This is a genomic window from Vibrio mytili, from assembly GCF_000830505.1.
In the GTDB taxonomy this organism is placed as follows: Bacteria; Pseudomonadota; Gammaproteobacteria; order Enterobacterales; family Vibrionaceae; genus Vibrio; species Vibrio mytili.
The window spans coordinates 1-49672 of record NZ_JXOK01000033.1; the positions used below are offsets into that span (position 1 = coordinate 1).

At 44.7% G+C, this 49672-nt stretch carries 41 protein-coding genes, 1 tRNA gene, 10 pseudogenes and 1 riboswitch; of the genes and pseudogenes, 35 read left to right on the forward strand and 17 right to left on the reverse strand.

The annotated features are described in order from the left end of the window. The first annotated feature begins 92 nt into the window (after nucleotides 1-92). Both SU60_RS09130 and SU60_RS09135 read left to right on the forward strand, forming a co-directional pair. Nucleotides 93-183, forward strand: a tRNA-Ser gene (locus tag SU60_RS09130). 87 nt (nucleotides 184-270) lie between these two features. Further along, nucleotides 271-835 (forward strand): annotated as a pseudogene (locus tag SU60_RS09135) (DDE-type integrase/transposase/recombinase); the annotation flags it as partial. 73 nt (nucleotides 836-908) lie between these two features. On the opposite strand, the gene SU60_RS09140 reads toward SU60_RS09135, so the two are convergent. Genes SU60_RS09140 through hemC form a run of 4 tightly spaced genes read right to left on the reverse strand, consistent with a single transcriptional unit; the run spans nucleotide 909 to nucleotide 5066 of the window. Continuing rightward, nucleotides 909-2093: a heme biosynthesis protein HemY gene (locus SU60_RS09140; RefSeq protein WP_041155260.1), complete on the reverse strand. Its 1185-nt coding sequence runs from the start codon at nucleotides 2091-2093 to the stop codon at nucleotides 909-911. Then, nucleotides 2093-3376, reverse strand: coding sequence for a uroporphyrinogen-III C-methyltransferase (locus SU60_RS09145; protein WP_041155261.1), 1284 nt, complete (start codon nucleotides 3374-3376; stop codon nucleotides 2093-2095). Before SU60_RS09145 ends, SU60_RS09140 begins: the two co-directional genes overlap by 1 nt. 17 nt (nucleotides 3377-3393) lie before the next feature. Then, entirely contained in the window at nucleotides 3394-4122 is a 729-nt protein-coding gene (locus tag SU60_RS09150; RefSeq protein ID WP_041155262.1) for a uroporphyrinogen-III synthase, read from the reverse strand. A gap of 2 nt (nucleotides 4123-4124) precedes the next feature. Next, a complete protein-coding gene (gene hemC, locus SU60_RS09155; RefSeq protein ID WP_041155263.1) occupies nucleotides 4125-5066 on the reverse strand; it encodes a hydroxymethylbilane synthase in 942 nt (313 codons plus the stop codon). A gap of 345 nt (nucleotides 5067-5411) precedes the next feature. Between hemC and SU60_RS09160 the strand changes: the two genes are divergently transcribed. Next, nucleotides 5412-7937 (forward strand): class I adenylate cyclase, encoded by a 2526-nt coding sequence (locus tag SU60_RS09160; protein WP_041155264.1) that lies wholly within the window; start codon nucleotides 5412-5414, stop codon nucleotides 7935-7937. Nucleotides 7938-8011: 74 nt separating this feature from the next. Here SU60_RS09160 and cyaY read toward each other — a convergent pair whose 3' ends face one another. After that, a complete protein-coding gene (cyaY, locus tag SU60_RS09165) occupies nucleotides 8012-8326 on the reverse strand; it encodes an iron donor protein CyaY (RefSeq protein ID WP_041155265.1) in 315 nt (104 codons plus the stop codon). 74 nt (nucleotides 8327-8400) lie between these two features. Here cyaY and lptM point away from each other — a divergent pair, with 74 nt between their 5' ends. From lptM to yigB, 6 genes and pseudogenes are all read left to right on the forward strand, one after another. Further along, nucleotides 8401-8517, forward strand: coding sequence for an LPS translocon maturation chaperone LptM (lptM, locus tag SU60_RS22905; protein ID WP_128814650.1), 117 nt, complete (start codon nucleotides 8401-8403; stop codon nucleotides 8515-8517). A gap of 61 nt (nucleotides 8518-8578) precedes the next feature. Next, a complete protein-coding gene (lysA, locus tag SU60_RS09170) occupies nucleotides 8579-9832 on the forward strand; it encodes a diaminopimelate decarboxylase (RefSeq protein WP_041155266.1) in 1254 nt (417 codons plus the stop codon). A gap of 10 nt (nucleotides 9833-9842) precedes the next feature. After that, nucleotides 9843-10673 (forward strand): diaminopimelate epimerase, encoded by an 831-nt coding sequence (gene dapF, locus SU60_RS09175; RefSeq protein WP_041155267.1) that lies wholly within the window; start codon nucleotides 9843-9845, stop codon nucleotides 10671-10673. 21 nt (nucleotides 10674-10694) lie between these two features. Further along, complete coding sequence (locus tag SU60_RS09180; protein WP_128814651.1) at nucleotides 10695-11429, forward strand: DUF484 family protein; 735 nt, start codon at nucleotides 10695-10697, stop codon at nucleotides 11427-11429. After that, nucleotides 11389-12326: pseudogene (xerC, locus tag SU60_RS09185) on the forward strand (tyrosine recombinase XerC). The gene SU60_RS09180 and the pseudogene xerC overlap by 41 nt, the downstream one beginning before the upstream one ends. Nucleotides 12327-12334: 8 nt before the next feature. Continuing rightward, the gene (gene yigB / locus SU60_RS09190; RefSeq protein ID WP_041155268.1) at nucleotides 12335-13051 is read left to right on the forward strand and encodes a 5-amino-6-(5-phospho-D-ribitylamino)uracil phosphatase YigB; all 717 of its coding nucleotides are present in this window, start codon (nucleotides 12335-12337) and stop codon (nucleotides 13049-13051) included. Nucleotides 13052-13147: 96 nt separating this feature from the next. Here the strand turns inward: yigB and SU60_RS09195 are convergent, their stop codons facing one another. Together SU60_RS09195 and SU60_RS09200 are read right to left on the reverse strand one after the other, a co-directional pair. Then, nucleotides 13148-13747, reverse strand: a complete 600-nt coding sequence (locus SU60_RS09195) for a tRNA-uridine aminocarboxypropyltransferase (RefSeq protein ID WP_041155269.1) — start codon at nucleotides 13745-13747, stop codon at nucleotides 13148-13150. Continuing rightward, a complete protein-coding gene (locus SU60_RS09200; RefSeq protein ID WP_041155270.1) occupies nucleotides 13747-15297 on the reverse strand; it encodes a COG3650 family protein in 1551 nt (516 codons plus the stop codon). The genes SU60_RS09195 and SU60_RS09200 overlap by 1 nt, the downstream gene beginning before the upstream one ends. A 44-nt stretch (nucleotides 15298-15341) precedes the next feature. On the opposite strand from SU60_RS09200, the pseudogene SU60_RS09205 reads away from it, so the two are divergent. After that, nucleotides 15342-15820: pseudogene (locus SU60_RS09205) on the forward strand (EVE domain-containing protein). Nucleotides 15821-15889: 69 nt separating this feature from the next. Here the strand turns inward: SU60_RS09205 and SU60_RS09210 are convergent. Then, a complete protein-coding gene (locus SU60_RS09210) occupies nucleotides 15890-16726 on the reverse strand; it encodes a Cof-type HAD-IIB family hydrolase (RefSeq protein WP_041155271.1) in 837 nt (278 codons plus the stop codon). Nucleotides 16727-16904: 178 nt separating this feature from the next. Then, a complete protein-coding gene (locus tag SU60_RS09215; protein ID WP_041155272.1) occupies nucleotides 16905-17909 on the reverse strand; it encodes an alpha/beta fold hydrolase in 1005 nt (334 codons plus the stop codon). Nucleotides 17910-17974: 65 nt separating this feature from the next. On the opposite strand from SU60_RS09215, the pseudogene rhtB reads away from it, so the two are divergent. From rhtB to SU60_RS09245, 6 genes and pseudogenes are all read left to right on the forward strand, one after another. Then, nucleotides 17975-18591 (forward strand): annotated as a pseudogene (rhtB, locus tag SU60_RS09220) (homoserine/homoserine lactone efflux protein). A gap of 180 nt (nucleotides 18592-18771) precedes the next feature. Further along, entirely contained in the window at nucleotides 18772-19107 is a 336-nt protein-coding gene (locus tag SU60_RS09225; RefSeq protein ID WP_041155273.1) for a metalloregulator ArsR/SmtB family transcription factor, read from the forward strand. A 45-nt stretch (nucleotides 19108-19152) separates the two neighbouring features. Then, the gene (locus SU60_RS09230) at nucleotides 19153-20154 is read left to right on the forward strand and encodes an ArsJ-associated glyceraldehyde-3-phosphate dehydrogenase (RefSeq protein ID WP_041155274.1); all 1002 of its coding nucleotides are present in this window, start codon (nucleotides 19153-19155) and stop codon (nucleotides 20152-20154) included. A 12-nt stretch (nucleotides 20155-20166) separates the two neighbouring features. After that, a complete protein-coding gene (locus SU60_RS09235) occupies nucleotides 20167-20661 on the forward strand; it encodes a cyclin-dependent kinase inhibitor 3 family protein (protein ID WP_041155275.1) in 495 nt (164 codons plus the stop codon). A gap of 269 nt (nucleotides 20662-20930) precedes the next feature. After that, complete coding sequence (gene arsJ / locus SU60_RS09240) at nucleotides 20931-22148, forward strand: organoarsenical effux MFS transporter ArsJ (protein WP_041155276.1); 1218 nt, start codon at nucleotides 20931-20933, stop codon at nucleotides 22146-22148. Nucleotides 22149-22402: 254 nt separating this feature from the next. Further along, on the forward strand, nucleotides 22403-23425 hold the full coding sequence (locus SU60_RS09245; protein ID WP_041155277.1) for an acyltransferase: 1023 nt from the start codon (nucleotides 22403-22405) through the stop codon (nucleotides 23423-23425). On the opposite strand, the pseudogene SU60_RS21330 reads toward SU60_RS09245, so the two are convergent. Beyond that, nucleotides 23422-23749 (reverse strand): annotated as a pseudogene (locus SU60_RS21330) (DUF2500 domain-containing protein). The gene SU60_RS09245 and the pseudogene SU60_RS21330 sit on opposite strands and share 4 nt — an antisense overlap. A gap of 242 nt (nucleotides 23750-23991) precedes the next feature. Between SU60_RS21330 and SU60_RS09250 the strand changes: the two are divergent. From SU60_RS09250 to SU60_RS09260, 3 genes and pseudogenes are all read left to right on the forward strand, one after another. Next, nucleotides 23992-24360, forward strand: a complete 369-nt coding sequence (locus tag SU60_RS09250) for a DUF4145 domain-containing protein (protein WP_041155278.1) — start codon at nucleotides 23992-23994, stop codon at nucleotides 24358-24360. Between the two features lie 1145 nt (nucleotides 24361-25505). Next, a pseudogene (locus SU60_RS09255) lies at nucleotides 25506-26127 on the forward strand (lysoplasmalogenase). A gap of 69 nt (nucleotides 26128-26196) precedes the next feature. Further along, entirely contained in the window at nucleotides 26197-26418 is a 222-nt protein-coding gene (locus tag SU60_RS09260) for a YecH family metal-binding protein (protein WP_041155279.1), read from the forward strand. Between the two features lie 73 nt (nucleotides 26419-26491). Here the strand turns inward: SU60_RS09260 and SU60_RS09265 are convergent, their stop codons facing one another. Both SU60_RS09265 and rsmD read right to left on the reverse strand, forming a co-directional pair. Then, the gene (locus SU60_RS09265) at nucleotides 26492-26758 is read right to left on the reverse strand and encodes a DUF1145 domain-containing protein (RefSeq protein WP_041155280.1); all 267 of its coding nucleotides are present in this window, start codon (nucleotides 26756-26758) and stop codon (nucleotides 26492-26494) included. A gap of 19 nt (nucleotides 26759-26777) precedes the next feature. Next, on the reverse strand, nucleotides 26778-27377 hold the full coding sequence (gene rsmD, locus SU60_RS09270) for a 16S rRNA (guanine(966)-N(2))-methyltransferase RsmD (protein ID WP_041155281.1): 600 nt from the start codon (nucleotides 27375-27377) through the stop codon (nucleotides 26778-26780). A gap of 240 nt (nucleotides 27378-27617) precedes the next feature. On the opposite strand from rsmD, the gene ftsY reads away from it, so the two are divergent. The 6 genes and pseudogenes from ftsY to glpG all read left to right on the forward strand — a co-directional run bounded on the left by ftsY (nucleotide 27618) and on the right by glpG (nucleotide 33258). After that, nucleotides 27618-28904, forward strand: a complete 1287-nt coding sequence (gene ftsY / locus SU60_RS09275; protein WP_041155282.1) for a signal recognition particle-docking protein FtsY — start codon at nucleotides 27618-27620, stop codon at nucleotides 28902-28904. A 22-nt stretch (nucleotides 28905-28926) separates the two neighbouring features. Beyond that, entirely contained in the window at nucleotides 28927-29604 is a 678-nt protein-coding gene (ftsE, locus tag SU60_RS09280) for a cell division ATP-binding protein FtsE (protein ID WP_041155283.1), read from the forward strand. Continuing rightward, a complete protein-coding gene (gene ftsX, locus SU60_RS09285) occupies nucleotides 29591-30559 on the forward strand; it encodes a permease-like cell division protein FtsX (RefSeq protein WP_041155284.1) in 969 nt (322 codons plus the stop codon). Before ftsE ends, ftsX begins: the two co-directional genes overlap by 14 nt. A 196-nt stretch (nucleotides 30560-30755) precedes the next feature. Next, nucleotides 30756-31613: an RNA polymerase sigma factor RpoH gene (gene rpoH, locus SU60_RS09290; protein ID WP_041155285.1), complete on the forward strand. Its 858-nt coding sequence runs from the start codon at nucleotides 30756-30758 to the stop codon at nucleotides 31611-31613. 483 nt (nucleotides 31614-32096) lie between these two features. Continuing rightward, nucleotides 32097-32417, forward strand: coding sequence for a thiosulfate sulfurtransferase GlpE (gene glpE / locus SU60_RS09295; RefSeq protein ID WP_041155286.1), 321 nt, complete (start codon nucleotides 32097-32099; stop codon nucleotides 32415-32417). Beyond that, nucleotides 32417-33258, forward strand: a pseudogene (glpG, locus tag SU60_RS09300) (rhomboid family intramembrane serine protease GlpG). Before glpE ends, glpG begins: the two are co-directional and overlap by 1 nt. 87 nt (nucleotides 33259-33345) lie before the next feature. On the opposite strand, the gene SU60_RS09305 reads toward glpG, so the two are convergent. Then, nucleotides 33346-33759: a flagellar basal body-associated protein FliL gene (locus tag SU60_RS09305; protein WP_041155287.1), complete on the reverse strand. Its 414-nt coding sequence runs from the start codon at nucleotides 33757-33759 to the stop codon at nucleotides 33346-33348. Between the two features lie 153 nt (nucleotides 33760-33912). On the opposite strand from SU60_RS09305, the gene SU60_RS09310 reads away from it, so the two are divergent. Both SU60_RS09310 and ubiA read left to right on the forward strand, forming a co-directional pair. Next, nucleotides 33913-34452: a chorismate lyase gene (locus SU60_RS09310; protein WP_084735735.1), complete on the forward strand. Its 540-nt coding sequence runs from the start codon at nucleotides 33913-33915 to the stop codon at nucleotides 34450-34452. Then, a pseudogene (gene ubiA, locus SU60_RS09315) lies at nucleotides 34453-35306 on the forward strand (4-hydroxybenzoate octaprenyltransferase). Between the two features lie 67 nt (nucleotides 35307-35373). Here ubiA and plsB read toward each other — a convergent pair. Continuing rightward, nucleotides 35374-37806: a glycerol-3-phosphate 1-O-acyltransferase PlsB gene (plsB, locus tag SU60_RS09320; RefSeq protein WP_041155299.1), complete on the reverse strand. Its 2433-nt coding sequence runs from the start codon at nucleotides 37804-37806 to the stop codon at nucleotides 35374-35376. 387 nt (nucleotides 37807-38193) lie between these two features. Here plsB and lexA point away from each other — a divergent pair, with 387 nt between their 5' ends. The 3 genes and pseudogenes from lexA (at nucleotide 38194) to dinF (ending at nucleotide 41198) form a co-directional block, all read left to right on the forward strand. Continuing rightward, a complete protein-coding gene (gene lexA, locus SU60_RS09325; RefSeq protein WP_041155289.1) occupies nucleotides 38194-38814 on the forward strand; it encodes a transcriptional repressor LexA in 621 nt (206 codons plus the stop codon). Nucleotides 38815-39007: 193 nt separating this feature from the next. Further along, nucleotides 39008-39801 (forward strand): annotated as a pseudogene (locus tag SU60_RS09330) (class I SAM-dependent methyltransferase). A gap of 54 nt (nucleotides 39802-39855) precedes the next feature. Then, nucleotides 39856-41198, forward strand: a pseudogene (gene dinF, locus SU60_RS09335) (MATE family efflux transporter DinF). Between the two features lie 65 nt (nucleotides 41199-41263). Here the strand turns inward: dinF and sthA are convergent. Further along, entirely contained in the window at nucleotides 41264-42694 is a 1431-nt protein-coding gene (gene sthA / locus SU60_RS09340; RefSeq protein WP_084735744.1) for a Si-specific NAD(P)(+) transhydrogenase, read from the reverse strand. Between the two features lie 262 nt (nucleotides 42695-42956). Between sthA and fabR the strand changes: the two genes are divergently transcribed. Together fabR and SU60_RS09350 are read left to right on the forward strand one after the other, a co-directional pair. Next, nucleotides 42957-43598: an HTH-type transcriptional repressor FabR gene (fabR, locus tag SU60_RS09345; protein ID WP_041155291.1), complete on the forward strand. Its 642-nt coding sequence runs from the start codon at nucleotides 42957-42959 to the stop codon at nucleotides 43596-43598. Next, the gene (locus SU60_RS09350; protein WP_041155292.1) at nucleotides 43598-43969 is read left to right on the forward strand and encodes a YijD family membrane protein; all 372 of its coding nucleotides are present in this window, start codon (nucleotides 43598-43600) and stop codon (nucleotides 43967-43969) included. Before fabR ends, SU60_RS09350 begins: the two co-directional genes overlap by 1 nt. 64 nt (nucleotides 43970-44033) lie before the next feature. Here the strand turns inward: SU60_RS09350 and trmA are convergent, their stop codons facing one another. Continuing rightward, nucleotides 44034-45143, reverse strand: a complete 1110-nt coding sequence (gene trmA, locus SU60_RS09355; protein ID WP_041155293.1) for a tRNA (uridine(54)-C5)-methyltransferase TrmA — start codon at nucleotides 45141-45143, stop codon at nucleotides 44034-44036. A gap of 185 nt (nucleotides 45144-45328) precedes the next feature. Further along, a riboswitch (cobalamin riboswitch) is annotated at nucleotides 45329-45532 on the forward strand. A 64-nt stretch (nucleotides 45533-45596) separates the two neighbouring features. Here trmA and btuB point away from each other — a divergent pair. From btuB to murI, 3 genes are all read left to right on the forward strand, one after another. Beyond that, entirely contained in the window at nucleotides 45597-47432 is a 1836-nt protein-coding gene (gene btuB, locus SU60_RS09360; protein WP_041155294.1) for a TonB-dependent vitamin B12 receptor, read from the forward strand. A gap of 64 nt (nucleotides 47433-47496) precedes the next feature. After that, nucleotides 47497-48180 carry a Dph6-related ATP pyrophosphatase gene (locus SU60_RS09365; protein WP_041155295.1) on the forward strand — a complete coding sequence of 228 codons (684 nt, stop codon included), beginning with the start codon at nucleotides 47497-47499 and terminating at the stop codon, nucleotides 48178-48180. Nucleotides 48181-48220: 40 nt separating this feature from the next. Continuing rightward, nucleotides 48221-49027 (forward strand): glutamate racemase, encoded by an 807-nt coding sequence (gene murI / locus SU60_RS09370; protein WP_041155296.1) that lies wholly within the window; start codon nucleotides 48221-48223, stop codon nucleotides 49025-49027. Here the strand turns inward: murI and SU60_RS09375 are convergent. Continuing rightward, entirely contained in the window at nucleotides 48990-49445 is a 456-nt protein-coding gene (locus SU60_RS09375) for an RNA recognition motif domain-containing protein (protein ID WP_041155297.1), read from the reverse strand. The genes murI and SU60_RS09375 overlap by 38 nt on opposite strands. Nucleotides 49446-49672 lie beyond the last annotated feature (227 nt).

A 49672-nucleotide genomic window follows, 5' to 3' on the forward strand; every position in this document is an offset into this window, starting at 1 on the left:
GGCTTTAAATTAGGTCTTCACCTTTAAAAAGGTGAAAGCCAAAACTAAAAATTAGCATCTATATGTAAGACTAAATTTTAGTAACAATTTGTGGAGAGATGGCTGAGTGGTTGAAAGCACCGGTCTTGAAAACCGGCATACGTTAATAGCGTATCTAGGGTTCAAATCCCTATCTCTCCGCCACCATTAAGAAAGCCCGTTGATTTATCAACGGGCTTTTGTCATTTCTGTGTCTCGTCCTGAAATGTGTTTACACATTGAGGACGAATTATGACTACTTCACATAATCTCTACGTTAAACGCACTCAGCGTGATTACACACTAGGCTTTAAATTACAGGTTGTCGATGCTGTTGAAAAAGGCGACATGACGTATAAACAAGCCTAAGCTACCTATGGCATTCAAGGTCGTTCAACGGTTTTAACCTGGCTAAGAAAGTACGGAAAAATGGATTGGACGCAAAATCCAAGGAAGAACGCCATGCATAAAACAACGAAACCAAATGAATCTCTAGCTCAAAAAATTAAGCGACTTGAAAAAGAGTTGGAAGATGAACGATTGAAAAATCTCATGTTTAAATGAAGTCGTTGATATTCTTGATGCTGAGCACGGGACTAGCCTCAGAAAAAAGTATTGTCATCCTGAATATGTGTTGGTGAGCGACATAACCTATGTCCAATCTGATGAAGGAGTGCATTCTCTCTCGTTAGTTACTGACGCCTTTAGTCGGAAGATTATGGGCTATGAGCTTAGCAATGAAATGAAAGCGACGGATGTTGTAAAGGCTTTAGATATGGCGATAAGAACACGTCGGTATGGTTGCTCGTGTATCCATCAAAAGGTAGAAATAAAATAAAAGCCGACAGCATGTGCGGTCGGCTTTTGAATTACTGAATGGTGGTTAAGGTTTAATCGTCATCTTGAACCAGCGTTAACGCTTTACGAGAGACTTCATGCGCTGCTTTGGTTAAGTTCTGCTTCTCGAGTGTGTCTGCTAAGAATGCGTAGTCAGAAACGTCTTTACGAAGCTTTAAAGCCACTTCAAAGTGCTGTTGGGCTTCAGACCATTTTTCTTGGCGGAAGTAATAGTTTGCCAGAGCACTGTGAGCCGCGGCATTTTCTGGCTCTTTCTTAACAACACCTTCCAAGAAGACCACTGCTGGATGTATATCTGGCAGGTTAAGATCAGGTAGCAATTGATAAAGTTCTGGTGTTGGGGTCTTTTTCAATGATTCCTTCAGAATGGTAAACGCTTCCGAGTCTGCTTTTCGTGCAATCAACTCACGAGCAAAACAAGCAATCAAATGGGGTTCCTGTTTCACTTTGCGCGACAATCCATTCCAATGAGCGATCAAACCCTCACTGCCTTGCTTTTGTGCGACATCATGTAACAAACCACATTGGGCTGTTTGTACTAGCTCTGCTTGCTCGTCTTCTGATATCAACTTTGCTTTGTTCAATTGGGGCACTAGATCAAGCAACGGTTGCCACAGCTTAAGTTGAAGATAAGTTGTTTTTAACAGATTGAGTACAATAGAGTTATTGGCGTACTGTCCTTTTAACGACTGCAAGGTGTTAAGGGCGGCTTCGAAGTCGTTATCTCTAACTAACTGTTTTGCGCGCGTAAGCTCGACGGCAAGGTGGGCGTTTTCTTGTTGGCCTGCTAGAGCTAGGTACTGATCCCGCTTCTGTTTGTCACCTTGCCCTTGCGCGGCTTCTGATGCAACCAAATAACACAGGAGAGGCATATCGTGGTGGTTGGCCCAACGTGTTACTTTTTTCTCTGCGCCTTTCCAGTCACCTTCCAGTAGCTTAATGATGCCTTCATTGGTATATCGGCGAGAGCGGCGCATTTTGCGCACACTGAAGTAATTCCAAGTAGCAGAGCTTGTATAAATAACTTTCTTAATTACAAACTCTAATAGGAACAAGGCTGCGAGTGCCGCGATAACGAAGATGACCAGAGTCGTCACACTCATTTCGATGGTTTTATTTGCTATCGAGATGAGTACATAGCCTTGCTGACCTGAAAATTGCGTGCCTACAAATAAGCCCAAACCTAAAACGGCAAATAGGAAAATAAGACGAAACATTACTTATCCTCCGTACCTGTCATTGTCGTTACTTCACGACGTATGCGTACACGAATGACATCAGAGAGCTTTGACTGGCTCTCCAGCTTCGTAGGGTAATCTACCTGGATGTTTTGTTGACTCAGTTGGTTGATGGTTTTATTGAACTCTTTAACCGAATTGTTATCTTGATTAAAGAATGCAAGTGCCCACTTGTCAGCCGTTGTGAGTGCTGTGGTATAAATCTCACCTTGTTCGTCATAAACCGCTTTGATCGCTGTTTCTAGTTTGGCTTTGATGTTCTCTTTGAGATAAAAATGTTGCTGCGGTGAAAGTAGTGGGATGACATTACCATCACGAGTACGGAAGGTGATGAAGTTTTCAGAGAAGTCCTTGAGCGACGTCATCAGATTATCTTGCCAGTTGGCGATGTCTTCAGAAACTTCTTGCTCTGTAACCGCTTGAGCTTCTGGAAGTATGGCATTGGCTAATGGCAGTGTGTCGACCTGCTGCTGTAGAGCGGTTAGACGCAATACCAAACCATCACGATCCACTAAAGGAACGGTTCGCAGTTTTGTGATGTCATTTGCCATTGATTTGCGTAGATTGACCAAACTAGGGTCATTGAGTGCCGCTATGCGTTGGTCTGCTGTTTCCATCAATTGCGTGGCGCTTTCGACATCGTGCTCCAGGAATAACTTACGACCAGCAAGTTTTACTAAATAATCCGCTTCTGCAAGTAGCCAGTCATTCGGGCGGCGACCTTTTATGTCAGCAACGGCAAGTTGGAGACTTTCGATGCTTTTCTGTTGCTGACCTAAAACGACCTCAGCTTTATGGGTGACCGTCGTCGCTTTTGCGATGGTTTCTTCTTTTACTTGATTGAGTTGCTGCTTCATTGAAGTTTGAGCTTGTTCTAGCTGACTTTGAAGCTGGGTAATTTGGGCTTGATATTGGCTTTGCTGCTCATGGAGTTTATAGGCTAAACCGCCGCCAAAAATGACAGAGAGAATAATAGCGGCTGTGCCGAGCTTAACGCCTCGTTTACCTTGTTTCTCTTCAAACGGTTGCTGAACAGGTTCCGCGGGTTTGGTTTTTTCTGACGGCTTTTCGCTGCTTGCTAAAGGAGCGTCATCGTTAGGCTTGTTCGGTTCAGAAGAGGTTGTCTCTGCCGTCGCTTTAGATTCTGCTTTAGACTCAGGTTGCTTCTTAGGCGTCTCTTTATCATCAGCTTGCGATACCGATGAAGTGTCCTCGGTAAGGTTTTTATCGTTATTCTTTTGGTCGTTATTTTTATTTGTCATGCCTATGTCCTGTGTAACTAGGGCTGGAGAGCAGCCAGTAATTCCTGGTTGGATGCGCTTCCTGTGCATCTCACCCGAGTGAACCCCCGTTGAATTGCGAGATCAGCAATGCGCTGACTGGGAACAAACAATTCTTGCTTATTAAGCCAACTCAACTGCTCGGATGTCAATTGGTTGCACAAATAATTCAGTTGCTCACCACTGGTGACGATGACCTGATCAATTTTTTGCGTCTTCCATAGTGAAACACAGCGTAATGGATCGAATGGGATGAATTCTCGCTTATATGTCTCACTATAGTGGACTTTTGCGCCACGTTTAACTAGTGCTTCTTTAATCAACTCTCTTCCTCCATTGCCGCGCAAGATGAGAATATGTTGATGTTCAACATTGCTTAGCTGTGGAAGTCGCAATAAATGTTCACTATCACTGATTCGCGGATAGTGTACTTTCTGTTGAGAGTGTTTGCTTAAATAGTGTGCTGTTTTTTGACCAACGGCAAGGTAAATGGCTTGTTTAGGCCATGATTTCTCATTGTTAATCAGAATTTGCTGTGCACATTGCACCGCATGTCGACTCACAGCAATAATGATCTGAACATCATCAATATGATTCCTCAATGCTGCGTCAGTGAGATCCGCAACAATATCTATTAGAGGGTGGTGGTATGCGGAGATACCGTGTTGTTCAAGCAAAGAACAAAGCGCTAAGCCTTGTTCTCCAGGCCGAGTGACCAACACTGTCATGATTATTCGTGTTCTTCGGCATACAGTTTGGTGAGGATGTCCCGCGCGCCCTTATTTAGCAGTTCATTTGCTAATTTGACGCCTAGCGCTTCGCCATCTTCTCGAGCACCGCGTATTTCACCCCGAACAATATGGCTACCATCAGGCTCACCAACTAACGCGCGTAGCCAAACTTCATCGCCATCCAGCAGGGCATAACTGCCAATAGGTACTTGGCAGCCTCCCTCTAGTGTGAGGTTCATTGCTCGCTCACACAGTACGCGGTCTACTGTATTCTGGTGATTTAATGGTTCAAGAAGTTTTAGGAGCCTATCATCGTCAAGGCGGCATTCAATACCAACTGCTCCTTGCCCAACGGCTGGGAGTGACTGCTCTGGCTCGATAATGCTCTGAATTCGCTCTTCCAGTTTCAGTCTCTTTAAGCCAGCAGCGGCTAGAATAATGGCATCGTATTCACCTGCATCGAGTTTACCGAGGCGTGTTCCTACGTTACCACGCAGTTCTTTAATGATGAGATCTGGGCGATATTCTTTTAGTTGGCATTGGCGGCGTAGGCTACATGTACCGACCACTGCACCTTCAGGTAGTGCGTCAATATCCGAGTAATGGTTCGAAACAAACGCATCGCGAGGATCTTCACGCTCGCAAATAGTTACAAGCCCCAATCCTTCAGGGAAGTCAACAGGAACATCTTTCATCGAATGTACGGCTAAATCTGCGCGACCTTCTAACATTGCGACTTCCAACTCTTTAACGAATAACCCTTTACCACCAACTTTGGCTAAAGGGGTATCTAAAATCACGTCACCTTTGGTCACCATAGTTACTAACTCGACCTCCAACCCTGGATGAGCAGCTTGCAGGGCGTCTTTCACAAAATGGGCTTGCCATAAAGCAAGAGGGCTTTTTCGAGTTGCAATGCGAATAGGTGTTGATTGTGTCATGATCTTCTCAATGCTGTTTGGATTTGAGTTTATCCTACCATTGTCACCAAAAAATTCTTACTGTTAGTTAGTTATCTAGGAATTCGAAGAATGAAATTTCATATCGCATTGAAAATAGTGTGACTAGATTCTCAATTAAGTTAAGGACTATTACTCGTTACTGCGGTTACGGGCGACACTGTCTCGCTATCAAATTTGTGACAAATGTATATTTTTGCCGCAGGTTGATGTAAAAGTGGTAAACTTTACCAAGTACAATAAAAGTGTTAAATTGATCACGTTTTTAGACTGTTTTGGTTTAAAACTTCAGCAGATATTCGTGACTGTTCAACCAAGGAATTACCCTTGCAGGTTTACACCCAAAAAATTATTCAGCGATTAGACAATTTGAACCGGCAGCGTATTGAGCGCGCGCTGGCGCTTATGGACTCGCAAAGCCAGCAAGTTCTTCACTTGATCCCCGCGTTGTTTAACTACAACCACCCCGTTATACCCGGTTACTATGATGCCGACGTACCATTTGGCGTGTCAGGCTTTACACCGAATTCGATCCAGCAACAATTTATTGACGACACTCAACTGACGATTGGTCAGTCGTTAAAAACGGCGCAACAACCTGCAATTCTCGGTTTGTATACCATGGGTAGTACGTCTTCTATCGGTCAAAGTACGTCCAGTGATTTGGATATTTGGGTGTGTGTCTCGCCTGAAATGGGCAGTAACGAACGTGAATCACTGATAAATAAATGTCTGCTGATCACGGATTGGGCGCAAAGCAAAGGTGTAGAAGCGAACTTTTTCTTAATGGATGAAGAACGTTTCAAAACCAATCATTCTGAAGAGATGACAGGTGATAACTGTGGCTCTTCTCAACATCTGCTGCTACTTGATGAGTTTTATCGTTCAGCGGTCCGAATCGCTGGTCAGCGCCTTTTATGGCAAATTGTGCCACCAGAAATGGAAGAGTGTTACGAAGAGTACGTTTCGCAACTTTGTCGCGATGGTCACATTAACTGTGATGAATGGATCGACTTTGGCAAATTGAACCGAATTCCAGCGGAAGAGTATTTTGGCTCGAATTTGTGGCAATTGTACAAGAGTATTGATTCACCTTATAAGTCGGTTCTAAAAGCGATTCTATTAGAAGCTTACTCTTGGGAATACCCTCATACTCAGCTATTAAGTATTGATACAAAGCGTCGTTTTTTTGCTCATGAGCCAGATCTTTATGGTATGGATGCTTATTACTTGATGCTAGAAAAAGTGACTCGCTACCTTGAGCGCATTCAAGACCATACACGCCTAGATTTAGTTCGTCGTTGCTTCTATCTGAAAACGCATGAAAAACTGTCTCGTGAGCCAGATGTCGGTTCTGTGGCTTGGCGTCGTGAAGCTTTGAGCGAGATGATAGAGCAATGGAACTGGGATATCCGTGTGGTTGCTGAACTTGATGATCGTCGAAACTGGAAAGTCGAGCAGGTCAAAGTGGTGCATCATGCATTACTGGATGCGTTGATGCAGAGTTACCGTAATCTAATTCAGTTCGCACGTCGTAACGACATCACTTCGGCTATCAGCCCGCAAGATATCAGTATTCTTGCGCGTAAACTATATGCAGCGTTTGAAGTGTTACCGGGGAAAGTTACTCTACTGAACCCGCAAATTTCTCCGGATTTACATGAACCTGATTTGAGTTTTATCGAAGTGAAAAAAGGGGGCGTGAATAAACCCGGTTGGTATTTGTATAAACAGCCTCTCGAGGCACACCGCATACTTGGTCAACCGTATCTGGATCATCATGAATACCTGAGTAAGCTGGTTTCATGGGCTTTCTTTAACGGTTTAATTACCGAGTCCACTCATTTACATGCTGTGGTACGCGAAGCTGACCTAGACATTGATAAGTTCTATCAAATGGTGAGTGATTTACGTAATACGTTTGCTTTACGTAAGCGTCGTCCATCCATGCAAGCGTTGGCAAATCCTTGTGAAATAAGCCAACTGGCCATGTTCATCAACTTTGAAAGCGATCCTACCTCGGAATTGTCCGGTAGATCGATGAAAGTGGATGTGAAGAATATCGATATTTTTAGTTTTGGGCCTGAACATAAGAACTTAGTCGGCAGCGTCGATTTGGTTTATCGAAACTCATGGCATGAAGTGCGCACATTGCATTTCAAAGGCGAGACAGCAATGCTGGATGCGCTGAAAACCATTTTAGGCAAAATGCACCAAGATGCGGTCCCGCCTGAGTCGGTGGATGTATTTTGTTATGCGAAAAACATGCGTGGTGTGATGCGCAATAAGGTATATCAGCTGCTAGCGGAATGTATTGAGTTACGTTTGAAGCCTGTCGAACAAGAAAAACGCCGACGTTTTAAGGCGATGCGTCTAGGCGATCAAACCTACGGCCTGTTTTTCGAGCGTCGCGGAGTATCAGTGCAGAAATTGGAAAACTCGATCGACTTTTATCGCAGTATCTCAACGAATAAGCTTAAAGGCTCACCATTATTGATGCTGGATCGAGAGCAAGAATACCAAATGCCTGAAGCGGTCGATGGTTTTGCGAGCGAAGGCTTGGTGCAATTTTTTTTCGAAGACAGCGAAAACGGATTTAATATTTATGTGTTGGATGAGTCAAACCAGGTGGAAGTGTATCACCAGTTCAGTGGCTCAAAAGATGAGATGATCTCTTCGGTCAATAGTTTTTACACCTCAGTAAAAGATGACAATGGCGTTGCCTCACAGTTTATCAACTTTAATTTGCCACAGTATTACCAAATCATTCACCCAGAAGAAGGGAGCGCTTACATCATTCCTTATCGTAACGATTGTCCACCTCATCGTCCTCATAAAGCAGTGAATGCGTAACACTGAGAAGAAAAAATAAAAAAGAAGAGCACATTAATTAGTGCTCTTTTTTATTATTGGCGGTTGGGCTGGCCTTATTCCCAATCGATGGTTTCACCAGCGTGTTTTTCACACTCCTGTTTCACCATTTCAAACAGCTCTATCCCTGTTTTTGAACAGATCCATTTATCTTCGATAAGTTTGAAGTGAAAGCCGCCTGATTTTGATGCTAACCAAATCTCATGCATTGGTTCTTGGCGATTGATGATGATTTGGCTGCGGTCTTCAAATTCTAACGTCATTACATTCCCAGACACTTCATAATCAATGTCAGCGCCTGATTCATCGATGGATTCTTCAATGATTTGCATTTGTGTATCCACCAGTTGATGAAATTCAGTATCGTTCATCCGTCTGTCCTATTGCTTTTCCTGAGTGTGGTGCGATTATAGGGGGCATTGAATTAATAATCACGATATGCCAAATGAAAAAATTACTTACTGTGTTGTTTGTGATGGTAGCCGCTACACTCGTTGGGTGTGGGCAGTCCGGTTCACTCTACATTCCAGATGACGCTCAACAAAATGAGCAATCACAATAAATAGCCGCACTTCAAGGTGATACTACGGTTTAGCAGTCGAATAAAATAAGGGAAGCGAATTTTGGATTACTTTAACTATCAGGACGATGGCCAGCTTTGGGCTGAAAATGTCTCACTTCAGACTCTAGCAGAGCAATATGGCACTCCTCTGTATGTTTACTCTCGAGCCACGCTAGAACGTCACTGGAAGGCGTTTGACAATGCTGTGGGCGAACACCCGCACTTAGTGTGTTTTGCGGTGAAGGCGAACTCAAACCTTGGTGTACTTAATGCATTAGCGCGTTTAGGTTCTGGCTTTGATATTGTGTCTGGTGGTGAGCTAGAACGAGTGATCGCCGCTGGTGGCGATGCGAAAAAAATCGTCTTTTCCGGGGTAGGAAAAACACCAACAGAAATGAAACGAGCACTGGAGCTTGGCATTAAGTGCTTTAACGTTGAGTCTGAGCCAGAGTTAGAACGCCTGAATAAAGTCGCGGGTGAACTTGGTGTAATTGCTCCAATTTCATTGCGTATTAATCCAGATGTGGATGCTCAAACACACCCTTACATCTCAACGGGTTTACGTGATAATAAGTTCGGTATTGCATTTGATAGAGCACCGGAAGTTTACCGGTTTGCGCAAAGTCTACCGAATCTGAATGTGCAAGGTATCGATTGTCACATCGGGTCTCAGTTAACCAGTATCGCTCCGTTCATTGATGCGACAGATCGCTTATTGGCGCTGATTGATGATTTAAAAGCACAAGGCATTCATATTCGCCACATCGATGTCGGTGGTGGTTTGGGTGTGGTGTATCATGATGAGCAACCGCCACAACCATCGGACTATGCCAAAGCGTTATTGGCCCGCCTTGATAATCACAAAGATCTCGAGTTGATTTTTGAACCAGGACGCGCCATTGCAGCAAACGCAGGTATCTTGCTAACGCGTGTTGAATTCCTTAAGCACACTGAGCATAAAAACTTCGCCATCATTGATGCTGCGATGAACGATCTGATGCGTCCTGCACTTTACCAAGCTTGGCAAGAAATTGTGCCAGTCTCGCCACGAGAAGGTGAAGCTCAGAGTTATGATTTGGTTGGTCCTATTTGTGAAACGGGTGACTTCTTGGGTAAAGATCGTGCACTTGTGTTGCAAGAAGGTGATCTACTCGCGGTTCGTTCCGCGGGCGCCTATGGTTTTGTGATGTCTTCGAATTACAATACTCGTACCCGAGCGGCAGAAGTGATGGTCGATGGAGACCAGAGCCATCTCGTTCGCCAGCGTGAAGAGCTGACCAGTTTGTGGCAGCTGGAACAGATTCTACCGGAGTAACACACAACAAATGCATTTCCATTTTTCTAAAATGCACGGTTTGGGTAATGATTTTATGGTCGTAGACTGTATTACCCAGAACATGTTTTTTTCTCAAGATTTGATTCGTCGTTTGGCGGATCGTCACACCGGCGTTGGTTTTGACCAGTTGCTGGTGGTTGAAGCTCCGTATGACCCAGAAACAGACTTCCACTACCGTATTTTTAATGCGGATGGCAGTGAAGTCGAGCAGTGTGGTAACGGCGCTCGTTGCTTTGCACGTTTCGTGAGGCTCAAAGGGCTAACCAACAAATACAGCATCAGTGTGAGCACCAAGAAAGGCAAGATGATCCTCAACATTGAAGAAGATGGTGAAGTCAGAGTCAATATGGGTGTGCCTGAGTTTGAACCCAACAAGATTCCATTCAAAGCTAAGCAGAAAGAGAAAACCTACATCATGCGTACGGGTGACAAAACACTCTTTTGTGGCGCGGTGAGTATGGGTAATCCACATGTTGTGACGGTTGTCGATGATGTCGATACGGCAGAGGTCGATACATTAGGACCGCTGCTTGAATCTCATGAGCGCTTCCCAGAGCGTGTCAATGCCGGCTTTATGCAGGTTGTTGATCGAAACAACATTCGTTTACGAGTGTACGAACGAGGCGCAGGGGAAACACAGGCTTGTGGTAGTGGTGCGTGTGGGGCCGTCGCAGTAGGTATCCTACAAGGACTGCTGGACGAGAATGTCAAAGTGTCATTGCCTGGTGGTGAACTAAAAATCTCCTGGAAGGGGCCGGGTGAGCCACTATTCATGACAGGGCCAACAACGCATGTTTTTGATGGTCAGTTATCGTGCTAATAGACGCAAAAAGGAAATAGTTTGTCTAAAGTACAAGTAGAAGAAGTTATTGAAGTCAATGCTGATGCATTAACCGCTGAAGTCGTCGCTGAGTACCTAAAAGATCATCCAGATTTTTTTGTAGAGCGTTCGGAGTTAGTCGATCGCCTCTCATTCCCTCATGCGGAATTAGGGGCAGTGTCGTTAGTGCATGTCCAAATGAACCGTCAGCGTCAGCGCATCGAAGAGCTTGAAGAAGAGATCACGACGCTGATGTCTCTTGCTGCAAACAACGATCGCACCTTTTATGAGTTTATGGATCTGCAAGGTCAGGTCCTCAAATGTCATGACTTCAAACAGGTTATTCAAGCCATTGAGCAAAAAGCACAGGACTTAGGTCTGCGGGCTTATGTGCGCTTGTTCGATCAATGTGATGCATCGATACAACTCAACCGAGACAGCTATCAACGGTTTGCAGCGACTCATCTCAACGGGAAAGACGCATATTTAGGTCGTTTACGTAACGTTGATCGTGAAGCATTATTTGGGCGGCAAGCGGTCCCAGAAATGGGGTCTTATGTGGTGCTACCATTAGTAAAACAGCAGACCATTGGTGCGCTGATTTTTTCTAGCGAAGACGGTGGCCATTTCCAGCCAGAAATGGATACTTTATTTTTGCGTCATTTATCACTCGTAGTGGCGCATCTTGCTCAAACCTTGGTATGGCAATCTTACGATGACAACAACGCCTGCTCACAGCATTCCACTGCCAAGTAGTTTGCAAAAGCCCCTTGAACGTTTCTATGAGTTTCTTAGAAGCGAAAAAGGGCTAAGCCTGCACACTCAGCGTAATTATAAGCAACAGCTCGAAACCATGGCCCAACATTTAGTTGATATGGGCCTAAAAGATTGGTCTCAGGTAGATGCGGGCTGGGTGCGCCAGTTAGCGGGTAAAGGTATGCGTGAAGGCATGAAAGCCAGCAGCCTTGCGACTCGCTTATCGTCTTTACGTAGCTTTTTCGATTTTCTGATCCTGCGTGGAGAAATGTCGGCCAATCCAGCGAAAGGGGTATCGGCACCTCGTAAAAAGCGTCCATTACCTAAAAACCTTGATGTCGATGAAGTTAATCAACTACTCGAGGTGAATGAGGATGACCCTTAGCTGTGCGTGATCGGGCAATGATGGAGTTAATGTACGGCGCTGGCTTACGCTTAGCCGAGTTAGTCAGCATTGATGTGCGTGATGTTCAATTACGTAGCGGTGAGCTTCGTGTCATTGGTAAAGGTGATAAAGAGCGCAAGGTACCGTTTTCTGGAATGGCAACGGAATGGGTCGGTAAATGGCTCAAATTACGTGGTGGTCTTGCTGATGCTGGTGAATCTGCATTGTTTGTCTCCAAGCTAGGTACACGTATTTCTCATCGCAGTGTACAAAAGCGCATGGCTGAGTGGGGGCAAAAACAGTCGGTTGCGAGCCATATTAGTCCGCATAAATTACGTCACTCATTTGCCACACATATGCTGGAATCGAGTAACAACTTACGAGCGGTACAAGAATTATTGGGTCATGAAAATATTTCGACGACGCAAATATATACTCACTTGGACTTCCAACATTTAGCCCAAGCTTACGATCAAGCGCACCCAAGAGCACGCAAGAAACGCGGAGACTGACACGAAAGATGATATTTTACCGCAGCATTGCGCCGATAAAGGCGATGACGTTTGACCTTGATGATACTTTGTATGATAACGCCCCCATTATTGCGAGGATGGAGCGAGAGCTACTCTCGTGGCTGCAGGTCAGCCATCCTGCAGTTGCACATATGGGAAAAACGGATTGGCTCGCCGTAAAAAGACGTGTAGTGACACAATCTCCAGATTTAAAAAGTGATGTCACACTGTGGCGACTGGTCCAACTAAAGCAAGGCTTTCTTGATGCGGGATATAACTCAAAGCAGGCGCAATTGGCCGCAGAGCAGGGGGTTAACGTTGCACTAGACTGGCGTAATCGGTTTGCAGTTCCTCAACAAAGTCTGGATATACTGATGCAGCTTGGTAACAAAGTCCCATTGGTTGCCATCACCAACGGCAACGTGGATGTGGATAAAATCGGCCTAGCTCCTTATTTTCAGTGTGTACTGAAGGCGGGACCTGATGGTTTGGCGAAACCGGCTGTTGATATGTTTGATAAGGCCCAACGTTTTTTAAACTTACCTGCCGAGAACATTTTACATGTTGGTGATCATTTGCTGACGGATGTCCATGGCGCGAAAAGAGCGGGCTACGCGGCATGTTGGTTAAATGATGTGAATATCAACGTGAATCAGCATCCGAAGACACGCACCTTACCTGATGTTGAAATTCGTTCTTTACAGACCCTGTTGGATCTTTTGTAACGCTTAAGGTTCCACATTCAATAGTTCACTTGGTTCAATAAAGTTTCACGTGAAACCTTATTAAAAGTGCAGCGTGCTGCACTTTTCCTCCCTTATCTACCTTTGAACAAATCCATGTCCGCTTTTCTCTGCATGAAATATCGGTAAGTAACGAGCAAAAAAACTGAGCATCAGCTGCTGATTCTCTTTTTCGCCTAATTGCCCTAATAGTTGTGCAGCCACTTCAAAAGTGCATAGGTTGCCTTGCTGCTGGTTGCGGCGCAGTTGATATTGGGAGTCACCCTGAGCAGAGAGTTCCAACATTGGGATATCTTCTAACCAACGACTTTTGTTGATCATCTTGCGCGCTTCTTGCCAGGTCGCATCCAAAATAATGAACAGTGGTTTTCTCTGTTGGCTCTTACTTTTCTCTGTGACTTGTTCCAGTGTCTGACTTGTTTGATGAGGAAACAGTATGACCGGATATAGGCTAGGGTCGGCGAGCCGAGCTAACAACTCTGCTGGTGGCTGTTTACGATCCCAGAGTGCTTGCTCGACATTCAGTCGGCATTTCTGTAGCAGTTTACCAGTGTTGGTATCACGCTTGAGTTCGTTAGGGTGTAAAAGTAGCATCAAAGCATGCTCACTGTTGAGCTGAGGCAGCAGTGGGCAAATGCACTGATATTGAAAACCGCAGTGAGTGCACAGCGAAGGCATTATAAGCGTACTCCATCACGTACTGGGCTAATCCCGTCAGAGAATAAGCGTACCCCACTTACTTGTTCAGCGGTGGCTGTTGGTGCCATGCTTGGATTGATTGGATAACTGACCCCCGTGTATTCCATCACATGGTTAGCGGACTGTGCTCTACCACCGCTGACATTAAAAATGAGATCACGCCAGCCGTGAGAGAGCTGTTGACCAAGCATGATTGGGCTTTGAACTAAAGTAATTCGGCTATTGAAACGCCAAGCTTGTTCGTAGTTCTCAAAAATCAGTAAGGTACAGCCGCCAGAGCCACACCAGTCTAACTGCACCAGCAATTCTTGTTGACCGTCATCATTTAAGTCGTAAGTCAGCCAGCGGTACTGGTTATTACTCGGATCGGTTTGATTAATGAAAAAGTAATTGCGAACGGCGCTATCGACTTGTGAGTTGAAGTCAGCGCTAGACGGTATATCAGCACTGCCGATCGGCTTGTTCGTTCGTTTGGCAGCAGGTTGCTGCAACCCTGTCTCACGCACGGTAGTTGGATACAGTACCAGTCCGCCATCTGCGATTGGGTAGACGAGATTGCCGACTTTTTCCTGGGTGGCTTTGAGCTGGTTTCCCTCACGGGTAAATAGCCGCTCAGACAGCAAGCGTTGTTGCTGGTGGTGCGTCATCACGACTTGAACTTGCGATGGGTTGAGTTGTTGCCAGTAGCCGCGTTCAACTAAAGGGGGTTGTCCATCGGAGTAACTGTATTTCGTTTCTGCACTGTGATCGGGGCGCAACGTCATTTGCACTTCGAACCCCTGTGATTGCGTCGAGGTGGCCACATAGGTATTAGCCCAGCTCAGAGTGTTGTCAACATTCGCCGTCATCCCACAGCCTTGATATGTTTGGTCATCAAGTTTGAGCGTTGCTTTCCAGCCATACAGTGAGTCACTCATCGTGTCTGAACAGAGGTTTTCTGCCATGGTTAGAGAGCCCTCGTTCAGTTGGTAGGTACGTTGCCGAGGTTGCAGTTGAGCTCCTTGGATCTTGAGCGCTTGGACTGGTTGACCCATTGGTTGAACGTTGAGTGAGTCGTCGATAAAGCTTGCAGACCAAAACGGTTCGTTACCAAATACTCGAGTTGGTTTATTGGCTTGAGAGCACAGATTAGGGTTTTCAGCGCTGAGGAAGTTAATTTGTTCGACGGAAAAGTTAGCGTCAAAATCGGCAGAACTGCCGTCAATGCCTGGCGTGTTGAGGTGGCCAATCATTTCCCCGTACATGGCTTGATAGGGTTGACGACTTAGCGCGATGGCGTGCTGGGCTTGTTGCTGCGTTAACTGCAACCAGTACTGTTTATCGCTGCCACATGGCATGATGTATTGGCTTTTGGGGCCAACGATCACTTTGCCGCGGAGCATAAATGACTGAGGTTGAATTGTGTCTGGCTTGTCCAGTGAAGCGGTTGGCGCGGTGAGTTTGTCGTCACCCGATTGCGGTGGTTGACTGCTACATGCTTGCAGAACCAGCAGAGTCGCGAGTGCCACTGGGTTTTTTAAAGCCTTCATGTTATATCTTCCTCATTAATACTTTATTGGCATCGGAAGGCATTATGGCATATTGGTTATTTAAAACTGAACCCGATACCTTTTCTATTGATACATTGAGAATACAAAACGTGTCATGTTGGGAGGGAGTTCGTAATTATCAGGCACGCAATATGATGCGTGATCAGGTAAAAGTGGGGGATTTGGTGCTGATTTATCACTCTTCCTGCAAACAGGTCGGTGTCGCCGGGATAGCAAAAGTGATTAAGGAAGCGTACCCAGATCATTTTCAGTTTGACCCAGAAAGTGATTACTATGATCCCAAGTCAGACCCTGACAACCCGCGATGGGTCATGGTGGATGTCGAGTTTGTGCGTAAAACCGAGCGTGTGATTCCCTTGTCAGTAATGAAATCGATGCCAGAACTGGAGCGATGCCATTGGTGAAACGCGGAAATCGCTTATCCATTATGCCCGTAGCGGAGCAAGAGTGGGACGCGATTCTTGACAAAGAAAAACTGCCGAGTCAGCGTACAAATAGATAGCAGCTCAAATAGAGAGAAACAAGGGCTGCATAATAGCAGCCCTTTTAGTGGTATTTATTACGATGGCTATTATTGCTCATCTAGGAGTAAGTGCTTTTGCAGATAGCGCGCTACTGCATCATCAGCATTACTGCCTATCACGTCATTATGCGGCAGTGCTTGCATCACTTTTTCGTGTGCGGTTCCCATGACGAGTCCTTTACCTGCCATCGACAACATTTCTACGTCATTCATACCATCACCAAAGGCGAGACAGTTATCTAGAGTTAGGCCGAGCGTTTCTGCGACAGCTTGTAGAGCATGACCTTTAGAGACCTCTCCGTTCATCACTTCTAAACACCACGGTGTCGAAAAGGCAATATTCAGCTTATCACCAAACTGTTTACGGAGTTTGTTTTCTAACACTACTAGACGCTCATGATCTTTACCTTCATGAGTGAAAAATATTTTCGCAATACCATCGGTCGGCGCTTGATCGGGATTAAACAATTTATAGGTGAACTCCTCATGAAAGTCACGTAGCGCTTCATCAGGTCTATTCAACAGCCAATCATCATTCTGATAGATATGAATGAGGAGTTCAGGATCGTGCTTGATCGTGTCGATCACACTCTGTACTAACTCTTGCGGGACGTTCTCACTGTACATGAGTTGATCGTCCTGATCGTGTACGCGTGCACCATTTGAGGTGATCATGTAAGCGGGAATGCCCACTTCGCGGCGGATACTGGCAACGTCTACATGGTGACGACCCGTCGCAAAGACAAAGGTATAGCCCATTTCGTGAAGGGTTCGCAGCGTCATTTTCGAGTACGCGCTGAGCCTGTGATCGGGTGCAAGTAAGGTACCGTCTAGATCGGAGGCAACGATTTTAGTGATCTCTTTGCAAGGTAACGATGTGCTCATGTAGTCCTCGTCAACGTTTAGGATAGGTGGAATGAGTCGGTTGTACTCGAAGTTGTGCAGTTCGATTATTCAATCCACAGCTAATGTAATGAACAATATCCAATGTGCGACCCAGTGTACGTCAAAATAAACAGGAAAAAGAGGGTAAATCGTCAGGTAGATATTTCCCCCTTTAATCTCACTTGTGCGTGTTTTGTTCCTGGTGTTCATTCATAAAACGGAATATTGCATCCAACGCTTGATTACGATATTGGTCCGATTCGAACAAGATCTCATGCTGAGCCCCTTCAATCGTCAGCAGTTCGGTTGCCGGGTTGGTTTTACGTAGTTTATCGATAAAGCGTTTTTGGGCAAGGTTACTGACAATGCGATCATTTTGCGCTTGGATGAGCAATACGGGCACCTTGATTTGGCGAGTCAATAAAAAGCACTGTTTTGCAGCCATCAATCCTTGCCATACCCATCGAGTACTGGGTCCACCGACTTGCAGTTCTGGTTTCTCGGTATAGAGGTTACGAAACCATTGGTATCGATCATGGCTTTGGCTGAGCGGGTTATCTTCAAATGGCTTGGGGAAGTATGGTTGATGTCCCGGCGCGTAACGTGGCAGTGTCGAGATTGCGGACATGATTTGCGTCACTGGTATCGCGATAGGCGAAAGATACCAAGGTAAGTTGATGCCAAACATAGGTGCGCTTAATATCAACCCTGTGAAAGGGTGGTTCGGGCGTGTTTGCAAATATCGCGTGGCGATTGCTCCCCCCATGGAGTGAGCAATAATAAAGTTATGTTTATAATGGCTGAGATCATGCGCCTTAAGTACCTCATCCATATCGTCAACGTAATCGGTAAAGTCATAGACATGACCCATGTCAGAGTCGCTCAAAAGGCGCTCAGACAATCCTTGACCCCGGTGATCAAAAGAATAGACATCGAATCCTTGTCGGTACAGGTCATAAAACAACTCTTGGTATTTCCAAGATGACTCTATACGACCATTGACGACCAGCACCGCTTTTTTGTGGTTCGGATTAGTCAGTTTGCACCAGTAGATTTTCTTTTTTTCTACTCCTTTCACAAAACCTTCTTGGCGACTTTGCCAAAGTGCTGCGATAGGACCATCTATCGCTTGCCCAAATAAAGTCTCTTGGGTATAAGTCAAAGGTGAATGGTGAGAAGCCATTAGTCGATTACCTAAAGATACGTTGCAGACGCGGTGTATCATCGAAGAAATAGTGAGGAAATGCAATGGATACGCATGTTTGGCTGGCCTATGTAGTTACAGCGATCGTTTTTAGTTTGGCTCCTGGGTCTGGTACCGTCAACTCGATCAGTAATGGCTTGAACTACGGGACCCGAAAGTCACTCAGTGCCATTGCTGGTTTGCAAATAGGACTAGCCATACACATCGCGCTGGTTGGGGCTGGCATTGGTGCATTGGTTGCGCAATCAGCGACGGCATTTAGTGTGATTAAGTGGGTGGGTGTCGCTTACTTAGTATGGCTTGGTGTTCAGAAATGGCGTGACACATCAGGTTTGGCAACCGCGAGAACCATCAGGACATGTCGGCGAGCTCGCTATTGTATAAAGCTGTGTTTATTAATCTTACCAACCCCAAATCGATTGTGTTCCTCGTTGCGTTGTTTCCTCAGTTTATCGATCCAGCCAAAGATCAACTGATACAATTATTGGTGTTAGGCGTGACGACGGTTGTGATTGATTCTTGTGTGATGCTTGGCTATACCTCGCTGGCATCAAAGATGGGGCGTTTTATTCGCTCTGATCTCATTATGTCTAAAATAAATAAAATCTTTGGTTCGATGTTCGTCGGTTGTGGTGCTCTGTTGGCTGCCGCAAAAGCGTAATATTCACTCTTAAAGCTTCATTAGCTCGCTTAAGGTTGTTGACGTTAAGCGGGCTAGACTCATCTCTCCGCTTATCACTCTCTCCTGTATGAAACTTTTGTGACGTCGTACGCCGTGACCTTGACGACCTCCTTCTTTTAAATAAATATATGCGCATATCCATATATAGGTATGTTTATTATGCTTCCACATCAGTTTTTCAAACTTTTATCCGATGAGACCCGGGTGCGCTGCTTATTGCTGGTGGCGCGTGAAGGCGAGATCTGCGTCGGCGATTTGGTCTTTGCGCTGCAAGAAAGCCAACCGAAAATTTCTCGTCATCTTGCTCAGTTACGATCCAATGGCATCTTGGTTGATAAGCGTAAAGGACAGTGGGTGTATTACGAACTGTCACAGCAGTTACCCGGATGGATGCGCAAGTTGATTGACAACTTAGTCGCGTCGAACTGTTTGAAGCAAGAATACCAAGAAGATATTTCGCGTCTGCATGATAAGAATCGTGTGGCTTGCTGCTAGTCACGAATAAAAATTCACGATTAAAGATTTTAAAGGTAGGAACTTATGACAATTAAAGTAGGGATTAACGGTTTTGGTCGTATTGGTCGCTTGGCATTACGTGCGGCGTTTGACTGGCCAGAATTGGAATTTGTCCAAATTAATGATGTTGCTGGCGATGCCGCGACGCTAGGTCATTTACTTGAATTTGATTCAGTTCAAGGACGTTGGCACCACGAAGTGCAAGTAGAAGACAATGAATTAATCATCGATGGTAAACGCATCGTGACCACTCAACAACGTGATATCGACGCGGTGAACTGGTCTGGTTGTGATGTGGTGATTGAAGCAACCGGTGTGCATCGTAAAACCTCGTACTTAGATCAGTATCTTGACCAAGGTGTTAAACGTGTGGTGGTAAGCGCCCCCGTAAAAGAAGAAGGCATCGCAAACATTGTCGTTGGTGTAAATGACCACATTTTCGATCCAGAAAAGCACCGTATTGTTACTGCAGCATCTTGTACGACCAACTGCATCGCGCCAGTGGTGAAAGTGATTCATGAGAAATTAGGCATCGAGCAATCATCGTTCACGACGATTCATGATTTGACCAATACACAAACGATTCTGGATGCGCCACACAAAGATCTGCGTCGTGCTCGGGCTTGTGGCATGAGCTTGATTCCTACAACAACCGGCAGTGCAACCGCGATAGTGGAAATCTTCCCGGATCTGAAAGGCAAAATTAATGGCCATGCCGTGCGCGTCCCTTTGGCGAATGCTTCACTGACCGACATCATCTTCGACGTTAAGCGTGACACCACAGCAGAAGAAGTGAATGCGTTGCTTAAAGAAGCGTCCGAAGGTGAACTGAAAGGCATTCTTGGTTTTGAAGTTCGTCCATTGGTTTCGATTGACTATAAAGGTGACCAGCGCTCAACCATTGTTGATGCCCAATCTACGATGGTGGTTGGATCGCGCATGGTGAAAATTTATGCGTGGTATGACAACGAAATGGGTTATGCGACACGTACTGCCGAGCTGGTACGTAACGTTGGTTTAGCGTAAAGAGGTATGCAAATGTCACATCCTACATGGCAATTAGACTTGGACTCGGGTGCATTAGTTTTAACGCCTTGTCCGGGTACGAAAGGTGTTGCACTACAAGCATCACTTGAACAGTTGAAAGCGCAAGGAGTTCAGGCTGTTGTGACGGCTTTGGACGATACTGAGCTGGCGTCGAAACACGTTTCTGAGTTGGGTGAAGTTACTCAACAACTCGGCATGAAATGGTTCCAGATTGAGATTGAAGACGATTGCGCGCCTAACGACGTGTTTGCGGCTAAGTGGCAGCAAGCGAGCCCTGAATTGCACGCGGTTGTTGATCAAGGCGGCAAGGTTGCGATGCACTGCATGGGCGGGTCAGGTAGAACCGGTCTTTTTGCTGCGCACTTGCTGCTCGAGAAAGGGTGGGAACTCGCTGATATCGTCCGTGAAGTTCAGGCTCTGCGCCCGGGCGCGTTCACTAAACCGGTACAAATCGACTATATCGAGCACGTGGCAAATCGCACTTGAACAGCGAATGGCGCTTTTGGAACGCTATGATCCAAAAGCGCCATAGTCTTGCAGTGAGTTTCACTTGTTGAAGATGAATACACATTTATTGGTTTATCTATCCATTTGATATTATGTGCTTTTTACTTTTCTTTTAAGTGGACTACGCAGATGGTTTTTCACCAATATTGTTACGGAAAATGGTTGCGTAACAATATTGGTGTTCAGGTTATACAGCATTTGGAACATCATGATCTAAATGCTCTTATTGCTGTACATTTGAGGTCATCATGATTTCACAATTAAGTAAAAGCATTCGTCAGTACATGTTGGTAACGTTCAATTATTGGAACTTTACCGTAACCGATGGTGCACTACGTATGCTGGTGGTGCTTTACTTCCACGACTTAGGCTATTCGACATTAGCCATTGCCTCTCTATTCCTTTTCTATGAATTTTTTGGGGTGGTGACCAACTTGATTGGCGGTTGGTTAGGAGCGAGATTAGGCCTGAATAAAACCATGAATATTGGATTAGCCATGCAAGTTTTTGCTTTGTTGATGCTTGCGGTGCCGAGTGTATGGTTAACGATTCCTTGGGTCATGGCGGCACAGGCGTTATCCGGGATTGCCAAAGATCTGAACAAGATGAGTGCGAAAAGTGCCATCAAAACCTTAGTGCCGGATGAACAACAAGGAGCACTGTATAAATGGGTCGCGATATTAACGGGTTCAAAGAATGCGTTGAAAGGGGCAGGATTCTTTGTTGGTGGTTTATTGTTGTCTTGGGTGGGCTTCCAAAACTCGATGTTTATTATGGCTGCGGTTCTGACGGTGGTCTTTATCTGTAGCATGATTTGGTTAGAAGCCGATATGGGCAAAGCGAAAAGCAAACCCAAATTTCGCCAAATTTTCTCTAAATCTGAATCGGTGAACATCTTATCTGCAGCACGCATGTTCTTGTTTGGGGCTCGTGATGTTTGGTTTGTCGTTGCGCTTCCTGTTTACCTAGGCAGCGTGTTTGGGTGGGACCATTTGTGGGTCGGTGGCTTCTTAGCGGCATGGGTGATCGCCTATGGTTTTGTGCAAGGTTTTGCCCCGCGTATTACTGGGAAGGCGCAAGGGCGAGTTCCCGATGGTAGCGCCGCACTGATGTGGGCAGCGATCCTTGCCATTATCACTGGCGCTATTGCCTACGGAGTGCAAGTGGGTTGGCAGCCAGAGTTGGTAATCGTCGTGGGGTTGATGATTTTTGGTGCTGTTTTCGCGATTAACTCGTCGCTGCACTCCTACCTAATTGTCAGTTATGCTAAAGGGGATGGTGTATCACTGGATGTCGGCTTCTACTATATGGCGAATGCGATGGGTCGATTGATCGGAACGGTTTTATCTGGGTGGGTATATCAGCAAGCTGGGCTTGCCGCTTGTTTGTGGGTTTCCTTTGCGTTTCTTGCCCTAACGACGCTTATTTCTATTAAGTTACCCAAAGCTAAGGTTGCAACCGCTTAAAAAATTGATTGATAAGAGCTCCTTGGTCGCGGGCTCTTTTTATTTCTCCGCTCTGTTCTGTTTGGCGAAACGTCACGCAGTATTGCTCATAATTGATAGGTCGTGTTTAAAAATCGTGCTTGTAAAGCCAGGTGTGCACTGAAAGCATTGTGTCTTGGTTGCGTTAAAAATAAGCAAAAACAGTTTGTTAAGTCTTTCGCAGAGTGCAAATTCCACTATGCTATAGACAACAAATGACACAAATGGAAAGAAGTATGAGAGAGCGGGTTCTGTTTTTTGACCTATTGCGCTGTGTAGCCGCGGTAGCTGTCATCGCCATACATGTGTTGGCACCTTACCGAAATGAGCTGGGCGTCATTCCGCTTGATCAGTGGCTAACAGCGGTGGGAATAAATAGTGTGACTCGCTGGGCAGTGCCCGTGTTTATCTTAATTACCGGAGCTTTGATGCTCAGTGATAAGCGTCCATTTGATGGTAAATATTACTTGAGACGTCGTTTAGGTAAGGTTCTGATCCCGTTTCTTATATGGTCGTTGTTCTATGCGTATTTATCTGGTTGGACGGCGCAAGGATTCGACTCTGGTAGTGTAAAAGACGTCCTGTCTAGCAGCCTGCACCACGCCACCTATTATCATCTTGGTTTCTTCTATTATTTCATTCCACTTTACCTGGTCATTCCATTATTCCAGTGGTTGGTTAGAAATGTCGACGACAACGTTTTATATGCCTACCTAGCGGTTTGGCTTTTTACCAGCACCTTATTCTTATTCAAAATTGATGGACCATGGAGCAATCAGATGTGGCTCTATATGGGGTATCTGCCGTTAGGATATGTGTTGTTTCAGAAAGTACCACTGAATCGACCTGTCGTGACCTTATTTACGGTACTCGGAGTGATTGCTCTTGTTGTCACATTTACCATGCTGGTATCGAATAGTTTAGAAGCCGGAAAATACAAGGTTGGACACTGGCTGTCGTATAAGACACTCAACGTTATTTTAGCTGCTTCAATGGTGTTTATGCTGGGTCGTTACTTTGGTGAAGGATTAACGCCCAATGTGCAAAAAGTGGTGAGTTTTATTAGTCAACACAGTTTGGGCATCTATCTGCTGCATCCAATTTTCTTGTGGCCAATGAAAGAGTTTGGTTGGTATACCGGGCATCCTGTATGGGTCATTCCACTGTGGATACTGATTAGTGGTGCTGGAGCGTTGATGACAAGCTACCTATTCTCTCGTTCGGCCAAGACGCGTTGGCTATTGCTTGATGGAGTTTAGCGTTTTAAGGCGAAATGAAGAAACTTCTCTCCCTGGTAGGTGAGTGTTCCTTTATCGCCAGGGTTAAGAGCATGATAATAATGAACGCCAACTTGGAATTCTCGTTTAGGCCCATCGAACCGCGTTGAACGTAGATCCAGAATTCTTGATCGTCTTGTCCTGGCTCAGGGTCTGGAATCTCAATGACTTGCTTGTCTAAGATGGTGACTTGTGCTGTTTGCTCGGGAGCCTCTTCACCAACGTAATGTTTGCTGTAAAAACGAAAGAATACCCAAGCACCTAGCGCGATGAGGCGAATAGTGCCAAAATCAGTGTAATGGGCATGGAAACCTCCAGTATGTTGTTACGCCTTATTTTACAGAAGTTCCTGATGAAACCATGCACCGATCTAGATGTTTCATGATTTACTCAAAGGTCGTTGGATTTTATTCGGTGTGGTTCACAGTTTGCATGCTCACATAACTTGGAAATAGCACACAGTTTGAGCGTAAAGTTGGAGTTAAGTACTCGAAAACGCTCTAAGTTTATAGAAGAATAAAATAAATGCTAAAGGGACGGCCGATACGATGTCAGATATTGAAAAAGTAGTTATGCGTACCCGAACAATCGAAAAACTGCTGCGTACTCAATACCACGCAGAAGGGAAAGGGTTGCACCAACTGATTTCGAGTTGTGAAGAGCGTTTACCGCATGATGTTAAATCGAAACTGCGCTATATCGCCACAGTACGCAATAAAGTGGTTCATGAAGAAAATTATAAGTTGGATGATCGCAAAGGTTTCATGGCAGCCTGTGATGACTGCGAAAAAGAGCTAACACCAAGAAGCTCTCGTTTTATTTGGCGCGCGGCAGTTTTTTTAGTCATGCTGATAACGCTCGCTGCACTAGGTGTTTATTACGTACACTGGGAAACGCTATCCCAACACCTAAAGTAGGGTTTATCGAAAATAAAAAAAGGACGCTTTTGCGTCCTTTTTTTATTTTTAATCATGTGCTTAGTACATCATTGGCAGTGTCATTAAACCCACAACCACTGCAATCATTACCAGCCCTTGTTTTTGAGAAGACGAAATCATAACACTACTCCTAAATCTGATGAACTTGATGTAATTAATATAGCACTACTTTTGGGGGTTGATCAAGCTATCACTTTTAAACTTTTCAAAACCAACACTTAAAGAAAGCATTTTTACCAGTTTTTAACTAATTAAACAGTGTTTTTTGGGTTGCTCTTTAATTATTCGTTTAGTGTTGAAATTGTTCTATTTTGTTTTAAGTTGTTGAATTTAATATGTAAGAAACATCTTACTTAATGTTTAATTATTGTTTATTGTTTCAACTCTATGCTTAGTGGCAAGTTTTGCGTGGGTTCGTCAAAAGTTTGTAAAAGTTGCAGTCTGTGTTGCTCGGTATCCTGCTGGGGGATAAAAAACCAACAAAAGAGGTTGGATTAGAGAAGCAGTATTAAGAGCAAGATGAATTACTGGTATTGTGGGCAGTGAAAGCAGTTTTTGTTGAGGTAAATGAATATAATTTGTTTTAATTCAATTGGTTGGGTTTTTGTTTGTGTATTTTGTATAGTAAATTTACATAGAATTACGCACTATTTTCCATTTTTCACTGTTGTTTATTCAAAGTTATCTCAATTATAGCGCTGTATATCTTCATTTTTGATTTTTATGTTGGTTATTTATCCATGCTGATTGGTATGTGGCCAAATTTGCTTAAGATGATAGAGTTATACTGAAATCACCTAGATAGGTTGGGCTTAGTAGCAAAAACATGGTTTGTCGGTGCTGAAATACTCAGGGAGCCTCTAGCTCTATGGTAATTCGGTTAGTGCTATGCTTTGATTCCTACCACTTAACTCATCTAATGGGCGCTGATTGCCACTGCTGTAGGTTCAAAACCTTTCTGCCTAATCAGAACGTCAATACGGATGATTGACCGTATTTACAGAATGCGGACAACACAAAATGATGGGAATCGCTAGCGAGATCCAACTTTCGTAGATTGTATCTTTACATAGATGCTGGTCTACCTAGACTAGCGGCGAGTTTAAGCAAAAGGTACGTGCGGCATGTGGAGTTGGCTGGCAATTGGGCTTTCAGGTATGTATTCGGTATTGGGATCGAAGCAAGATAATCGGACGCAATTTCTCGTGTTCAAAATCTTTACCCTGTTACTTCTTCTGATTCTTGTTGCAACGCAAGACACGTTATCTGCCTACACCTATTGGATTACAGGTGGCTTACTGGTATCGATTCTCGCAGACACATTATCATCGCTTAAAGTGCATAGTATGATTTATTTTAGCGGGTATCTTATCGCTCAGGCTTGTTACAGCACCGCATTTTGGGTGCAGTTAAACATCGAAATAGTGTGGTGGCTGTTAGCGCTACTACTTGCAGCCAGTATTGTTGCGTTTTTTTTTGTTGTTGCCGCTGCTCGATAATTTGGTCTTTCCGGTAGTGATCATGGGCATTATGCTGGTGCAGATGGCGGGTGCGGCTGGTGAGGTCTGGTTGCAAACGGCTAGTTATAGTAAAGCGATAGGGTTTTTAGGCACACTTGTCATGATCTATTCAGCGTTATCGTATGCGGTGTTAAGTTATCGTAAGCCTAAAAGATTTTCTCATTCTTGGGCCAATGGAAGTTATCTTTTAGCGCATGCTTTGATTGTCGCTTCTATCATTTACTAGCTCAAATCAAAGTAACCTTGAGGTGAATACGTATACTTATCGAATTCAAATTGAAGATTGGAGTTGATGATGAGTTCCGTTCATGCCCATAACCTATTGAACCTAGTTAATGAAACCCCAATGGATCGCGCAGAGCTGACTGCGCATTTTGGTGATAATGTGCGTTTCCACACCTGTAAACTGAATGACCTGGATTTAGAGTCTCTAATCATATTTCTACTTAAACGCGACAAAATTCGTGAACAAAATGGTAAGTTTGTCGCGAACATGGAACGTGTTTGTAACCACTGATTTGAAGCAAAATAACAGTCAGTATGTTCGATGACATGAAACCAAAACAGCCGCTCGTTTGAGCGGCTGTTTTTTACATCATGTGCTTACGTCGAATATCGAGTAGAGCAAAGATACCGAAAATTAGAATGGAGTATTTTTCCCAACTGCTCATCTTAATTTTGTCACCAAATGCGCCAATAAAAATCGCCATCTGCAAGCCATGCATGATGAACAGGAAAGCCGCCATGATATAGAGCGCAATGGCCGCATTGCCGGGAAACGGCATAAATATGTTGAGGATTAAGATGAACCAAACAAAGGCGATGGCCGCTTTGGCAAGGATGAGGAGAGTTTTCATTTGAGTATCCTTTTACATATTAGGCTGAGGCGCGTTCGTAGAGACGGTAAGTGACCTGGCCCGCTGTTTTTTCACGGTACAACTGCCAATGCTCCGGAAGCTGCGCAATGTTGAGTTCTTTCTCCGTCTCAATATAAATCATCGCATCGTCAGCAAGCCAGCCGTTTTGTTCCAGCAAGGTCACGGTTTCGTCCAATAACCCTTTGCGAAATGGAGGGTCAATAAAAACGACGTGATGAGGCGTGCCGGGCTGTTTCAAATAACTCAGTGCATCTGTATTGACGACGTCGATATTGGTCGCGTTTAACGACGTGACGTTTTTCTGTAATTGCTGAAACGCTTGAGGGTTAAGCTCCACCATGGTGACCCGCTCTGCTTGACGGGAAGCGGATTCAAAGCCCAATCCGCCTGAGCCAGCAAATAAATCTAGGCATTTTGCTTGCGGTATCTCTTGCGCAAGCCAGTTAAATAGGGTTTCTTTAACGCGATCTGTGGTAGGACGTAAGCCCTCTGCGTCATGGACAGGGAGTTTTCGACCTCTCCATAAGCCACTAATAATGCGAACAAAGCCCAATGTCGGCTTTTTTTGTGATGAGTTTTGCTGGCGACGTCTTACCATAGATTTTTTGACCGCTAATAAAGTGATACTATATCCAGTTGTCCAAGCATTGAGTGATCAATGAGCTTGGCATTTGGATACAACCCATAAATTCAAGATGACAGAGTGTAACACTATTGAGGTTAGAATCATCTAATTGGAAAGTTTTCACAACTTTGTCATTCACCTTTTTTAGACAGATAATAATCCTGTTAAAAAAGAGTCATTAATAGATATAAAGACAATCTAGGATAGCCCCAGATGACGGATAAAAAGAAGCGCGGATTACTTTCGTGGCTAGGTTTTGGTGACGAAGAGCAAAGCCCAAGACCAACCGATGAGGAAACAGCACAACAAGCGAAGCAAGCCGATACGGAAGAGCTGCCGCCAAGCGAAGACGCTGTTGAACAAAAAGAGCATAAGGCTCTTGAGCAAGAGCCTGAAAAAGTCGAGGCTGTCCTAGCAGAAGCAGAAGCAGAAGCAGAAGCAGAAGCAGAAGCAGAAGCAGAAGCAGAAGCAGAAGCAGAAGCAGAAGCAGAAGCAGAAGCAGAAGCAGAAGCAGAAGCAGAAGCAGAAGAATTGGAACAGCCTGTTGCCCCTCGTGTTCAAGAACAAGAAAAGCCAACCGAAAGCTTCTTTGCGCGTCTTAAGCGCAGTTTAAGTCGTACTAAAGCCAATATTGGCGCGGGCTTCTTCGGCCTATTCAGCGGTAAAAAAATTGATGATGACCTGTTTGAAGAGCTCGAAGAGCAATTACTGATTGCCGATGTTGGTATGGAGACCACGACCAAAATCATCACCAACTTAACTGAGAAGGCTTCTCGCGGCGATCTAAAAGACGGTGAAGCATTGTATGGACTGTTAAAAGAAGAGATGGCTGAAATTCTCGTTCAGGTTGAGCAGCCATTGGAAATCGATACCAGCAAAACACCCTATGTCATTTTAATGGTCGGGGTGAATGGCGTTGGCAAAACCACCACCATTGGTAAGTTGGCAAAACAGTTCCAAAACCAAGGTAAGAAAGTCATGCTGGCAGCGGGTGATACATTCCGCGCAGCTGCAGTTGAGCAATTGCAGGTCTGGGGTGATCGCAATAATGTCCCAGTGATTGCACAACACACTGGCGCAGACAGCGCTTCGGTCATTTATGATGCGATTGAAGCGGCAAAAGCGCGCGGTGTCGATGTCGTTATCGCAGATACTGCTGGTCGTTTACAAAATAAAGCCAACCTAATGGAAGAGTTGCGTAAGATCGTCCGCGTGATGAGAAAAATAGATGACTCTGCTCCGCACGAGATCATGTTAACTCTGGACGCAGGAACTGGACAAAATGCCATTAGCCAAGCGAAACTTTTCAGTGACGTTGCGCCGATTACGGGAATAACATTGACCAAGCTAGACGGCACGGCAAAAGGCGGTGTGATATTCGCGATTGCTGACCAATTTGGTATCCCAATTCGTTACATTGGTGTGGGTGAAGGCATTGAAGACTTGCGTCCATTTGAAACTCAAGAGTTCATTGACGCTCTATTTAGTCGTGAAGAGTAATTTAAATTAGAGGAAATCTAGGGTGATCAAATTTCAGCAAGTCAGTAAAGCTTACCGAGGTGGTCGACAAGCTCTGCAAAAAGTCGACTTTCATCTCAGGCGCGGAGAAATGGCATTTTTAGGCGGACATTCCGGGGCTGGTAAAAGTACCTTGTTGAAGTTGATCTGTGCGATAGAGCGCCCAACAGATGGAAAAATCCATTTCAATGGTCATGACATCACGCGGATCCCAAATAAAGATATTCCATTTTTGCGTCGCAATATTGGCATTGTGTTTCAAGATCACCGCCTGCTAATGGACCGCAGTGTATACGACAATGTTGCGTTGCCGATGCGTATCGAATCGATTTCTGAAAATGAAATTAAACGTCGAGTGTCTGCTGCACTGGATAAAACTGGTTTGCTTGATAAAGCGCGTTGTTTGCCAAGTCAGTTGTCAGGTGGTGAGCAACAGCGAGTTGGAATCGCTCGGGCAGTCGTGAACCGACCTACGTTATTAGTCGCAGATGAGCCGACTGGTAATCTGGATCCAGATTTATCGAGTCGAGTATTGCGATTGTTTGAAGAGTTTAATCGAGCTGGAGTAAGTATTCTCCTTGCGACGCATGATCTCGGGTTAGTCAACACTCGCCCACAGTATCGTCATTTTGAATTGAATCAAGGCTTTCTTAGTGAGGTAGAAGACTATGGCAGGGCATAAACCCTCCCCAAAAAAAGGGAAAGGCCGTAGTGCCAAGCGTGCAAATACCGATGGTTTTTTTTCGATCCATTGGAAACAAGCGAAAGGCTCCTTTTCCGCACTGTGGCATCGCCCTCTGGGCAACATTCTGACTTTAGCTGTTGTCTCTATGGCGCTTGCCATGCCTGCTTGCTTGTACTTGTTAGGGAAAAATGTCGCAAATGCAGCCGAAGATGTCGCCTCACCGTCACAAGTGAGCGCGTATTTAGTCGAAGGTATGCCAGATGCACGTGTTATGGTGCTTAAAGATGAAATTGAGACTTGGCCACTAGTCAAAGACGTCGAATATATTTCACCGCAACAAGGAATTTCTGATTTAAGCCAATATGCAGGCTTCGATCAGGCGCTGAGTCTGTTGACTGGTTACGCATTGCCTGGAGTATTGGTGGTTATTCCGGATACTGAATTAAAAAGTGATGTGCAAAGTTTGGCTGCAGACCTGCGACGCCAGCAAGACGTCACGGATGTCAGGTTGGATGAAGACTGGTTAGCTCGTCTTGATGCGATTAAGACGCTGGCTGGTATTATTGTGATTACACTCACTGTGCTGATGCTAGGTGCAGTATTTTTAATTGTGGGCAATACGCTGCGTTTTAACGTATTAGCCAATAAAGAAGAAATTCAAACCATGAAGTTGATTGGTGCAACCGATGGCTTCATATTACGTCCATACTTATATACTGGCATGTGGTTCGGTGTTCTTGGTGCGACGATAGCTTGGTTATTAACAGCACTCGTTACCATTGTTATGAACAGTGCTGTAGAAGATTTGGCGGCACTTTATGACAGTCAGTTTCGCCTAATTGGGTTGAACTGGGACGAATCTCTGCTACTGATCATAACGGGTAGTTTATTGGGCTGTATCGCGGCACGTATTTCTGCACAGCGCCATTTAAAAGAAATTGAACCAGTTTAAGTGATTGTGGTCTTACTTTAGGGCCTATAGCCCATAGCATAGGACTTTATTCGTATAAGCTAATGCTTACCCCTTGTATAGACGCATTGTTTATGGATAATTATTAGCCCTTCTTGAAACTTGTTCATTTTAGGTTCAAGATACCGAAGCTAAATTGCAATGTAATACTCCAGATCAGAGATTGATGAGGAATTGAATGACAAAAGAAGCGTATCCGATGGCTCTCGTCACGCAAGATAGTCTTGATAGCTATATTCGTTCTGTTAACAGCTACCCAATGCTGACTGTAGACGAAGAGCGTGATTTGGCTGAACGATTACACTACAAAGGTGAAATTGAGGCAGCAAAAGGGTTGATCTTGTCGCACCTAAGGTTCGTTGTTCATGTTGCACGTGGCTACTCAGGTTACGGACTGCCAATGGCAGATCTTGTACAAGAGGGCAATATAGGTCTGATGAAAGCTGTTAAGCGTTTTAATCCTGAAGTCGGGGTGCGTTTGGTGTCTTTCGCGGTTCACTGGATCAAAGCAGAGATTCACGAATACGTATTGCGTAACTGGCGTATTGTGAAAATTGCAACGACCAAAGCACAACGTAAATTGTTCTTTAACCTACGTAAGTCTAAAAAACGTTTGGGTTGGTTCAATAACGGGGAAGTAGAGACGGTTGCTCGTGAGCTTGGCGTTGAACCTTCGGAGGTTCGTGAGATGGAATCACGCCTTGCGGCTATCGACTCGACATTCGATATGCCAACCGATGACGACGACAACGCAAACAATTACACGGCACCAATGCTGTATTTGGAAGACAAGTCGTCTGACGTGGCTGAAAATGTTGAAGCAGCAAACTGGGAGACACATACCAACAACCGTTTGGGTCTCGCACTAGCAAGTTTAGATGACCGTAGTCAACGTATCGTTCGCTCTCGCTGGTTGGATGATGAGAAAGCAACGTTACAAGATTTGGCGGATGAGTTTGGTGTGTCTGCAGAGCGTATTCGTCAGCTAGAGAAGAACGCGATGAAGAAGCTTAAACTTGCGGTTGGTGAGTTTTAACGCTTCGCTCTTATTTTAAGAAAGTTTTTCATAGAAAGCCGAGATCATGTGATCTCGGCTTTTTTATTTGGATCGAAACCTAAATAGAATTGCGATCTGAATTTTATATGCTACCTGTGTATAAGTCTGTGTGTTAATTATTTATCAGCTGTTCGAAAGCGTGTCTTAATAAGGCTTTTAGGCAGATTCTTCTATGGGGATAGTTATAAATATACACACAACTAGATCAGGATCATTACTACATGTTGTGGATCAAAAGACCTAAAAATACTTTATCACCGCAATTCACAGTTTTATCCACAGTTGATGGCAAAACGTACGCCATTTAAAACCCTGATAATCCTTGTGTCTAAGTTTGGCGTTGGATAGGTTACAATGACATCAACATGCACAAGTGACTTCGACGAATGAAAAAATGAGTCATTGCTTCTGCGCTTGAGGAGGTCATTTGTGTGTATTCATAACAACAAAATGAGAAAGTAAATGGACCAGTTTCAGCATATTGATGTACAAGGTGCGCAAGCACTGCTTGAAAACGGTGAGGCAACGCTTGTCGATATCCGTGATCCCCAATCGTTTGCCGTTGCGCATGCCGATTCCGCATTTCACCTAACGAATGATTCTATCGTCTCTTTTATGGAAGATGTGGAATTTGAACAAGCGATCCTAGTGATGTGCTATCACGGCATTAGCAGTCAAGGAGCGGCCCAATATTTAGTTAACCAAGGCTTTGAACGGGTGTACAGTGTGGACGGTGGCTTTGAAGCCTGGCAACGAGCAGAACTACCGATAGTGAGAAGTTAATGAAGAAATTGGTAACGTTAAATAATCCACGAATGGCGCAAGCTTTATTGATTATATGGCCTCTCGTCAGATAGAGATCCAACTGATGCCAGAAGGTCAGGGGCAGTTTGCACTATGGTTGACGGATAGTCAGCATGAAGTTGAAGCGGAAGCTGAGCTGAAGCTTTTCTTGGCAAATCCTGCGGACTCAAAATACAGTGCTGCCTCGTGGAGCGTTGCCGATACTCGTACAAGTCGATTCCATTATGCTAGCCCAAGTATAATGAGTATGGTCAAAGCTAAAGCTGGTCCTGTAACGTTACTGATCATGACGATAAGCATCGCTATTTACTTGCTACTGATGTTTGGCTTTGGCCGCGGTGTTTTTGAATTACTGCACTTTCCTGCATTTGAAGGCCAACAGTGGCAATTATGGCGCTGGGTGAGTCATGCCGTTCTTCATTTCTCGATAACTCATATCATATTTAATTTATTGTGGTGGTGGCAGTTCGGTGGTGACATCGAGCGTCGTCTTGGCGCTAAGAAGTTACTGCAGCTGTTTGTTGTCTCTGCAGCTCTGTCTGGAGCCGGGCAGTTTCACGTTGAAGGGGCAAACTTTGGTGGGTTGTCAGGTGTCGTTTATGCGTTACTTGGCTACTTGTGGATACTTGGTTATCGCCTGCCACATTTAGGGCTAACGGTGCCAAAATCGATTGTCGTATTTATGTTGGTTTGGTTAGTACTTGGTTTTGTCCAGCCTTTTATGGCGATCGCCAATACGGCGCATTTAGTTGGATTGCTTACAGGTATGGCGATTGCGCTGTTTGACTCTGGAAAACAGAAATATCAGCAGAAAGCGTAGCCACTAAACGAACGCCCCGATGATCGGTGTCCAATAATTGGGGCGTAAATAGACAGATGGTTTTGTATCTGGCGTGATTTGTGGCCATTACTGATAGAGGTATTTAGTAAACAACAGATCTGAAATGATGGTTTTACCAGTTTCTGGTAGTAGAGCATCGTTGAGTTGTTTTACTAGGCTTTTACGTAACTCTTCTCGACCAGAGAGTGATTTAATTGTCTCTTCTGTTTGTTTTCCCAACATTTCGACCACGGCATCTCGAATTAAGGGTTGATGGTGCTCAACAATGGTCAAGTCTTGCTGGCTCATTACCATGATATCGATGCGCACTTGTACATAACCGAGCTTTTTACCTTTAGTATAAAAGTTAGTCGTTAAGTCCGGTTCAAGCGTGAAGTACGCCAGCTTTGGTTCCGTTTGTTGTTCCTCTGCCGCCCAAGTCGATGCTGATGCCAACAAGGTAAGTGCAAAGAATACTGGGGTTACATAACGTTTATACATATTTCTGGCTTTTCTTTCTCTGGATCGCGATATTCGAATCGCTTCAGTCTTGATACAATAGAGCGACTAAAACACATAACGGTACTTACGCTTTCAACAAGACGATAAGTTGTCGCTTTATTGTACGTGTAAAGCTTCCAATTGAATACTAGTATGAATCAGCCAACATCACGCTATTTCGCTTCTTTGTTAGAAGTTAAATGGTTTAAGCCCGAACAATTTGAATTTCCGAGCGAATCAGCCAAGCATTGGCTAGAGGAACAAGGATCTTTGTCGCGCCGTTTACAACAGCACTGCCAAGAGCTCACTGTAGAGCTATTACAAAACCAGATTGTTACTGCCAGGACACTTAAACAAGATGAAAGTCAGCTATTGTCTGAACAGGATTGCTTGTTAAGAGAGGTCATATTACGTGGTGACAGTGAGGAGTGGGTGATCGGACGCACGCTGATCCCATGCACGACTTTGGTGGATCAGCCCTATGACTTAGCTCAGCAAGGTGACATTCCTTTGGGATTAACGGTATTCAGTGCGAATAATGTAGAACGAGACTCACTTGAAGTCGGCTGGGTGGTGTTACCACAAGGTCGATTGTTAGCAAGGCGGTCAAGATTATGGATGAATCATAAACCGATGTTAGTCGCAGAGTTATTTTTATCTAATGCTCCTATTTACGTGAAGGAGACGGTGTAAATGTCTGCTGATAAAGTGAAAGCCTATTGGCAACTAATGAGAATGGATCGCCCGATAGGCTCATTACTACTGATGTGGCCAACCATTTGGGCTCTGGTTATTTCGGCTCAGGGTATGCCGAATTGGAATGTCCTAGTTGTGTTTGTTTTAGGGGTTTTTTTAATGCGTAGCGCGGGTTGTGTGATCAATGACTTTGCCGATCGCAAGGTCGACGGACATGTAAAGCGCACCAAACAGCGCCCTCTGCCATCTGGTAAAGTCACGGCGAAAGAGGCGATAGGACTGTTTGTTGTTTTGGCCATGAGCTCATTTTTATTAGTGCTCACCATGAATCCGCTTACCGTACAGCTGTCATTTGCTGGTATTGTTCTGGCCTTTATCTACCCTTTTATGAAGCGCTATACCCATATTCCTCAGTTGTTTTTAGGTCTTGCTTTTAGTTGGGCTATTCCGATGGCGTGGGCGGCGCAGACCGGGGAGTTGCCTCTCATTGTATGGTTTGTATTTTTAATCAACGCGTTATGGACAGTCGCTTACGATACTCAGTATGCATGGTGGATCGCGATGATGACTTAAAAATAGGCATTAAGTCGACGGCCATTCTATTTGGTCGCCACGACAAGCTTATTATTGGCATTTTGCAACTGGTGACCCTAGCGATGCTGGTTGGTTTGGGGCAGTTTTATCAGTTAGGGCAGAGTTACTACTGGATGATTCTTCTTGCGGCATCTTTGTTTGTGTATCAACAACACTTGATTCGTCATCGAGAGCGCGACCTATGTTTTAAAGCTTTCCTCAATAATAACTATGTGGGAATGATCATTGCTGTCGGTCTATTAATCGCATTTTGGTAACTGCGTTATAAGAGTAAAAATAAAAAGGCATCCATATGAGGATGCCTTTTCTGTATGAGTCATTGACTCAGTCTTTCTCTTGCAACTGGTAAATACTTGCCTCGATGGTCAGCTTCACTTCTGGATAGAGTAAGGAATAGAGCAAGCTAGCGAAGTACTGTGTTTTTTGACCATCACAGTTACCATCGTTGTCTAAGTACGCTTGCTGTTTCAACGTATTGAACATCGAACTGAACACGGCTTTGTCGAAGAACTCTGGCGCATTAATACCGTGTAAACGACCTAGGCGCTGAGCGATGTCTTGGCTTTTCTGTTCCAGATCGGACTTGCCCAGTTCAGGGTAAGCAACTAAAAGGTTCATTGTAATCGCGTAGCGTTGTAATGTTTCGCTGATGGTTCTACCCAGCAAGACAAGTGGCAGGATATTTGATTGATTGATCTCCATTCTGTTGCCTTCCAGACAAATCATTTTCTGATCTGCGAACTCGTGAAGCGTTTTTACAACCAGCGCATTCAAGTCGTCAACTTGATAGCTTAAGAAAAGCTCTTTTTGTAAAAACGGATAAGCCAATGCAACGTGTTCCTGGACGTCTTCCACCGAGAGGTTTCGCTGGCGTACAATCATTTGGGCAATCAAAGACGGTATCGCAAACAGATGGATTATATTATTGCGGTAATAGGTCATTAGAATCGACTGACTACGGTCTAAAGAAATAATATCGCCCATGCTATCGGTTTCGGTAACAAACTTGTCAAGTGACAGCGCGTGCTCAACGAGCTCTTCCGCACTTTCGTTCGGAATAGTAGAGGTGCTTGAGTACGGGTTGTTCTTAAGTAGTTTTAAATAGCATTCGATTTGCTGAATCAAAGAGTCACGAGATAGAGCCCGTTGACGAGATGAAAGGAGTGCGGTTGCACATAAAGTGAGAGCGTTCGCCGCTGCTGCATCGTTAATGTGCGTCATCATCTTATCCGCAAGCTGGTTAACCACAGGATTCATCCATTGTGGTTTATTGCTGCCCATCGGGTTGATGTCTTTGGTCCATTCTGGCGCGTTTTCGTTAAGATACTGATTGAGCTGAATCGGCTCACCAAAGTTCACGTAGCCCAAGCCAAAGTTGCGTAGTTTACGCAACGTGCGCAGTACCAGCCCTGCATTTTCTTTTTCTTTACGTTTACCGCGCAGTTCTTTAGCGTAAGTACTTACTTCCATGACGTGTTCATACCCAATGTAAACGGGCACTAACGTTACTGGCCGGTTAAGGCCGCGCAGCATCGCTTGAATGGTCATGGCGAGCATGCCAGTTTTCGCGGGCAGTAAACGACCTGTGCGCGAACGCCCCCCTTCACTAAAATATTCAACCGAATAACCTTTAGCAAACAACTCTGCCAAGTATTCACGGAATATGGTTGAGTACAGTTTGTTGCCTTTAAAGCTACGGCGAATAAAGAAGGCTCCCCCGCGACGGAAAATTGGTCCTGCAGGGAAAAAGTTCAGGTTTATCCCTGCGGCAATATGCGGAGGCACCATGCCTTCATTATATAAAACGTAGGAAAGCAGTAAGTAATCCATGTGGCTGCGATGGCAAGGCACGTAAACAATTTCGTGACCATCTTGTGCCAAGCGACGTACCGTTGATGCATTATTGATGTGCAAACCTTGGTAGAGCTTGTTCCACAACCAGCCAAGTACACGGTCGCCGTTTTTGACTAGGCTGTAAGAAAAATCAGCCGCGATTTCATCCATGATGTCATGGGCTTCTTTACGTGCTTTATCGATGGAAATGTTTTTGCTTTTTGCTGTATCTGCGATGGCGAGTTCAATTGCGGGTGATTTTAGTAGGCGTGCAAATAAAACTTGTCGCTGTGGCAAGTTTGGTCCCGATGCCGCTAGTTTTTGACGCGAAAAATGGATACGAGCGACACGAGCAAGTTTGTGCGCGATTGCATTGTCTGTACCATGAGAATCGGCCATATAGCGCAGTGACACCACGGGGCTAAAACGCACCAAACAATCACGACCAGCCAGCATGACAGCTTTGGCTTTTTTCGGACCGTTCATCGGTTGTAGGTAGGGTTTGTGATGCTCTTCTTTACCTGGTTTACGCCCCCAGAGTACGGTCGCTGGCAGCATTTGTACATCAAGTTCTTTGTCAGTGTTATGCTGTTCTAATAACTCACTAAACAGAGAAATAGATTCACTGGGTATGTGGTTGTCATTGCCAACGACGGTGGGGCGTGCGGCAATGAATACGAATCGGTTTAATGTTTTGCCATTGATTTCCAGTGGGCTGAGCGGGTCCGGCAGGCCAAGGCTCATGGCTTGTTTTTGCAGTGTCAGCAAATCCACGTTCGAACGAAATGGTAAGGCATATACAATCGGTTTCGTTGGATCGATGTCGAGATCATCAATCGGTTTGGATGGGATTGCGGTGCTCTTTACCAATACCGATAGCGGTAGTTTTAGTAATGAACGTGAAAATGATTGTCCAGAAGACATAAAGTTCACAGCCTCGTAGATATTCAAACAAGCCTAACCTTATTTCAGTGTCCGCAAGGCTCATCTTCTCAGAGCCAAAATAAGCACGGCAGTAGAAATAAGCCTAGGCGATAAAATTTAAGCGCGGCAAGGATACCAGAAACTGGTCAAACCTTTTAATTTTATTGAACATCAATAAGGCGCAATCTTAAATTGTGGATTGAGTGTTCGGTTGCATTTGTTCCTTGGTTAAGTGGCATGAGACGACGGTTTTAAGCAATTTTGTCATTTGATGAGTGCAGACTTTCACTACTCAAAGCAAATAAACTAAAAAACAATCAATTGGGTTTTCATTTGACCATTTACTGGATATACTCACAGTTAACTGTATAAAAAGACAGGTGAGACATGAAGCCGTTAACGCCACGCCAACAACAAGTTTTCGATTTGATTAAAAGTAAAATCGATGACACCGGAATGCCACCCACTCGTGCAGAGATTGCGCGTGAGCTTGGCTTCCGCTCTGCAAATGCTGCAGAGGAACACCTAAAAGCGCTTGCGCGTAAGCAAGCAATTGAGATTATTCCAGGTGCATCTCGAGGGATTCGAATTCTGCTCGAAGACGCTGCCAATGACAATGAAGGCTTACCTCTGATCGGTCAGGTTGCTGCAGGTGAACCCATTTTAGCGCAAGAACATGTAGAAGCGCATTACCAAGTCGACCCAGGAATGTTTAAACCACAAGCTGATTTTCTTCTCCGTGTAAATGGTGAAAGTATGAAAGATATCGGCATTATGGATGGTGACTTACTGGCGGTGCACAAGACTCAAGATGTGCGTGATGGTCAAGTGGTTGTTGCTCGCGTAGATGATGATGTGACAGTGAAGCGTTTAGAGCGTAAAGGCTCCACAGTGTTGTTGCATGCTGAGAACGAAGAGTTTGCCCCAATCCAAGTCGATTTAACTTCTCAACACTTAACGATTGAAGGCTTAGCGGTAGGTATTATCCGCAATACCGATTGGATGTAATGTAAGTCAGCCATAATAGCCCAATTTTTCTGGGCTATTATGTATTCACTTTCTGATGGCTTTTGATTTTTACGCACTCATTCTCTACTGGTATTTCGCTCAAATCTTGTCACTTCCTTCCTCTTGATAATGCAATTGATATTTATTATCATTAAGTTATTCTCATGACTTATTATTGGCGCAGGAAGTGCCCATGTCTCAACCTAAGCATCAAGTCCCCAATCATCTATTGAAACCATTATTGCTGCGTAGCCGTGAAAGCATGATCGATGATGGCTTAGTGTATGACCCGATCGCAGCGAAAGCCTGTTTAAGTTGTAAAATGGCGCCAGACTGCCTCAGCGGCGATGTGGCGCAAAAGCAGCTGTTACACGTCACTTTGACTCAACTGTGTGATGCTCGAGTTACGCATTTTTTACAGCAGTATCCAGATGCTTGGGTGATCAACGTTGGTGCGGGCCTAGATACTCGGTTTTATCGGTTAGATAACGGACGTTGTCATTGGATTGAGCTGGACGTGACGGAAAATCTGGTGTGGCGTCAAAGGCTTTTTCATAACAATGAACGCTACCAACACCGTATTGGCAGTGTGGAAGAAATGTCATGGCTTGAATCAATAGATATTCCAGACAATGCACCAGTATTGGTGGTATGCGAAATGGCGTTGCTGGATTGTCCTAAACAGCTTATTGCGAGGTTTATTCAAACCTTAGGGCATCATTTTGTTTCCGCGGAAGCGTGCATGGTTCTCGCTGGCGATCGGACTGGGAGTAAGTGGGGACAAAAGCTTGGTTCTGATCATTATGCTCATGGGCTGGAAGCACCGAGTGAACAAGTACTTAAGTGGTTACCTTGGGCGCAGTGGTACATGTGTTTTCACCATTCGACCGATTTTGTTCGCGTTGGAAAATATGGCAGCGTTGGTTGAACAAAATTCCGATGTTGAAGTATCGTCTCACTCCAATATTGGTGCATTTAAAATGGTGATTGTTTAATTATTCATCCCTCAGGTACACTCGCTATCTAATCAATGAGGTGCCTGTGACAAATTCCATTTTCTCTCCTTTATCTAATCCTTTGGTACACCGTCAGGTGTTAGCACTGGCTATCCCTATGGTGCTATCAAATATTACCGTCCCGTTGCTTGGATTAGTTGATGCGGCGGTGATTGGTCATCTCGAACATGCTTGGTACTTAGGCGGTGTTGCTTTAGGCAGTACCATGATCAGTGTGACTTTCTGGTTGCTCGGTTTTTTACGCATGTCCACAACAGGGCTGGCTGCCCAGGCATATGGACGTGACGATGGTAAACAATTGGCGTTAGTGTTCATGCAAGGCACATTGATGGCACTGCTTTTTGCACTGTTGTTTTTGATTGCTCATAATCCGATTGCTGATGTAATTTTTACCTGGAGTGATGCCAGCCCTGAAGTAAAACATTACGGCATGCAGTATTTTTCTGTGCGAGTCTGGAGTGCGCCTGCGGCGCTCTTGAACTTTGTATTATTAGGTTGGTTGTTGGGAACGCAGAATTCCAAAGCACCGATGTGGATGGTGATCATCACTAACCTCATTAATATCGCGCTTGATGTCTTATTTGTGTTGGGCTTGGGCTGGAAGGTCGAAGGGGCGGCATTGGCGTCCGTGATCGCAGACTATTCGGGCATGGGGTTTGGCTTGGTTTGTGTGTGGAAAACATGGCAGGAAAAGCAGTTACCATCACCGAAAACGTTACTCGTGGAAACCCAGAATGGGTTGGGGCGCTTTGTTAAACTCAACCGAGATATTTTCTTACGCTCATTGTGCCTGCAAGCTGCCTTTAGCTTTATGACCTTTCAGGGCGCGAGTTTTGGCGATGATGTCGTTGCAGCCAATGCGGTGTTGATGAGCTTTCTGATGATCATTTCTTACGGGATGGATGGTTTTGCCTATGCGATGGAAGCGATGGTTGGTAAAGCCATTGGTGCCAAAGATAGGCAACAGTTGAGCGCCTCGCTGGTGGGCACTTTCTTCTGGAGTTTCATTATTTGTTTGGGACTGACGGTGGTATTTAGTTTGGCCGGATCGCAGTTGATCGCATGATCACCTCGATAGTTCAAGTTCAACAGCAAGCTGAAGAGTATTTACCTTGGTTGGTCGCAATGCCACTCGTTTCTATGTGGTGTTTTTTGTTAGATGGGGTATTTGTGGGAGCGACTAAGGGAAAAGATATGCGCAACAGCATGTTTGTCGCGACCAGTGTCTTTTTTGTGGTTTTCTATTTGTTTTCTGGTTGGGAAAACCACGCACTTTGGTTGGCGATGACCAGCTTTATGCTAATGCGTGGTATCGGGTTAGGTTTGATCTTTATTTATCAGTGGCGCAAGGACACGTTTCTGGCTTAACTTTCGAGATAAAACAACAGCAGACTCAACGTCTGCTGTTGTTTATGTGCTGGTTGTCTTTCAGATTAAAACAAGCGGTTCAAGCCGTTTAAAGCGGCGACACGATAAGCTTCTGCCATGGTAGGGTAGTTAAACGTGGTATTGACGAAATATTCAATCGTGTTCGCTTCGCCTTTTTGCTCCATGATTGCTTGACCGATGTGAATGATTTCTGCTGCTCGCTCACCGAAACAATGAATGCCAAGGATTGCTTTGGTTTCACGGTGGAACAGGATTTTCAAACTGCCGATATCTTTACCCGCTATCTGTGCTCTTGCCAAATGTTTGAACGAAGAGCGCCCAACTTCATAAGGCACTTTCGCCGCGGTGAGCTCTTGCTCTGTCTTCCCCACCGAGCTTATTTCTGGGATGGTGTAAATACCCGTTGGAATATCATCGATGAGGTAATTTTCCGCCTGACCTTTGGTAATGGCTTGAGCGACAAAGCGTCCTTGGTCGTATGCAGCGCTTGCTAGGCTAGGGTAGCCAATCACATCTCCAACAGCATAGATGTGCTCCGCATCAGTTTGGTAGTTGCGGTTTACCTTTAATTGTCCACGAGAGTCCGATTCTAGGCCTACAGCCCCTAGGTTGAGTTTGTCTGTGTTGCCAGTCCGTCCGTTTGCATATAGTAGACAGTCAGCACGCATTTTCTTGCCAGACTGTAAGTGAATGATCACTCCATCTTCTGTACCTTCAATTTTCTCGTAAGTCTCATCATTACGAATGACGACGCCGCTGTTCCAGAAATGGTATGACAGAGCATCAGAAACTTCGTTATCTAAGAAAGACAGCAAGCGATCTCGGGTGTTAATCAAATCGGTTTTGACCCCTAGACCACGGAAGATCGAGGCGTATTCACAACCAATCACGCCCGCACCATAAATGATGATATGACGAGGGTCATGTTTCAGGCTTAGGATAGAGTCGCTGTCGTAAATGCGTTCGTGTAAGAAGTCCACATCGTTAGGTTGGTAGGGACGAGATCCTGTTGCAATCACAAACTTGTCTGCGGAATAAACTTCTTCCGTGCCGTCTTTTTGCATTACGGCAATAGAGTAATTGTCGATAAAGCGGGCCGTACCAAAAAGTAGCGTGCATTGATTGCGGTCGTAGAAACCTTGACGCAGGCGCGTTTGCTTGTCGGTGACGGACTTTGCATGACCTAGAATGTCAGAAAATGTCGCATGCAGGCTGGTGTTATTACCACAAAAAAGAGGGTTGCTATTGAACTCAATAATGCGACTAACAGCATGGCGAAGTGCTTTGGATGGTATGGTTCCCCAGTGGGTGCATCCACCACCGACGCTGCTTTCCTTTTCAACGATGGCGACGTTCAGTCCCGCTTTAGTTAATCCCATTGCCGCCCCTTCTCCGCCAGGGCCACTACCAATTACGATCACGTCATAGTGATTAACATCCGCCATGATGCCTTCCTTGTTATAAATACTTAACATTGCTTTAGCGCAATGTTAACTCATTAATGGAAGTGGGAACATGCTGCAGCAGTGAGAGAGTGGATGTGATCACGTAGAATTCTTTGAAAGAACTAATTGCGACGTTGAATGTCTATAAATTGATGTGATTCGATTGCAATCAGAGGCATGCCAGTAGTAACGTTATGTAGGTCTGTCGACGAATAACGTCGCTTTATATGCGGTGAGGATATGCGTTATATTTAGGCCTTCTCACTTAATAGAATCAATGAGCAGTTTAAGAATGAAGTCGATGGGAATCCGCGCGCAGCAAAAAGAAAAAACACGTCGATCATTAATTGATGCGGCCTTTAACCAACTTAGTGCGGATCGCAGTTTCTCTAACCTCAGTTTACGCGAGGTTGCCCGAGAAGCGGGTATTGCTCCTACTTCTTTTTATCGCCACTTCAAAGATATGGATGAGCTAGGCCTGACCATGGTTGATGAAGGTGGGTTGTTGCTGAGACAGTTGATGCGGCAAGCGCGTCAACGTATAGTCAAAGAAGGCAGTGTGATACGCACTTCGGTTGAAACCTTTATGGAGTTCATTGAGAGTAGCCCTAACGTTTTTCGCCTATTACTGCGTGAGCGTTCTGGTACCTCTTCTGAATTTCGTACCGCAGTTGCTCGAGAGATACAACATTTTGCAGCAGAATTAACCGAATATTTGATGAGTACCGGAACAACCAAAGAAGAGGCGTTTACTCAAGCAGAAGCGTCGGTGACTTTGGTTTTTAGTTCGGGAGCTGAAGCTTTAGATTTAGATCGACGTGAGCGCGATGAACTTGCCGAGCGATTGATCATGCAGTTGCGAATGATAGCCAAAGGTGCTTTTTGGTATCGCAAAGAACGTGAACGTAACCGATTGAAGGGCGGAATAGAGTAATGACGAATGGAAATAAATCTGAAAAGAAAACGCTGATTTTAGCTGTGGTTGCCGGTGTTTGTGGTGATGCTTTATTGTCATGGTTGACCATGAGTGAAGTGTCGTTCTCCATTTTTCCACTGATTGCGCTTGTGCTAGCAGTACAGGCGCTTTACCAAGAATATTTGAACAATCCAGTATCAGAGGACATCCCTTTGGTTGGCTTGGCATGTTTCTTTGTTGGGGCGTTCGGCCACTCCGCTTTTGTTAAGGCGCAGTACCCAGAAGCAGGCTCCAACTTCTTTGCCATATTAGTCTCGATGGTTTTGCTTGCATGGATTGGTAAGAAGCTTGGCTTTATGGAGAAGAAAGCCTCTCCAGAAGCAGAATAAATTCAGCATGATGTAAAAAGCGAGCTAAATACAGCTCGCTTTTTTTATGCCTGACGCTGGTGGCTTATGCTTTACGTTCTAGTAAAACACCCGCTTCCATATGGTGGGTATAAGGGAATTGGTCAAACAAAGCAAAACGAGTGATATGGTGTGTTTCGCTCAAAATATCTAAATTCTCTTTGAGTGTTTCTGGGTTACACGAGATGTACATGATGCGCTCGTAACCTTGAACCATTTTGCAAGTATCGACATCCATACCTGAGCGTGGTGGATCGACAAAGATGGTGTTGCAGTTGTAGCTCTTCAGGTTCACACCTGCATCTTGTAGACGACGGAATTCACGTTTACCTTCGATTGCTTGCGTAAACTCTTCTGCAGATAGGCGTAGGATCTGCACGTTCTTAATCTCGTTTGCGGCGATATTGTATTGCGCAGATACCACAGAAGGCTTCGCCAGTTCTGTTGCCAGAACACGGTCAAAGTTTTGTGCTAGCGCCAGAGAGAAGTTACCGTTACCACAGTAAAGTTCTAGTAGGTCGCCTGTGCTCTCTTGAGTACAATCAACGGCCCATTCCAGCATCTTTTCTGCCACTTTACCGTTTGGCTGTGTGAAGCTGTTTTCGACTTGTTGGTATATGTAGCTTTGGCCATTCACGTCTAGCTTCTCAATTACGTAGTCACGATCTAGGACGATTTTCATCTTACGTGCACGCCCAATGATGTTTAGGTTAAAACCTTCATCATTTAGACGTTGTTTCAGTGCTTTCGCGTTTTCAATCCATTCATCATCAAGCTGGCGGTGGTAAAGCAGCGAAACCAGGATCTCACCACTTAGTGTTGATAGGAAATCCACTTGGAACAGTTTACGGCGCAGTGAGTCATTGTCTTTCATTGCATCAATTAACAGTGGCATTAAGTCGTTAATCAGACGGCTGGCCGCTGGGAATTGGTCCACACGGTATTTTTCACGAGTTTCTTGGTTGAACATGATGTAGTAGAGGTCATCCCCCTCATGCCATACGCGAAACTCAGCACGCATGCGGTAATGCTGCTCTGGTGATTCAAACACTTCCAGTTCTGGCACATTGTACGGCGCGAACATATCAGTGAGACGTTCGACTTTTTCAGCCAGTTGTTCTGGGTAGCGTTGTGGATTGACATCAAGAGTAGCCATGTTCTTACCTTTGTGTGGTGCATTCAATTTAAGAGCGCAGATTTTAGTCAATCTCTACGTTATGTCCAGTTTTGTGCCTGAATTGTCCGAAACATCGTATGTACAAGCTGAATTGAATGGAAAATTGCATCATTCATTTCAATACTCACCATCAATATAGACTGGACAAATAATCGATTGCTGAATAGTATCTGCCTCAAGCTGGTGCTGTTTAGAAATCTAGACGGCTGAAAAGGGAATCTGGTGAAAGTCCAGAACTGACGCGCAGCGGTAAAAGAGAACGAAAGCTCAATAAGACACTGCATGAGTTTATGTGGGAAGTCGAGTGAGTAGGAAGCATGATTATTTTGCTCTTAAGTCCGAATACCTGCCAGTAAGCGAGCCATGACACTAGAATGCCAATTACTGACTAAGGGCAGGGCTCGAAGGAATTACGCGACTTAGGACAACATAATGAAAAAATCTGCACTGGCGATCACTCTGGCATCGCTGCTTTTACCTGTGTCTTCTCTACAGGCCCAAGAAATTTCCGCTGACGAAACGATGATAGTGACAGCGAATCGATTTGAGCAAGCACAAAGTAATACTCTTGCTGATGTTGAAGTTGTTACACGTCAAGATATTGAGCGCATTCAAGCAAAGACTCTACCTGATGTACTGCGTCGCCTTACGGGTATCCAAGTCACCCAAAATGGTGGTCGTGGTCAACTCGCCTCTCTGTTTGTTCGTGGAACGAGTTCAGACCAAGTGCTGGTGCTGGTAGATGGCGTCCGTTTTGCTCGTGCTGCGAAAGGCGCAGTGGATTTTAATCAAATCCCATTAACTTACGTCCAACGTATTGAGTACGTACGTGGAGCGCGTGCATCCCTTTATGGCTCAGAAGCTATCGGTGGTGTTATTAATATCATTACAGTGGCGCGCGCCGAGGACGAAAGCACCAAGCTGAGTGCAGGCTTAGGCAGTCTTGATTATCAGGAGTTAAGTGTCGCGTCTGGTATTAAAGTCGGAGAGAGCGGGCAGGTGAATCTAGCTTTAGGCACTGAAAGTGATGATGGCTACAATGTTCGTCCCGTTGCTGGTGTTAACGATGGTGATCGCCATGGTTTTGAAACAAAGAATGGTTTGATTGGCTACGTACATAATTTTGATGGTCAGTGGTCAGCGTTTGGTAACTTTCGTGCCTACGAAAATGTGTACCAATACGACAACAGTTATGGCAGTCGTGCATATTATGAGGCTGAAAAAGATGATTTTTCTGCTACGGTGGGAGGGAAATACCACTCGGGCAACTTGATATCAGAACTGCAAGTGACAGCTCAGAAGCAAAAATCATGGGACTATGAGAAGTCTGCGGGTAAACATTCAGGCCGAGAGGACGAGTTAGAGCAGCAAAATGTTCAATGGACAAATAGTTACTTGTTAAACAGCAATACTACTCTTGCTGGCGGTGTTGATTGGCGCAATGAGTCGTATGTAGATAAGAATGCGAATAAAACGTTTGATCGCACCAATGGCGCCGTGTTTGGGTTGGTCACGACAAGTATAGATAAAGCGACGTTAGAAGGTAGTGCTCGTGTTGATGACAATGAAGAGTATGGCAGTGAGTTCACCTACAGCTTAGGGGCTGGATACCAGTTTATTCCAGAGCTTGGTGCGAAGGCCTCTTTTGGTACTGCTTTTAAAGCTCCGAACCTTTATCAGCAATATGACCCAACTTATGGAGAGAAAAATCTAAAGCCGGAAGAGTCTGATGCATGGGAGATCAGCTTTAGCGGTGATGTCCAAGGTGTATTCTGGTCGTTAACAGGTTACGACTACAAGATCACTAATCTTATCGATTATCATCCAACAACGTATAAATACATGAATGTCGATGGGGAAACGCATATTCAAGGCGTTGAATTAGTTGCTGAGTTTGATACTGGAATAGTTCAGCATCAATTAAGCGCAGATTACAAAGATGCAGAAGATGATGAGGGACACCAACTTCAGCGCCGTGCGAAGGAAATGTATAAGTGGAACGCGTTGGTGAATTTTGATCAAGTCGATTGGAGCATCAGCTATCAATATATCGGTAAACGCCCCGATGTTGACTACAACTCATGGCCATCTCAAGATGTCTACCTATCTTCTTACTCATTGATCGATACGGCGATAAGTTACTATCCAAATGAGTCCACGACCATTAGTGCGCGTGTAGATAACTTATTGGACGAAGAATATAAAACAGCGTTAGGTTATCCAGCAGCAGAGCGAGCTTATTATCTCAGTGTTGGTTACCAATTCTAATTGTTAGCTGAGCATTAAACCGCCTCCGGGCGGTTTTTGTTTTTACGAGTTAAATGGAATTATCATGAGTAAACTTAAACGCGTAGTCATCAGTTGGTCGAGCGGAAAAGATTCCACATTGACGCTGGAAAGGTTGAAAGAAGACCCAAACTATCAAGTTGTCGGCCTCTACACGACTTACGTTGGTAGTGAGGTTCCCTTTCAAGCTACGCCACTTGAAGTGGTAGAAATGCAAGCGGACTTACTTGGTCTTCCATTGATCACGATCGAGCTTCCTGAAACCTTCCCGAGCAACGACATTTATCAATCGACTATCGTCAACGGATTACAAAACAGTGGGTTGAATGTGGAAGCGGTCGCGTTTGGCGACATGTTTTGTAATGGCATTGCTGATTATCGACGCAGTTATATCGAGCCAGCTGGCTGGGAGTGCGTATTCCCCTTATTAGGCGAAGAAAGTAAAACATTGGCTCTCGAAATCATCGAACGTGGTATTCAAACGATGCTAATTACCACCGATGGTAATATTCTGGAGTCGGATTGGTGTGGTCGTTGGTATGACAAATCACTCATTGATTCATTACCGAGAAATGTTGACCCTTGTGGTGAGAATGGGGAATTCCATACATTGGTCACATCTGCGCCATCTTTTCAAGGACATATCGAGCTGATAACGCTTAATGTAGAAACTGGAGAGCGGTTTAGTCATCAAAGATACCATGCCAAAACATTGCCAAAACAAATCTAAGCAGTATGATCGCAACGTTTCTATTCTGTAGGTAAAGCTCGTGCGAGTAGCAAGTAAGAAAAAAGTTCTAGTATTTGACTCTGGCGTTGGTGGTTTATCCGTATTCCAAGAAATACACCGATTGTTACCACACATGGATTACTTGTATCTATTTGACAACGAAGCTTATCCATATGGTGAACTAGAACAGGATGTGCTGATCACTCGCGTTAATAAGCTTGTGGCTACATTGGCGAAAGAGCATCAAGCTGACATAGTGGTCATCGCCTGTAATACGGCAAGTACCATAGTGCTTCCTTCTTTGCGTGAGAGCTTATCGATTCCAGTCGTTGGTGTTGTTCCTGCGATTAAACCAGCTTCTCTTTTAGCATCAAAAGGGGTCGGCCTTATTGCAACACCGGCGACAGTTACACGCCAATATACCCACGAATTGATTCGGGATTTTGCTCAGGGCAAGCCCGTCGAGCTTTTGGGTTCGACTCGGTTGGTTGATATGGCAGAAGAGAAATTACGGGGTAAATGTGTTTCGCTCAACGAGTTAGAGCATATTCTCCTGCCGCTGAAAGATAAAGTTGATGTCGCTGTGCTCGGCTGCACGCACTTTCCTTTGATTAAAGAAGAAATTCACAAAGCGTTGGGTGGTGAAGTGACACTCGTTGATTCGGGAGCGGCAATCGCGCGTAGAGTCAAAACATTACTCTTTGAGGATTCTGTTGGAGAGAAGAAAAGTGAGGGGACGAAGTCGATTTATGCCAGTGCATCTCCTTGGCAAGAAGATGCACTGAATCGTTGTTTAACGACGTTGGGATTTAGTCCTGTTCAAATTTTCCGTTGTCCGGATGTTTAGGATCGTTGGCAATACGAACCTTCAATGTCCTTTCCATATATTCCTTTTCATTTAAACTGGAGATGGCTGGTTTAACATCTGAAGCTGCCATTACCACAAAACCAAAGCCCCTCCGTTTACCCGTGCGTTTGTCTTTCATTAAGCGGACAGCATAGACTTGACCATACTCTGAAAACAGATCACGGACGTGACTCTCGTTTGCTTTGTAAGGGAGATTGCCAACATACAAGGTCTTCGTTGATGGATCGTTGTCGTTAGATTGGGTGATGGGTGCTTGGCCAGAAAATGAAAATAGAAAAGCAGTAGCGGCAACACCGATGATAAAGCTCAATGCAGGATGAATGGCCCATTGAGAGAAGATTACTCCTCCAATTACCGCTAATCCGGAGCATAAGATCAGATTTTTATTTGAAGTCATTTTGATTACTACACATAGATGATAAAGAAAAAGTGTGTCTATTTAACAGAATAGACACATGAATCTTACGTCTATGGTTGGCGTTTTTCCAACCAATTGCTGTGATATGTCTCAAATGTGTTGAAGAAATATGCTATTTCTCTTCTTTTGGTTGATTAGTGACCGGTTGAGCTGATTTTATAAAAAAAGAGTTGCTCTCTTAACGCATCTCCCTATAATGCCGCATC

What these genes read in the sequence shown, in the direction of transcription:
- SU60_RS09140 (WP_041155260.1), bottom strand. Translation starts at nt 2,093, where the DNA reads ATGTTTCGTCTTATTTTCCTATTTGCCGTTTTAGGTTTGGGCTTATTT.
- SU60_RS09145 (WP_041155261.1), bottom strand. Translation starts at nt 3,376, where the DNA reads ATGACAAATAAAAATAACGACCAAAAGAATAACGATAAAAACCTTACC.
- SU60_RS09150 (WP_041155262.1), bottom strand. Translation starts at nt 4,122, where the DNA reads ATGACAGTGTTGGTCACTCGGCCTGGAGAACAAGGCTTAGCGCTTTGT.
- hemC (WP_041155263.1), bottom strand. Translation starts at nt 5,066, where the DNA reads ATGACACAATCAACACCTATTCGCATTGCAACTCGAAAAAGCCCTCTT.
- cyaY (WP_041155265.1), bottom strand. Translation starts at nt 8,326, where the DNA reads ATGAACGATACTGAATTTCATCAACTGGTGGATACACAAATGCAAATC.
- lptM (WP_128814650.1), top strand. Translation starts at nt 8,401, where the DNA reads ATGAAAAAATTACTTACTGTGTTGTTTGTGATGGTAGCCGCTACACTC.
- dapF (WP_041155267.1), top strand. Translation starts at nt 9,843, where the DNA reads ATGCATTTCCATTTTTCTAAAATGCACGGTTTGGGTAATGATTTTATG.
- yigB (WP_041155268.1), top strand. Translation starts at nt 12,335, where the DNA reads ATGATATTTTACCGCAGCATTGCGCCGATAAAGGCGATGACGTTTGAC.
- SU60_RS09195 (WP_041155269.1), bottom strand. Translation starts at nt 13,747, where the DNA reads ATGCCTTCGCTGTGCACTCACTGCGGTTTTCAATATCAGTGCATTTGC.
- SU60_RS09200 (WP_041155270.1), bottom strand. Translation starts at nt 15,297, where the DNA reads ATGAAGGCTTTAAAAAACCCAGTGGCACTCGCGACTCTGCTGGTTCTG.
- SU60_RS09210 (WP_041155271.1), bottom strand. Translation starts at nt 16,726, where the DNA reads ATGAGCACATCGTTACCTTGCAAAGAGATCACTAAAATCGTTGCCTCC.
- SU60_RS09215 (WP_041155272.1), bottom strand. Translation starts at nt 17,909, where the DNA reads ATGGCTTCTCACCATTCACCTTTGACTTATACCCAAGAGACTTTATTT.
- SU60_RS09225 (WP_041155273.1), top strand. Translation starts at nt 18,772, where the DNA reads ATGCTTCCACATCAGTTTTTCAAACTTTTATCCGATGAGACCCGGGTG.
- SU60_RS09230 (WP_041155274.1), top strand. Translation starts at nt 19,153, where the DNA reads ATGACAATTAAAGTAGGGATTAACGGTTTTGGTCGTATTGGTCGCTTG.
- SU60_RS09235 (WP_041155275.1), top strand. Translation starts at nt 20,167, where the DNA reads ATGTCACATCCTACATGGCAATTAGACTTGGACTCGGGTGCATTAGTT.
- arsJ (WP_041155276.1), top strand. Translation starts at nt 20,931, where the DNA reads ATGATTTCACAATTAAGTAAAAGCATTCGTCAGTACATGTTGGTAACG.
- SU60_RS09245 (WP_041155277.1), top strand. Translation starts at nt 22,403, where the DNA reads ATGAGAGAGCGGGTTCTGTTTTTTGACCTATTGCGCTGTGTAGCCGCG.
- SU60_RS09250 (WP_041155278.1), top strand. Translation starts at nt 23,992, where the DNA reads ATGTCAGATATTGAAAAAGTAGTTATGCGTACCCGAACAATCGAAAAA.
- SU60_RS09260 (WP_041155279.1), top strand. Translation starts at nt 26,197, where the DNA reads ATGAGTTCCGTTCATGCCCATAACCTATTGAACCTAGTTAATGAAACC.
- SU60_RS09265 (WP_041155280.1), bottom strand. Translation starts at nt 26,758, where the DNA reads ATGAAAACTCTCCTCATCCTTGCCAAAGCGGCCATCGCCTTTGTTTGG.
- rsmD (WP_041155281.1), bottom strand. Translation starts at nt 27,377, where the DNA reads ATGGTAAGACGTCGCCAGCAAAACTCATCACAAAAAAAGCCGACATTG.
- ftsY (WP_041155282.1), top strand. Translation starts at nt 27,618, where the DNA reads ATGACGGATAAAAAGAAGCGCGGATTACTTTCGTGGCTAGGTTTTGGT.
- ftsX (WP_041155284.1), top strand. Translation starts at nt 29,591, where the DNA reads ATGGCAGGGCATAAACCCTCCCCAAAAAAAGGGAAAGGCCGTAGTGCC.
- rpoH (WP_041155285.1), top strand. Translation starts at nt 30,756, where the DNA reads ATGACAAAAGAAGCGTATCCGATGGCTCTCGTCACGCAAGATAGTCTT.
- glpE (WP_041155286.1), top strand. Translation starts at nt 32,097, where the DNA reads ATGGACCAGTTTCAGCATATTGATGTACAAGGTGCGCAAGCACTGCTT.
- SU60_RS09305 (WP_041155287.1), bottom strand. Translation starts at nt 33,759, where the DNA reads ATGTATAAACGTTATGTAACCCCAGTATTCTTTGCACTTACCTTGTTG.
- SU60_RS09310 (WP_084735735.1), top strand. Translation starts at nt 33,913, where the DNA reads ATGAATCAGCCAACATCACGCTATTTCGCTTCTTTGTTAGAAGTTAAA.
- plsB (WP_041155299.1), bottom strand. Translation starts at nt 37,806, where the DNA reads ATGTCTTCTGGACAATCATTTTCACGTTCATTACTAAAACTACCGCTA.
- lexA (WP_041155289.1), top strand. Translation starts at nt 38,194, where the DNA reads ATGAAGCCGTTAACGCCACGCCAACAACAAGTTTTCGATTTGATTAAA.
- sthA (WP_084735744.1), bottom strand. Translation starts at nt 42,694, where the DNA reads ATGTTAAGTATTTATAACAAGGAAGGCATCATGGCGGATGTTAATCAC.
- fabR (WP_041155291.1), top strand. Translation starts at nt 42,957, where the DNA reads ATGAAGTCGATGGGAATCCGCGCGCAGCAAAAAGAAAAAACACGTCGA.
- SU60_RS09350 (WP_041155292.1), top strand. Translation starts at nt 43,598, where the DNA reads ATGACGAATGGAAATAAATCTGAAAAGAAAACGCTGATTTTAGCTGTG.
- trmA (WP_041155293.1), bottom strand. Translation starts at nt 45,143, where the DNA reads ATGGCTACTCTTGATGTCAATCCACAACGCTACCCAGAACAACTGGCT.
- btuB (WP_041155294.1), top strand. Translation starts at nt 45,597, where the DNA reads ATGAAAAAATCTGCACTGGCGATCACTCTGGCATCGCTGCTTTTACCT.
- SU60_RS09365 (WP_041155295.1), top strand. Translation starts at nt 47,497, where the DNA reads ATGAGTAAACTTAAACGCGTAGTCATCAGTTGGTCGAGCGGAAAAGAT.
- SU60_RS09375 (WP_041155297.1), bottom strand. Translation starts at nt 49,445, where the DNA reads ATGACTTCAAATAAAAATCTGATCTTATGCTCCGGATTAGCGGTAATT.